At 60.7% G+C, this 57015-nt stretch carries 55 protein-coding genes and 2 tRNA genes (2 of these 57 running past the window's edge); 28 read left to right on the plus strand and 29 right to left on the minus strand.

The annotated features are described in order from the left end of the window. The 3 genes in view from folD to YH63_RS07055 are tightly spaced (at most 40 nt apart) and all read right to left on the minus strand, a layout consistent with a single transcriptional unit that may run on beyond the window. Positions 1 to 865 carry the 5' portion of a bifunctional methylenetetrahydrofolate dehydrogenase/methenyltetrahydrofolate cyclohydrolase FolD gene (folD, locus tag YH63_RS07045; protein WP_046828212.1) on the minus strand. 20 nt of this gene lie to the left of the window's left edge, so the window shows 865 of its 885 coding nt (coding positions 1-865); the start codon lies at positions 863 to 865; the stop codon falls past the left edge of the window. A 13-nt stretch (positions 866 to 878) separates the two neighbouring features. Next, entirely contained in the window at positions 879 to 1202 is a 324-nt protein-coding gene (locus YH63_RS07050) for a DUF167 domain-containing protein (RefSeq protein WP_046828211.1), read from the minus strand. 40 nt (positions 1203 to 1242) lie between these two features. After that, a complete protein-coding gene (locus YH63_RS07055) occupies positions 1243 to 1533 on the minus strand; it encodes a YggT family protein (protein ID WP_046828210.1) in 291 nt (96 codons plus the stop codon). A gap of 179 nt (positions 1534 to 1712) precedes the next feature. On the opposite strand from YH63_RS07055, the gene YH63_RS07060 reads away from it, so the two are divergent. Together YH63_RS07060 and YH63_RS07065 are read left to right on the plus strand one after the other, a co-directional pair. Then, positions 1713 to 1788: transfer RNA gene (locus YH63_RS07060), tRNA-Ala, on the plus strand. Positions 1789 to 1986: 198 nt separating this feature from the next. Next, positions 1987 to 3210 (plus strand): bifunctional alpha/beta hydrolase/OsmC family protein, encoded by a 1224-nt coding sequence (locus tag YH63_RS07065; protein ID WP_046828209.1) that lies wholly within the window; start codon positions 1987 to 1989, stop codon positions 3208 to 3210. Between the two features lie 180 nt (positions 3211 to 3390). Here the strand turns inward: YH63_RS07065 and YH63_RS07070 are convergent, their stop codons facing one another. From YH63_RS07070 to YH63_RS07110, 9 genes are all read right to left on the minus strand, one after another. Next, entirely contained in the window at positions 3391 to 4188 is a 798-nt protein-coding gene (locus YH63_RS07070) for a glutamine amidotransferase (protein WP_137325140.1), read from the minus strand. Positions 4189 to 4377: 189 nt separating this feature from the next. Then, the gene (locus YH63_RS07075; RefSeq protein WP_046828208.1) at positions 4378 to 5154 is read right to left on the minus strand and encodes an SDR family NAD(P)-dependent oxidoreductase; all 777 of its coding nucleotides are present in this window, start codon (positions 5152 to 5154) and stop codon (positions 4378 to 4380) included. 67 nt (positions 5155 to 5221) lie between these two features. Continuing rightward, positions 5222 to 5701, minus strand: a complete 480-nt coding sequence (locus YH63_RS07080) for a TerB family tellurite resistance protein (protein WP_046829698.1) — start codon at positions 5699 to 5701, stop codon at positions 5222 to 5224. Between the two features lie 219 nt (positions 5702 to 5920). Then, a complete protein-coding gene (locus tag YH63_RS07085) occupies positions 5921 to 7330 on the minus strand; it encodes an adenylate/guanylate cyclase domain-containing protein (RefSeq protein ID WP_046828207.1) in 1410 nt (469 codons plus the stop codon). Between the two features lie 90 nt (positions 7331 to 7420). Continuing rightward, the gene (locus YH63_RS07090) at positions 7421 to 9286 is read right to left on the minus strand and encodes a TRAP transporter large permease (protein ID WP_046828206.1); all 1866 of its coding nucleotides are present in this window, start codon (positions 9284 to 9286) and stop codon (positions 7421 to 7423) included. Beyond that, entirely contained in the window at positions 9283 to 9951 is a 669-nt protein-coding gene (locus tag YH63_RS07095; protein ID WP_046828205.1) for a TRAP transporter small permease subunit, read from the minus strand. The genes YH63_RS07090 and YH63_RS07095 overlap by 4 nt, the downstream gene beginning before the upstream one ends. 114 nt (positions 9952 to 10065) lie before the next feature. After that, complete coding sequence (locus tag YH63_RS07100) at positions 10066 to 11211, minus strand: TRAP transporter substrate-binding protein (protein ID WP_046828204.1); 1146 nt, start codon at positions 11209 to 11211, stop codon at positions 10066 to 10068. Between the two features lie 221 nt (positions 11212 to 11432). Beyond that, positions 11433 to 12830, minus strand: a complete 1398-nt coding sequence (locus YH63_RS07105) for a cytochrome P450 (RefSeq protein ID WP_046828203.1) — start codon at positions 12828 to 12830, stop codon at positions 11433 to 11435. 154 nt (positions 12831 to 12984) lie between these two features. Next, positions 12985 to 13956, minus strand: coding sequence for a Bug family tripartite tricarboxylate transporter substrate binding protein (locus tag YH63_RS07110; RefSeq protein ID WP_046828202.1), 972 nt, complete (start codon positions 13954 to 13956; stop codon positions 12985 to 12987). Here YH63_RS07110 and YH63_RS07115 point away from each other — a divergent pair. Beyond that, positions 13955 to 14827: a class I SAM-dependent methyltransferase gene (locus YH63_RS07115; RefSeq protein WP_349642967.1), complete on the plus strand. Its 873-nt coding sequence runs from the start codon at positions 13955 to 13957 to the stop codon at positions 14825 to 14827. The genes YH63_RS07110 and YH63_RS07115 overlap by 2 nt on opposite strands. Before the next feature lie 131 nt (positions 14828 to 14958). After that, positions 14959 to 15183: a hypothetical protein gene (locus YH63_RS07120; protein WP_046828201.1), complete on the plus strand. Its 225-nt coding sequence runs from the start codon at positions 14959 to 14961 to the stop codon at positions 15181 to 15183. A 13-nt stretch (positions 15184 to 15196) separates the two neighbouring features. Here YH63_RS07120 and YH63_RS07125 read toward each other — a convergent pair whose 3' ends face one another. Together YH63_RS07125 and YH63_RS21590 are read right to left on the minus strand one after the other, a co-directional pair. Next, positions 15197 to 15451 carry a hypothetical protein gene (locus YH63_RS07125; protein WP_046828200.1) on the minus strand — a complete coding sequence of 85 codons (255 nt, stop codon included), beginning with the start codon at positions 15449 to 15451 and terminating at the stop codon, positions 15197 to 15199. A gap of 52 nt (positions 15452 to 15503) precedes the next feature. Then, a complete protein-coding gene (locus YH63_RS21590; RefSeq protein WP_006023395.1) occupies positions 15504 to 15680 on the minus strand; it encodes a hypothetical protein in 177 nt (58 codons plus the stop codon). Between the two features lie 574 nt (positions 15681 to 16254). On the opposite strand from YH63_RS21590, the gene YH63_RS07130 reads away from it, so the two are divergent. After that, entirely contained in the window at positions 16255 to 17184 is a 930-nt protein-coding gene (locus tag YH63_RS07130; protein WP_052753843.1) for a DUF2971 domain-containing protein, read from the plus strand. Positions 17185 to 17728: 544 nt separating this feature from the next. After that, positions 17729 to 18385 carry a hypothetical protein gene (locus YH63_RS07135; RefSeq protein ID WP_052753842.1) on the plus strand — a complete coding sequence of 219 codons (657 nt, stop codon included), beginning with the start codon at positions 17729 to 17731 and terminating at the stop codon, positions 18383 to 18385. 267 nt (positions 18386 to 18652) lie between these two features. Here YH63_RS07135 and YH63_RS07140 read toward each other — a convergent pair whose 3' ends face one another. Continuing rightward, the gene (locus YH63_RS07140; protein WP_083992616.1) at positions 18653 to 18880 is read right to left on the minus strand and encodes a helix-turn-helix domain-containing protein; all 228 of its coding nucleotides are present in this window, start codon (positions 18878 to 18880) and stop codon (positions 18653 to 18655) included. Positions 18881 to 18984: 104 nt separating this feature from the next. Between YH63_RS07140 and YH63_RS07145 the strand changes: the two genes are divergently transcribed. From YH63_RS07145 to YH63_RS07165, 5 genes are all read left to right on the plus strand, one after another. Further along, positions 18985 to 19248: a hypothetical protein gene (locus YH63_RS07145; RefSeq protein WP_046828198.1), complete on the plus strand. Its 264-nt coding sequence runs from the start codon at positions 18985 to 18987 to the stop codon at positions 19246 to 19248. Positions 19249 to 19442: 194 nt separating this feature from the next. After that, on the plus strand, positions 19443 to 20207 hold the full coding sequence (locus YH63_RS07150; protein ID WP_137325141.1) for a hypothetical protein: 765 nt from the start codon (positions 19443 to 19445) through the stop codon (positions 20205 to 20207). Between the two features lie 88 nt (positions 20208 to 20295). Next, the gene (locus tag YH63_RS07155; RefSeq protein ID WP_046828197.1) at positions 20296 to 20568 is read left to right on the plus strand and encodes a helix-turn-helix transcriptional regulator; all 273 of its coding nucleotides are present in this window, start codon (positions 20296 to 20298) and stop codon (positions 20566 to 20568) included. Beyond that, the gene (locus tag YH63_RS07160; protein WP_083992615.1) at positions 20565 to 22613 is read left to right on the plus strand and encodes a phage/plasmid primase, P4 family; all 2049 of its coding nucleotides are present in this window, start codon (positions 20565 to 20567) and stop codon (positions 22611 to 22613) included. Before YH63_RS07155 ends, YH63_RS07160 begins: the two co-directional genes overlap by 4 nt. 315 nt (positions 22614 to 22928) lie before the next feature. Further along, positions 22929 to 24158: a tyrosine-type recombinase/integrase gene (locus tag YH63_RS07165; protein WP_083992614.1), complete on the plus strand. Its 1230-nt coding sequence runs from the start codon at positions 22929 to 22931 to the stop codon at positions 24156 to 24158. A 104-nt stretch (positions 24159 to 24262) separates the two neighbouring features. Here the strand turns inward: YH63_RS07165 and YH63_RS07170 are convergent, their stop codons facing one another. From YH63_RS07170 to YH63_RS22000, 5 genes are all read right to left on the minus strand, one after another. Continuing rightward, positions 24263 to 25306, minus strand: a complete 1044-nt coding sequence (locus tag YH63_RS07170) for a PIN domain-containing protein (RefSeq protein ID WP_046828194.1) — start codon at positions 25304 to 25306, stop codon at positions 24263 to 24265. A 231-nt stretch (positions 25307 to 25537) separates the two neighbouring features. Continuing rightward, positions 25538 to 26470, minus strand: coding sequence for a hypothetical protein (locus tag YH63_RS07175; protein ID WP_046828193.1), 933 nt, complete (start codon positions 26468 to 26470; stop codon positions 25538 to 25540). Then, on the minus strand, positions 26463 to 28268 hold the full coding sequence (locus tag YH63_RS07180; RefSeq protein ID WP_137325142.1) for an ORC-CDC6 family AAA ATPase: 1806 nt from the start codon (positions 28266 to 28268) through the stop codon (positions 26463 to 26465). Before YH63_RS07180 ends, YH63_RS07175 begins: the two co-directional genes overlap by 8 nt. Then, positions 28265 to 29446: a metallophosphoesterase family protein gene (locus YH63_RS07185; RefSeq protein ID WP_170978669.1), complete on the minus strand. Its 1182-nt coding sequence runs from the start codon at positions 29444 to 29446 to the stop codon at positions 28265 to 28267. The genes YH63_RS07180 and YH63_RS07185 overlap by 4 nt, the downstream gene beginning before the upstream one ends. Positions 29447 to 29466: 20 nt before the next feature. Then, entirely contained in the window at positions 29467 to 30294 is an 828-nt protein-coding gene (locus tag YH63_RS22000; RefSeq protein ID WP_083992612.1) for a DNA adenine methylase, read from the minus strand. Between the two features lie 156 nt (positions 30295 to 30450). Between YH63_RS22000 and YH63_RS21595 the strand changes: the two genes are divergently transcribed. Further along, positions 30451 to 30627, plus strand: a complete 177-nt coding sequence (locus YH63_RS21595) for a hypothetical protein (protein WP_170978638.1) — start codon at positions 30451 to 30453, stop codon at positions 30625 to 30627. 155 nt (positions 30628 to 30782) lie between these two features. Here YH63_RS21595 and YH63_RS07195 read toward each other — a convergent pair. From YH63_RS07195 to YH63_RS07210, 4 genes are all read right to left on the minus strand, one after another. After that, positions 30783 to 30858: transfer RNA gene (locus YH63_RS07195), tRNA-Thr, on the minus strand. Between the two features lie 128 nt (positions 30859 to 30986). Beyond that, the gene (locus YH63_RS07200) at positions 30987 to 32693 is read right to left on the minus strand and encodes a heme biosynthesis protein HemY (RefSeq protein WP_046828190.1); all 1707 of its coding nucleotides are present in this window, start codon (positions 32691 to 32693) and stop codon (positions 30987 to 30989) included. Positions 32694 to 32701: 8 nt separating this feature from the next. After that, a complete protein-coding gene (locus tag YH63_RS07205; RefSeq protein ID WP_046828189.1) occupies positions 32702 to 33916 on the minus strand; it encodes a COG4223 family protein in 1215 nt (404 codons plus the stop codon). An 89-nt stretch (positions 33917 to 34005) separates the two neighbouring features. Beyond that, on the minus strand, positions 34006 to 34752 hold the full coding sequence (locus tag YH63_RS07210; RefSeq protein WP_046828188.1) for a uroporphyrinogen-III synthase: 747 nt from the start codon (positions 34750 to 34752) through the stop codon (positions 34006 to 34008). A gap of 140 nt (positions 34753 to 34892) precedes the next feature. Here YH63_RS07210 and tsaD point away from each other — a divergent pair, with 140 nt between their 5' ends. The 8 genes from tsaD (at position 34893) to YH63_RS07250 (ending at position 42675) form a co-directional block, all read left to right on the plus strand. Beyond that, a complete protein-coding gene (gene tsaD / locus YH63_RS07215) occupies positions 34893 to 35975 on the plus strand; it encodes a tRNA (adenosine(37)-N6)-threonylcarbamoyltransferase complex transferase subunit TsaD (protein ID WP_046828187.1) in 1083 nt (360 codons plus the stop codon). Positions 35976 to 36036: 61 nt separating this feature from the next. Then, a complete protein-coding gene (locus tag YH63_RS07220) occupies positions 36037 to 37017 on the plus strand; it encodes an NAD(P)H-dependent glycerol-3-phosphate dehydrogenase (RefSeq protein ID WP_046828186.1) in 981 nt (326 codons plus the stop codon). A gap of 124 nt (positions 37018 to 37141) precedes the next feature. Then, on the plus strand, positions 37142 to 37555 hold the full coding sequence (locus tag YH63_RS07225) for an EVE domain-containing protein (protein WP_046828185.1): 414 nt from the start codon (positions 37142 to 37144) through the stop codon (positions 37553 to 37555). Next, positions 37552 to 38223, plus strand: coding sequence for a class I SAM-dependent methyltransferase (locus YH63_RS07230; protein WP_046828184.1), 672 nt, complete (start codon positions 37552 to 37554; stop codon positions 38221 to 38223). The genes YH63_RS07225 and YH63_RS07230 overlap by 4 nt, the downstream gene beginning before the upstream one ends. Before the next feature lie 168 nt (positions 38224 to 38391). After that, positions 38392 to 40347, plus strand: coding sequence for an acetate--CoA ligase (gene acs / locus YH63_RS07235; protein ID WP_046828183.1), 1956 nt, complete (start codon positions 38392 to 38394; stop codon positions 40345 to 40347). A gap of 36 nt (positions 40348 to 40383) precedes the next feature. After that, positions 40384 to 40782: a Kazal-type serine protease inhibitor family protein gene (locus YH63_RS07240; RefSeq protein ID WP_046828182.1), complete on the plus strand. Its 399-nt coding sequence runs from the start codon at positions 40384 to 40386 to the stop codon at positions 40780 to 40782. 20 nt (positions 40783 to 40802) lie between these two features. Beyond that, positions 40803 to 41930 (plus strand): Kelch repeat-containing protein, encoded by a 1128-nt coding sequence (locus YH63_RS07245; RefSeq protein ID WP_046828181.1) that lies wholly within the window; start codon positions 40803 to 40805, stop codon positions 41928 to 41930. Positions 41931 to 42162: 232 nt separating this feature from the next. Continuing rightward, positions 42163 to 42675: a L,D-transpeptidase gene (locus tag YH63_RS07250; protein WP_046829693.1), complete on the plus strand. Its 513-nt coding sequence runs from the start codon at positions 42163 to 42165 to the stop codon at positions 42673 to 42675. Between the two features lie 62 nt (positions 42676 to 42737). Here the strand turns inward: YH63_RS07250 and YH63_RS07255 are convergent, their stop codons facing one another. Beyond that, positions 42738 to 43271, minus strand: a complete 534-nt coding sequence (locus YH63_RS07255; protein ID WP_046828180.1) for a thermonuclease family protein — start codon at positions 43269 to 43271, stop codon at positions 42738 to 42740. A gap of 136 nt (positions 43272 to 43407) precedes the next feature. Continuing rightward, positions 43408 to 43623 carry a DUF1674 domain-containing protein gene (locus YH63_RS07260; protein WP_046828179.1) on the minus strand — a complete coding sequence of 72 codons (216 nt, stop codon included), beginning with the start codon at positions 43621 to 43623 and terminating at the stop codon, positions 43408 to 43410. A 250-nt stretch (positions 43624 to 43873) separates the two neighbouring features. Between YH63_RS07260 and YH63_RS07265 the strand changes: the two genes are divergently transcribed. The 3 genes from YH63_RS07265 (at position 43874) to purH (ending at position 48976) form a co-directional block, all read left to right on the plus strand. Further along, positions 43874 to 45220: an RsmB/NOP family class I SAM-dependent RNA methyltransferase gene (locus YH63_RS07265; protein ID WP_046828178.1), complete on the plus strand. Its 1347-nt coding sequence runs from the start codon at positions 43874 to 43876 to the stop codon at positions 45218 to 45220. 286 nt (positions 45221 to 45506) lie between these two features. Beyond that, entirely contained in the window at positions 45507 to 47261 is a 1755-nt protein-coding gene (locus YH63_RS07270) for a heparinase II/III family protein (protein ID WP_046829692.1), read from the plus strand. Positions 47262 to 47383: 122 nt separating this feature from the next. Then, positions 47384 to 48976 (plus strand): bifunctional phosphoribosylaminoimidazolecarboxamide formyltransferase/IMP cyclohydrolase, encoded by a 1593-nt coding sequence (gene purH, locus YH63_RS07275; RefSeq protein ID WP_046828177.1) that lies wholly within the window; start codon positions 47384 to 47386, stop codon positions 48974 to 48976. A 17-nt stretch (positions 48977 to 48993) separates the two neighbouring features. Here purH and YH63_RS07280 read toward each other — a convergent pair whose 3' ends face one another. Beyond that, positions 48994 to 50385, minus strand: coding sequence for an MFS transporter (locus YH63_RS07280; RefSeq protein ID WP_046828176.1), 1392 nt, complete (start codon positions 50383 to 50385; stop codon positions 48994 to 48996). A gap of 117 nt (positions 50386 to 50502) precedes the next feature. Between YH63_RS07280 and ggt the strand changes: the two genes are divergently transcribed. Beyond that, the gene (gene ggt / locus YH63_RS07285) at positions 50503 to 52248 is read left to right on the plus strand and encodes a gamma-glutamyltransferase (RefSeq protein ID WP_046828175.1); all 1746 of its coding nucleotides are present in this window, start codon (positions 50503 to 50505) and stop codon (positions 52246 to 52248) included. Between the two features lie 100 nt (positions 52249 to 52348). Further along, positions 52349 to 53239 (plus strand): SDR family oxidoreductase, encoded by an 891-nt coding sequence (locus YH63_RS07290; protein WP_046828174.1) that lies wholly within the window; start codon positions 52349 to 52351, stop codon positions 53237 to 53239. A gap of 15 nt (positions 53240 to 53254) precedes the next feature. Here YH63_RS07290 and YH63_RS07295 read toward each other — a convergent pair whose 3' ends face one another. Further along, positions 53255 to 53920 carry a glutathione S-transferase family protein gene (locus YH63_RS07295; protein ID WP_046828173.1) on the minus strand — a complete coding sequence of 222 codons (666 nt, stop codon included), beginning with the start codon at positions 53918 to 53920 and terminating at the stop codon, positions 53255 to 53257. A gap of 108 nt (positions 53921 to 54028) precedes the next feature. Continuing rightward, positions 54029 to 54526, minus strand: coding sequence for a winged helix-turn-helix transcriptional regulator (locus YH63_RS07300; protein WP_046828172.1), 498 nt, complete (start codon positions 54524 to 54526; stop codon positions 54029 to 54031). Positions 54527 to 54772: 246 nt separating this feature from the next. On the opposite strand from YH63_RS07300, the gene YH63_RS07305 reads away from it, so the two are divergent. From YH63_RS07305 to panE, 3 genes are all read left to right on the plus strand, one after another. Next, a complete protein-coding gene (locus YH63_RS07305; RefSeq protein WP_046828171.1) occupies positions 54773 to 55984 on the plus strand; it encodes an ABC transporter substrate-binding protein in 1212 nt (403 codons plus the stop codon). A gap of 82 nt (positions 55985 to 56066) precedes the next feature. Next, positions 56067 to 56804: an SDR family oxidoreductase gene (locus tag YH63_RS07310; RefSeq protein WP_046828170.1), complete on the plus strand. Its 738-nt coding sequence runs from the start codon at positions 56067 to 56069 to the stop codon at positions 56802 to 56804. A gap of 170 nt (positions 56805 to 56974) precedes the next feature. After that, positions 56975 to 57015, plus strand: partial view of a 2-dehydropantoate 2-reductase gene (panE, locus tag YH63_RS07315; protein WP_046829691.1) — the 5' portion only. 889 nt of this gene lie beyond the right edge of the window; 41 of the gene's 930 nt are visible here — the first part of the coding sequence; its start codon is at positions 56975 to 56977; the stop codon falls past the right edge of the window.

The following is a 57015-nucleotide window of genomic DNA, read 5'->3' on the forward strand; positions in this document are numbered from 1 at the left end:
GCCCCTTGATCGCGCAGGCCGCGCGCAGCGTGTTTACCAGCAGGCACGCCACCGTCATCTGACCGACGCCGCCGGGCACCGGCGTGATAGCGCCGGCCACGCCGAGCGCCTCCTCATAGGCGACATCGCCGACCAGCTTGTTTTTGCCGTCCGCGCCCGGACTACGATTGATGCCGACATCGATCACGGTTGCCCCTCGCTTGATCCAGTCGGCCTTGACCATTTCCGGCTTGCCGACAGCAGCAAGCAGCAGATCGGCATTCTTGCAGATGGCTGCAAGATCGCGCGTGCGCGAATGCGCAATGGTCACCGTGGCGTTTTCGTTGAGCAGCAGTTGCACCAGCGGACGGCCCACCAGATTCGAGCGACCGATGATGACGGCGTTCATGCCTTCCAGCGAGGCGTGAACCGTCTTGGCGAGGATGATGCAGCCGAGCGGCGTGCACGGCGTCAGCGCGGGCAGACCGTTGGCGAGCCGGCCGGCATTGATCGGGTGCAGGCCGTCCACGTCCTTCGCCGGATTGATGGCGTTGATCACGGTTTGCGTGTCGAGCCCCTTCGGCAGCGGCAACTGTACAAGAATGCCGTGCACGCTGGCGTCGGCATTCAGTTTTGCAATCAGCGCCAGCAGATCAGCCTGCGGTGTATCCGCAGCGAGCTTGTGCTCGAACGACGCCATGCCGGCGGCTTCGGTCTGCTTCGCTTTGTTGCGGACGTAGACCTCGGAGGCCGGATCGTTGCCCACCAAAACCACCGCCAGACCCGGCGTCAGTCCGTGATCGCGCTTCACACGCGTCACTTCATCCGCGACGCGCGCGCGCAGATCGGCGGCAATGATTTTTCCATCGATGATCTTGGCTGACATCCGGTTTCTTTCGTCAGGAGCCTGTTGTCTTGGTCAGGGCGTGCAAGGCATCGCCCAATGTCTTGGGATCGCCGTCCACCGCGACCTGCTTCAGCCGCGAGGTCACGCCGGACAGCACCCGCACATGGCTTTTCGGCACGCGAAGCGCCTTTGCGAGCAATTCGGTCACCGCGCGATTGGCTTCGCCGCCCTCGGCGATGGCGCGGACCCGGACTTTCACGACGCTGCGGCCGTTGGCCAGGGTTTCAATGCCGTCGATCGCGTCAAGCCCGCCGCGCGGGGTGACGCGCAATGCGACGCTGATGCCTTGAACGGAAAAGCGCCAAGGAAGACTCAAGGACAGCTCATGCGAGTCAAGGAACCGGGCGGCCTCGCGGTCAGATCACGTTCGGATAGATGTAGTAGGCAATCACGCGCTGGACGAACATGATGATGAGGATGACGATGATCGGCGAAATATCGAGGCCGCCGAAATTCGGCATGATGTTCCTGATCGGCCGTAGCACCGGCTCAGTAATCTTGTAGAGGAACTCGGCCACCGACGCGACGAACCCGTTGCGGGTGTTCACGACGTTGAAGGCGATCAGCCAGGACAGGATCGCCGAGGCGATCAGCAGCCAGACATACAGATCCAGGACGATGTTGATGATGTCGAGAATGGCGCGCATGGGGTGCTGGCTCGCTTCCGGGGACTGCCGCCTCAATACCGGTTCGCGGCGACGCAAACAAGGGAGGTTCCGGGTCCAAAAGCGCCGAAAACATTGATTTTTGGCGTTCTTGACTTGGCCATGATCGGGATTGTAAATGGCCCCACTTGTCCGCCGTCGCCGTTTGGCCGGCCGATTAAGGGGCCATAGCTCAGCTGGGAGAGCGCGTCGTTCGCAATGACGAGGTCGGCGGTTCGATCCCGCCTGGCTCCACCAACACTTCAAAAATAGTACGACATGCTGTCAGCCAGTGCACAAAGCGCTGCTTTTCGTCATGCCCGGGCTTGTCCCGGGCATCCACGTCTTCACCCGGCTGCGTTTGACAAGACGTGGATGGCCGGGACGACGCCCGGCCATGACGATGCTAAACTTCGGACATGCAGGCGCACGCACGCGCAATCTCAGGGGCCGAGCATGCCGACCGAAAAGTTTCAGTTTCCCGGGTCAGACGGACAACTACTGGCGGCCTCGCTGGACCTGCCGGACGGCGCGCCGGTCGCATACGCCCTGTTTGCGCATTGCTTCACCTGCGGCCAGAATGTGCTGGCCGCCAAGCGGATCGCCGAGGGGCTGGCGAAGCATGGCATCGCCACGCTCCGGTTCGATTTCACCGGCATCGGCGCCAGCGAAGGCGAATTCGCCAACACGACGTTTTCATCGAATATCGCCGATCTGGTGCTGGCCGCGGACCATCTGCGAAAAACCCAGCGCGCACCGTCCATCCTGATCGGGCATAGCCTCGGCGGCGCGGCCATTCTCGCCGCGGCATCACTGATCCCGGAAGCGAAATGCATCGCCACCGTCGCGGCACCCTCGGACCCGTCGCATGTCACACACCTGTTTAAGGATTCCATTCCAGAGATCCGCGAGAAAGGCGAACTGGAGGTGTCGCTGGCGGGCCGGCCGTTCCGCATCAAGCGCGAATTCCTCGACGACATCGCCGAGCACAGGCTGACCGACACCGTCGCGAAACTCCACAAGCCGTTGCTGATCTTTCATTCGCCCACCGATGACTATGTCGGCATCGACAACGCGACCCGCCTTTTCGTCGCGGCGAAACATCCCAAGAGTTTCATCTCGCTGACCGGCGCGGACCATCTGCTGACGCAAAAGCGCGATGCGGTCTATGTCGCCGACATGATCGCGGCCTGGGCGATGCGTTTTCTCGATGCTGCGCCTGCAACGGACGTGGTGATACCGAATCCTGCCGCAGGCGTCGTCATGGTCAGCGAAACCGGCGCAAGCAAGCTTCAGAACATGATCGCCGCGGGCAAGCACCGAGTTCTTGCCGACGAACCGCTCGAAGTCGGCGGTCTCGATACTGGACCCGGCCCTTACGACTTCCTGCTCGGCGCGCTTGGCGCCTGCACCTCGATGACGATGCGGCTTTATGCCGAGCGAAAATCCATTCCACTGGTGCGCACCACCGTGTCGCTGCAGCACAGCCGCGTCCATGCCAAGGATTGCGAGGACTGCGAAACCAAGGAAGGCATGATCAGCCGGATCGAGCGCACCATTGCGATGGAAGGCGATCTCGACTCCGAGCAGCGCGCGAAGCTGATGGAAATCGCCGACAAGTGCCCGGTTCACCGCACGCTGACGTCGGAAATCGCCATCGTGACGCGAACGGCGGAGTAAGAGTCCAGATAAAGCCGCTGTTGACCCCCACCCCGGCGCTACGCGCCGACCCTCCCCACAAGGGGGAGGGATGACAAAAGAACCGCGCGTGCCGCACCTCCTTTCCCTCCCCTCGATGGGGAGGGTGGCTGACCGAAGGTCAGCCGGGTGGGGTGAAATCAGCAAGCTGATGGAGGCGAACTACTCCGCCGCGAGCGATGCAATCGGCGAGGGCGGCGGCCGATGCAGCCAGCCATCGAGGAACGCCGTCAGCCAGGCGCGTTCCGCAAGATCGTGGACCATGCGCCCGGTGAAATGCTCGGCACGGGTGCGCGCGCCCGGAAGCGACATGCGCTCGTGCCCGCGCGTGGTCCAGCGGTGCAGCATCGCGTGGGTCACATCGGGATGAAACTGGATGCCGAAGCAGCGCCCGGTGCGGAATGCCTGCACCGGAAAGTCGTCGCCCTCGGCCAGTTGCTCGGTGCCGGCGGGAAGCTCGAAGCCCTCGCGGTGCCATTGATAGACATGATCCGGCCAGTGCGAGCAGATCTTCCGGCCGGCCTCGGTGGGGCGGATCGGATAGTAACCGACCTCGGCGCGGCCTTCGGGATGCGGCGCGACCTTTGCCCCGAGATGCTTGGCCAGCATTTGCGCGCCAAGGCAGATTCCGAGATAGGGCCGCTGCTCCTTCAGCGGCACGGCAAGCCAGTCGATCTCGCGGCGGATGAAATCCTCATTGTCGTTGGCGCTCATCGGCCCGCCGAAGGTGATCGCCCCGGCATAATGGTCGAGGGTTTCAGGCAGCGGATCGCCGAACACCGGGCGGCGGACGTCGAGGGGATGGCCCATGGCGCGCAGCGCGTTGCCGACCCGGCCGGGCGTGGACATCGGACCATGCAGGATGATGAGCACCGGAAGCGCGGTGAAACGGCCGCATGTGGTCAGGCCAAACGTCGTTGGTCCGAAACCGATTGGTCGATCACCATCAGGCCGCAGCATCGACGCGCCTTCTTCAATCCTCGCGGAGAACAAGCTTCTCCATTGAACGCCTAAATCGAAAATATTGTGTTGCCGGGGCGGCGTCGAGCCGGGATTTTCGCGGACGTGCTCTGCGCAAGACCTGATTTGGCCTGTCCGAAACCCGTGTCCACTTTGCGCTGCGCGGCCCTTCGGGTCGGGATCGTGTCTTCAGCGCTTCTGCTGCACCCGCGCGACCGACGCCAGCACGAGGCTGCGCGGGGCAAACCGCAGCATGAACGGGATCATCCGCACGCCCACGCCGGGCAGCACCAGCCGCTTGTTCGACATCAGCCCTCGATAGCCGGCCCGCGCCACGGCGGCAGCCGACAGGTTCAGCACTGCTGAATCGAGACCCGGCTTAAAGCCCGCCACGCCCTGAAACTCGGTCGGGACGGTGCCCGGACACAAGGCCGTGACCCGCACGCCCTTCGGCCCCAGTTCGCCCCGCATCGCTTCGGTGAACGACAGCACGTAGGCCTTGGTGGCGTAGTAGACCGCCATCCGGGGGCCGGGCAGGAACGACGCAATCGAGGCGACGTTGAGGATGCCGCCGCGATGGCGGACCAGGCTGTCGGCAAAGCGCAGCGTCAGATCGGTGAGCACGCAAACATTCAGATCGACCATCGCCAGTTGCTGCGCGCGATCGAGCTCGACGGCTTCCCCGAACAGGCCATAGCCCGCGTTGTTGACGACGGTATCGACCTCGGCGTCCATCACCTTCAGCGACGCTTCGATCTTGTCGCAGGCGCCGGGCGCGCTGAGATCGCAAGCCAGAATCGCCGGACGCGGATGTCCCGCGGCGGCGATCTCGTCGGCAAGCTGTTTAAGGCGATCCTCGCGGCGGGCAACCAGCACCGTGCTGGCGCCGTGCAGCGCGAAAATGCGCGCCAGCTCGGCGCCGATGCCCGACGAGGCGCCCGTAATCAGCGTGACACGTTTGGTCATGGATGCATTCGGTTGTCTTGGGTCTGGCGAAAACGAAGCGAACAAAAATAAGAAGAAAAATGACGTGCTATGTCGCGGTGTCCGGGGTCAGCCTGCCATCGGCGACACGGTGCTTGATATTGAGACGATCGCGGGAGGAAATGCCGAGCAGGTCCGCGGCGCGCCAGACAACATTGTCCTCGAACTCAGAGACGTGGCCGTCGGCAAACACCAGCTCCCACATCATCTCGATGATGCGAAGCCGGCCTTCCTCGTTGACCGAGCGCATGATCACGCTGGTGAAGCGATAGAGGTCCACCGCCTCGCCCTCGACCAGCGTCGCGTCCGCAATCAGTTTTGCGGCCGTCCCAGGGTCGAGATCGAAACGATATTCGAGCAGCGCGTGCAGTTTGCGCTTTTCGGCCTCGGTCGGCTCGCCGTCGAGTGAAATCACATGGATGAGAAGTGCGGCAGCCGCCAGCCGGTAGTCACCATCGGCGAAGGTGCGCGTTTCTGATCCTGCGGGGGAAACAACGTCAGCGATGAAGTGGCGTAATCTGTCGAGCATCAATCTCTGCAATCGAAAACGGGACTCGGTCGAAGACGTGATTTCCGAGAGGTCGATACGGTTCTCGGTCATGCCCAACAAAAGTCTAAGGCACAAGATCGTCAGGTTCTATGGCCTGAAAATGAAACTCTGGCAATCTCGCGCCCGGTTCCGGCCCCCTTCAACCCTGCCGTGCGCCCGGAAGCCGTCGCGGGTGCAACGGACTCCGACACAATCTCGTCATGGAATCTCGTAAATCACCACCCGGTTGGAAATTCCGCGCAGTTCGACGCTCTTTTCCGCAGGCTTCAGCCCCGCCTTGGCCAGCAGCTCCATGACCGCGGGCGATTTGACCACCGGCCCGGTGGCGTTGATTGCCCGCTCCGTGACCTGCCCCTGCACCCGCGCCGCGATATTCACGGTCTGGCCGAAGTAGTCCTGCCGGTCGTTCAGCATCACCGCGAGACAGGCGCCTTCATGAATTCCGATCTTGACCAGCAGGTCCTTTGTCCCGCGCTGATCGTTGAGAGCGTCCATCGCCTCGCGCATCCGCAGACCCGCAGCGACCGCCTGCTCTGGGCGAACGAATGTCGCCATCACCGCATCACCGATGGTCTTCACAACAGCGCCTGCTTCCGACGCAATGATTTCCAGCAACGCCCGGAAGTGCGCGCGGACCAGATCGAACGCCGCGAGATCGCCGACGCGCTCATAGAGCGCCGTCGAGCCCTTGAGGTCGGTGAACAGAAACGTCAGTGATGTGATCTTGAGGCGCTGATCGAGATTGAGATTGTCCGCCTTGTAAACATCGCGGAAAGTCTGGTTCGCCAGAATCCGCTTCGCGGTGACGATCGGCTTGCGCTTGCCGAGCAGATCGTGGAGCGCATCGCCCGCGATCCAGACCGACGGCAGCACGCGATTTTTGGATTGATTCTCCAGCGTCAGCCGCAGCGGCCCGGGGCGCATCTCGATCGTATCGGTTGGGGAATGCACACCGTCGAAAACCAGCGACGCGTTCTGCTTGTCTTTCGTCGGTTCTCCCTTGACGTCGAGAAACAGCGCGGAGTGCGTGACCGGCTCGAACACGATCACGAACTGCGCTGGCAGTTGCAGCGAGACCACGACTTTCTCGCCGGCTGCGAGCTCAACCGCTTCCAGCGTCGCTTCGTTCACCAGCCGCGAGAATGAATCCTCGTTGATGTCGATGCCCGAACTCCAGAAAATCTGCCGCCAGTAGTCCCAACTCGGCAATGTATGGGGATCGTGCGCCGCGATCCGGCGCACCCGCGGGCTGACGGTGAAGGCGACTTCGACCTGATCATCGATGGAGGCCTGATATCCGGCGGCACAGAGGCCGCAGTGATAGTCCTCGGGCTGAAGCTGTTTCAGGGTGTCATGCGCGCCGAGGACGCCGCTGCATCCAGGGCACAGCACGTTCCAGGTGAGATCGAAGATGCCGAGCCGCGAGGCGTGAAGAAATCCCGAGATCACCTTCTCTTCGCCAAGCCCTGTTCTGGCGGCGAACTCGATCAGGTTGATCCGGTTGAGTTCATGATCGGCGCCGGTTTCGACCAGTGTCTGGATCGCGTCCGCCACCTTGGGATCGGCCGTCTGCTTCAGGACCGAATACAGGGAATTGAAATCGCTCATGCCGACAGCTTACGGCAGAACCCGCGGGTATCCAAGTAACGCATACGATGGACCGGCCGGCGCAAAGCTCCGGCCGATCACGTTTTCGCGTCAGTTCCCGTACAGGTAGTTCGGCAGCCACAGCGTCATGCCGGGCCACATGTACATCAGGACCATGCAGACGATCACGATCAGCATGTAAGGCATCATGCCTGCGAAAATCTGATTCAGCGTGACGTGCTTCGGCGCCACGCCCTTCAGGTAATACGCGGACATCGCCACCGGCGGCGACAGGAAGGCGGCCTGAAGGTTCACGAACACCAGCACGCCCCACAGGATCGGATCGATGCCGAAGTGCTTCAGCATCGGCAGGAAGATCGGCACGAAGATCACGATGATCTCGGTCCATTCCAGCGGCCAGCCGAGGATGAAAATGATCACCTGCGACAGGATCATGAACTGAACCGGCGTCAGGTTGAGCGACAGCACCCAGCTTTCCAGCAGCGCCTGTCCGCCGAGAATCGCGAACACCGCCGAGAACAGCGCCGAACCGACGAACAGCCAGCACACCATCGATGTGGTTTTCGCCGTGAGAAACACCGCTTCCTTGGTGCGCTTCCAGTCGAGCGTCCGCGCCTGGAACGCGAGCAGGAATGCACCCGCCGCACCGACCGCCGCGGATTCCGTCGCCGTCGTGATGCCGAGCAAAATCACGGCCAGCACCACCACCGTCAGGATGCCAAGCGGCATCACCGACGAAATCAGCAGCCGCAACACCTCGAACTGCTCCGCGCCCATGGTCCAGTAGTAGTAGAGCAGGATCAGCCCGAAGATCGCGCAGGTGAACGCGAAGTACGTGTAGAACTGCGGCGGCGGTCCCGCTTCCGCCGGTGCTGCCGTGCCTTTGCCGCGCAACTCGGCGCTGCCCATTTCCTGCAGGGTTTCCGGCTCGCTTTTCTGCTCATCCGACGACGCGCCGCCAAGTTCCTGCAGTTTTTCTTCCGCCGGCTCCGCCGTGGAGGACGCCGACGGCGCGCCAAGCTGCTGACTGATGGCGGCCGAAGGCGCCGGCGCATCCGGCTGCTGGTGAATCACGACGTACCACCAGACGCCCCACAGCGTGGCCAGCGCCAGCGCCGCCGGCACCAGCGCAATACCAAGACTCTTGATCAGCGTACCGTAGCCAACGCGGACGCCGTCGGCCGTGATCGCCAGCGCCCTTGCCGGAGACACGGCGGCGGTCAGCAGCGCCGGCAGCATCTTGTCCGAATAGGATTTCTGCAGCGCGCCGACCCACGGCCGCACCGGCACGCGCGTCTCGCTTTCCGGCAGCTTCGGCGCGATCTTCGGATTCAGCAGCGCCCAGCCGACGATGTAGATCAGATACAGCAGCGCCAGGAAGAAGCCGGGAAACATTGTCGCGGCGTAGAGCTTCACCACCGACTGGCCGGCGACAGCTGCGTAGACGATGATCATCACCGAGGGCGGGATCAGAATGCCGAGTGTGCCGCCTGCGGTGATGACGCCGGATGCGAGCTTCACGTCATAGCCGGCCTTCAGCATCGGGTTGAAGGCGATGACGCCCATCAGCACAACGACCGCGCCGACCAGACCCGAGGCGATGCCCCAGAACGTGCACACGATCAGCGTCGCCACCGCAAGCGAGGCGGGCACCCGCCGGAACGCGAGCTGGATCGAGTAGAACATCTTGTCCACCAGCGCGCCGCGTTCCATGACGTAACCCATGAGCACGAACAGCGGGATGGATATCAGGACGTCGTTGGTCATCGCGCCGTAGGTGCGCTGAACCATCAGGTCGAAGATGTGATTATCGGCCCACGATTCCCCCGCCCGGTGATAGGCGAACAGACCGAAGAACATGCCAAGGCCCATCAGCGTGAACGCCGTCGGGAAGCCCATGATGATGACGACCACGATCAGGCCGAGCATCAACAGACCGAGTGCGGGATCGCTCATTTCAACACGTCTCCGCCCAGGCCGCGCTGACGCGCGCTTTCCTCAATACTTTGTGCATGTTCGATCGCAAGCTTGCGCGCGTCCTCGTCGACATACTCGCTGTGCGCCAGCTGCTCCTCGACGACGTCGATTTCGGACACGTCCTTCAGGCGCTCCGGCCACGCGCCGGTTTTCAGGCAAATGACGCAGCGCGCGATTTCGGCGGCGCCTTGCAACAACAGCAGCGCGCCGGCCAGCGGAATCATGAACTTGAATTGCCAGACCGGCGGACCGTCGGCGGTGACGTTGGAATGCTCGTCGATGCGCCAGGAAACGACGGCGTAGTCCCAGCCCGCGTAAACCAGCGCGGCAATGCCGGGCAGGAAGAACACGATGTACAAGATGATATCGAGCGAAGCCTGTCGGCGCGGGGGCATGGAACTGTAGAGGAAGTCACCGCGCACATGGCCGTTCTGCGCCAGCGTGTAGGCGCCGCCCAACATGAACAGCGTCCCGTACATCATGTTGGATGCATCGAAGATCCAGGCCGTCGGCATGTTCAGGATGTAGCGCTTGAAGACCTCGGCGCAGACCAGTGCCATCAGCCCGATGATCAGCCAGGCCGCAGCCTTTCCGAAGAACGTGCTGATGCCATCGATGGCGTAAAGAAAACGCTGAGCGTTCATGAGCGTAAGAGCCAATGATGATTGGGATCGGACCGTCAGACCGACGATCAAACAATACAAGCATCATCCGGGATTGCTATCCCGGATGATGCGCTGTTCGTGCTGAAAATTACGTCAGGTCTTCTTCTTGGCGTTCGGCCCGAAGTAATGGTTGTAAGCCATACGCCGGCTCACCACCGTGTCCTGCTCCCACTGGGTCGCCCGCTTGGCGAAGGCCATCTGGGATGCGACGATTTCCTTGAACAGCGGATTTTCGGCCGACTTCTTCTCGGCGACCTGATCGTAGATCTCGAGCTGCTTCTGCAACACCGAATCCGGGGTCTTGTAGAACTTCACCTTGTCCTTGGACTGCATCTCCTCGTAGTCCTTGGAATAGCGGTCGATCGCCTTCCAGGCCATGTCCTGTCCGGCCGCTTCGGCGGCGTTGTCGAGGATCGCCCTGATCTTCGCCGGCAGCGCGTTGTACTTGTCCTTGTTGAACATGATCTCGAACTGCTCGGCGTTCTGGTGATAGCTCTGCAGCATGCAGACCTTGGACACGTCGGGGAAGCCGAGCACGCGATCGGACGAAGCGTTGTTGAACTCTGCCGCGTCGAGCAGGCCGCGATCGAGCGCCGCGACGATTTCACCGCCGGGCAGCGCGTTGACCGCCGCGCCCATGCCGCTGAACACGTCGATCGAGATGCCGACGGTGCGGAACTTGACGCCCTTGAGGTCGTCGGCCTTGGTCACCGGCTTCTTGAACCAGCCGAGCGGCTGGGTCGGCATCGGACCGTACGGGAACGACACCACGTTGGCGCCGATCGAATTGTAGAGCTTCTCGAGCAGCTGCTTGCCGCCGCCATACTTGTGCCAGGCCAGCAGCATGTTCGCGTCCATCGCATAGCCCGGACCCGAACCCCACAACGCCAGGGCGTTCTGCTTGCCGTAGTGATAGGCGAGCACGCCATGGCCGCCGTCGAGCGTTCCCTTGGACACCGCCTCAAGCAGCTGGAAGGCGGGGACCACCGCGCCTGCGGGCAGCACTTCGATCTTGAGATCGCCGCCGGTCATGTCGTTGACCTTCTTGGCGTAGTCGAGCGCGTATTCGTGGAAGATGTCCTTGGCCGGCCATGTGCTCTGGAAGCGCATGCTGGTCGGACCGGTTTGGGCGAGAGCCGGCGACGCGACGGTCGCCGCAGCACCTGCGGCGGCGACTTTCAGGAAGTTGCGGCGGCTGGTCTTCTCGCTGGAAGTCTTGTCTTTGTGTCGTTTCGTCATGGCGTTCTCCCCTGATGAGCCGGGTCCTTGGTGGCCTGGCTTTATTGGTTGGGCGCAAGACAAAGGCCTGCGCAGAGATTTGGCAAGAATGATCCGATCATTGCGACTCTTCGACGCGGCACAAGACGCTTCGGGATAAGACTTTGGAATAAGACAGCGCACGAGGTGTTTATGTCGCGCCTGTTCATCGCGCTGCAACACGCGCTCGATCGCGCCGGCGATCAGCCGCGTGGCACGATCCGAAACATCGGCGAGCGGTCCGGCTGCGTCGTCACCACGCCGACCGGCGTCACCGGCGCGCGGTCGAGCAACTCGATCCTGAAGGCCGCGACGAGCTTGGCCAGCGCCAGCGTGGCCTCGGTCAGCGCGAACTGCGCGCCGATGCAAACCCGGGGCCCGACGCCGAACGGCAGATAGGCGAAACGGTCCGGCGGCGGATTGCCGGGCAGGAAGCGGGACGGCCGGAAGGCGTTGGGCTGGTCCCAAAGCTTTTCATGCCGGTGCAGCAGCCACGGCGAAATCAGCACCACATCCCTGCTGGCGATGTCCGCCCCCGCCACCGTATCGGGGCCGGCAGCGGCGCGCACGATCAGGAAGGCAGGCGGATAAAGCCGCATGGTTTCGTCAAGAACCGCGCGGGTGAAGGTCAGCCGGGTGACATCGAGCGCGCCGGACGCAAGCGCGCCCTTCGCCTCCGTGGCCAGTTCATCCTGTGTCGCCGGATCGAGCGCCAGCAGATAAAGCGACCAGAACAGCGCGGTCGCCGTGGTCTCATGGCCGGCGAGGATCATGGTCGATACCTGATCGCCGAGCTGTTCGTCGGAAAAGGCCTCATTGGTTTCGGGATCGCGCGCCGCCACCATGAGGTCGAACAGGTCACGCGGCGCACCGCCCGCACCCGTTTCGCCCATCATGGCGCGGCGTTCGGCGATCAGCCCGCGCATGAAGCGCGTCCATCGCCGCCGGAACAACGCGCGCGAAATATCGCTTGGGCTCGGCCAGCCCAGCGGCAGCAACAGATCGAGGAAACGCGGTTGCGCCAGACGCTCGCCGTAGTCGTTGACGAACCCACGCAGCGCGGCGCCGTGCTTCTCCAGCTCGAACGAAAACATCGTGCGCCCGGCGATATCGAGCGCGAGTCGCTGCATGGCTTCGCGCAGGTCGACCGGCTTGCCGCATTCATGGCGCAGCGCACCGATCGCATCATCCGTCGCTGCCAGCATGTGCGGAATAAGCAGCGGAATGGCGCGCGGCGCGAAAGCGGGCGCCAGGGTGCGGCGCTGATTTTTCCATGCCTTGCCTTCCGCCAGCAAAAGCCCTTCGCCGAGGATCGGCCGCAGCACCCGGATGCCCGCCGGGGTGCGGGTGTAGTTCTCGTAGTTGTCAACGAGCACATGCCGGATCGCGTCCGGCGTGTTGAGAATGAAGCTGCTGCGTCCGAAGAACCGGCCCCGGACGATGTCGTCCTCGTAGGCGCGCTGGCCCCAGCTCGCGATGGCGTTGCGCCGGATCAGGGACAGCCGGCCGAGCGCAGACAGATCGTCCGGCGCCAGCGGCGGCCGCGGCGGGACCAGCGGCGCGCGCGCCATCGGTGCGTCAAGGATCTCGGCAATGCTCATAACGCTTTGGCTCCGACACCAAGCTGGAGTTTATCACGCGCTCCCGGAACAACCGTACACGTCATTGCGAGCGCAAGCGAAGCAATCCAGCGCGGCCCAATCACGGCGATAGCTGGATTGCTTCGTCGCTGTCGCTCCTCGCAATGACAACAACCTAGTTCGCCGTCGCGCCCGACGCCTTGACCACCTCGGCCCACTTCGCGCGTTCGCCTGCGATAAAGGCCGTGAACTGATCCGGCGTCATCGGTGACGGCACCGCACCGATATCGGTGAGCTTGGTCACAGTTTCCGGCATTTCGAGAATGCGCTTCATCTCCGCCGCCATTTTTTCGACAATCGGACGCGGCGTTCCGGCCGGCGCGAACAGCCCGTGCCACGAGGTGGCGTCAAAACCCTTCAGCGTGTCGGCGATCGGCGGCACTTCGGGCGCGGTCGGGGAGCGCTGCGGGCTCGTGACCCCGAGCGCGCGCACCGTGCCGGCTTTCGCCTGCGGCCACGCCAGCGTGATGTTGTCGAAGGCGAGATCGATGTGACCGCCGGTCAGGTTCTGCATGATCTCGTTGGACGAGCGATACGGCACATGGGTCATCCTGGTGCCGGTCGCGATCTTGAACAGCTCCGCCGCCAGATGGATCGAGGTGCCGACGCCGGACGATCCGTAATTCAGCTTGTCGGGATTGGCCTTCACGTAGGCGACGAACTCCGCGACATTCTTCACCGGCATCGAATTCTTCACGACCAGCATGTTCGGCAACCGCGCGATCAGCGAGACCGGCTGGAAATCCTTCGCCGCGTCGAAGGCGAGGTTCGAATACAGCGTCGGATTGATCGCATGGGTGCTGACGGTGCCGAGCAGCAGCGTGTAGCCGTCGTTGGGGGCCTTGGCGACCGCGGCCGCGCCGATGTTGCCGCCCGCACCGCCGCGATTTTCAACGACGAAGGACTGGCCGAACGTCACCTGCATGTGGCTGGCCAGCAGCCGCGCGAACAGATCGGCGGTGCCGCCGGCTGTGAACGGCACGATGATGGTAACATTGCGCGACGGCCAGTTGTCCTGGGCGTGGCCGGGCGAGACAGTCTGAAAGACAAGGCAAAGCGCCGCGAGGGCGGCAGCAACGAAACGCATGATCGTCCTCCCTGAATGCGCGCTCATGACGCCGGATGGTTGCGACTGCCTGACCGCGCTTGTTTTAATGCCGCCATTTCGGCACAGGCTGACCACAAGCGCAATGGTACTGGTGCCGCAAGACCCGGTCCGCATCCTGCCGAACGACCGGCCGCTGCAAGCCACATTCCAAACAGCCGGGCTTCTTCTGCCTGTTGTCCCGGGCGGGAACGAGTGCCATCTGTACAGCCTTGCTGAGGACGATAACGCGATGACCGATACCAGCCGTCACACCCATTGGGAGCAGGTCTACACCACCAAGGGCGAGCGCGAGGTAAGCTGGTTTCAGGAGAGCGCGGAGCCGTCGATGGAGCTGCTTCGCGCGACGGGCGCGAGCGCCGACACCCGCATCATTGACATCGGAGCCGGTGCGTCCCGCCTCGTCGATACCCTGGTGCACGGCGGCTTTCAGAATGTGACCGTTCTGGACCTGTCGGAGGCGGCCCTGTCAACCGCGCGCGCAAGACTGGGAGCCCGTGCCGAGACCGTGCAATGGATCGCCGCCGATGTAACACGGTGGGAGCCCGCGCAAACGTTCGACGTCTGGCACGACCGCGCCGCCTTTCACTTTCTCACGGAAGACACCGACCGCGCAGCTTACGTCGAAAGAATGCGCCGCGCGGTGAGGCCGGGCGGGCATGTCATCCTCGGAACCTTCGCGCTTGACGGTCCGGAACGCTGCAGCGGGCTGGCCGTGGTTCGCTACAGCGGAGAAACTCTGGCCGACACGCTCGGCGCAGACTTCCAGCTCCTCGCGACGATCTCTCATCTCCACACAACTCCGTGGGGCAGCCAGCAGAGTTTTCAGTTCAGCACGTTCCGCGTCGCCTAAAGCTGATCCGAAAGCTACGACCTCAAGGTTCCCTGAATTTAATCAGTTCAGGTGCCATTCCATCATCGAATTTTACCAGCACGCAGGTTCTGCCGTGCTAGGCTATCCCAAACAACGAAGCACAGGCGGACATGAAGAAACCACTCACACTCCCCGACGAAGAGCCACGCAAGATCCAGCGCGCGGACGTTCCACCCGCTGAGGGCTTTACGCTCGTGGTCGATGGTCACTTCAAAACGCAATACAATGACGAGGCGTCCGCCAAGGCCGCGGCAGCCGAACTGCTGACCCGATATAAAATGCTGCAGATCGAAATTTATGATGCAGCAAAGCGAGAACGAACGAGATTCTCGTAAGCGGCTAGCGCCTTCAGCAGCCCCGGCAGATGTTCTTCAGCCGGAGCGACAGCGCTTCGTCGTCCTGCTTCATTCGCTCGATCGGATCTGTCGTCGTTGGCTTCGCGGCAGCTTCTGCTTTCTTTGCCGCGAGCGCCTTGGCCTGACGATCGTAGCAGGCCTCCCGGTCCGGCTTTGAACCAATGAAGCGACATTGCTCGACCTTCGCAAAACTCTGCGTTGCTCCGAGCAATGCGACCACCATGACTGAGGCTTGAAGAAGTTTCATCAAAGGACCTGCTGGGTGATGTTTCGGAAAAGCTGCTTCCCGCGATGGGCGGTCAGCCGATGAGCCAAACGCCCTTGTGAATATCGAAGCGCACCAGGCCCTCGTCGCGCATCTTCAGGAGGAGTGACTGGCAGTCCTCCTGATTTTTGATGTTCACGCGCTTCATCACGTCGAAAATTTTCAGGGGCTTTTCGCGAAGGGCGGCCAGAATCTTTTCTCTATCGGTCATTGTTGTTCCCTTGCGCGTGGTTGCTCGTCACCGGCATGCTGCGAGCAACGCCGCTGAAATGCCAACCTGCCCGTCTGCATACTGCTTTGATGACCCAGATCCCGTCATGTCCTGCTCAGGCCATTCTCGAGATGCTGAGAGGAGTGGTGCCGCCTATAGGATTCGAACCTACGACCCCCTCATTACGAAGCAAGAAATCTTGCTATTACAGTAGTTTATAACCACACGCAGGAGGGCGCCGCAAGGCGCTTCGGTACGATGTTAAAGGGCCGGCTGACGTCCTTCCCGCTCGGCCGAGAGTGTTTCTCCGTGAACCGCAGCGAACTCCGGTAAAGCTGGAAACAGTAACCGCGACGTAACCGGCGCGTGGGTCCTCTCGATATTCGGGATTAAAAATTCTTCAGCTTTATCTCGGGTCCCCTCCCTTCGGGTCCCCTACCCCGCTCGCGCGATGGAGCAACCTGGCCCGCCGACTCGTCACCGTCGATCTGAAGCGCTTAGCTAGGTTAGAGTGCCCATTTTAAGGCAGTGCAATTCGAGGCGACCTCTGGGTCCGAAGACGAAGCTGAAAGACATGCAAGCAGATCAAGAATCTACTGAGAACACAGCAATCGTGCCAGCTATCCTATTTAAGTACCGTGCCGATACCGAACTCACTGAAAAGGTTATTACAGGCGCAAAGATCTGGCTTCCTACCGCGGAAACTCTCAACGACCCATTGGAGTGCAAGACGGGAATAATTCCGAAGGATTGGCAGCAACAACAAATTCGCGAGATGGAGCAGGGCCAACTGATGGGGTTGTTCGGCTTCCCTGGAGCTGAATCCCGCGAAACGCTGTTCTCTCTTGATCGAAAACAAACAAGAAAATGGTTCAAACGGCTTAAAAAGCTGCCGTTTGATCGAAAGATAAAGGCGATGAGATCGCTATACGGCGATCACGGAATCGAATTGTCCGATCCACGACTCATATTCAAGACCTTGGAGAAGCAGCTTTCAAGTATGGGAATCTTCAGTCTCAGTGATTGTCCGGACAATCAGCCAATGTGGGCTCACTATGCAGGGGATCACACCGGAATCGCGCTGGGCTTCTCTACGGCCGAAGGAAGCAAGTTGAGCGATCCCCGCCATACCTTCCCAGTGGTGTATGACACTAGGAAGCCAGTATTCGAAAAGGGGTTTCTACACGAAATACAGTTCTACCGCACTGAGGCCGGCGGAATGAGGTCGCTATCCAAATTCTCTTTTGATGACCCTGTGCTCCGTGCCGCTGTCACTACCAAACCGCCTGCTTGGAGTTATGAGCGGGAGTGGCGATATGTCGAGGAGTCCTCGGGCTTACATGACTTTCCGGGAGAGCTTGTTTCCGTAATTTTCGGGTACCGGATGTCAGAGCAACGAAGGAATTACTATCGAAAATTGCTGAGATCGGCAGGCAGGAACGTCGAACTGTTTGAGGTTTACATCTCGTCATCCGGCTCTTTCGACATAAAGTCTTGCCGGTGACTTCGGGTCGCCTCGCGGCAAGGCCGTCGTTAGTTTTTATCAAGCGACCTCGGAGAAATCGGGATGGCCCGGTCCAAGCGCTGCGCTGTACCAGCCTTCTCATCTTCAGGTGCTTCCCTGCTACTACCCGACCAAGAGGACACTTGGCCGCGCCTAATAGACGATTTGCTCGAAACGTTAGCTTGCTGCGTGACCTACTAGCGCCGCGGCTACGGCGACCAGAGTCCAGCATGTGCCGTGCTGCACCAATGCTGACCCGCGTCCCTACGAAGATCGAGGCGTTCTCGAGCTCTCCCGCGAGGAATTGCTGCGCCCCATTCATTGCCGTCGTTAAGGGTTTAGATTGGCGGTTTAGTATGCAGTTGCAGCTTCCACCTCTGGGCGAAACTATTCTAATCTCCATGAAGCAACCGATGGCGGCGATGTAGGGGAGCTTCGCGCGGGCCCTTCCATGCAGAAGAAACTTCGACATCCCTCGAATCAACACTTCCTTCCGCTCTAGTTACCGACACCCGTTTGTTCAGTCGCATTTCAAGGTAAACAGATGACAGAACTCGTTGACCTGGTTCGCGCGAAGATTTCCAAAACTGCCAATCTCTACATTCACAACGATCTTGCTCAAGCAGTTAACCACTTCAAGGATAGCATCGATCGGATGGAGGCAGCCGACGATCGCGCAGGTATTTCTTACGAGTATATGGCTTGCGGAATGATGATTGCTTTCGCTTTTGAAGCGAAGATCAATTTTCTAGGATGGAAATTGATTGAGGGTTGGCGGGAATTTCAATCATGGGATGAAAAAGTTAAGTTGGTCTGCGAGCAGCTCGGAATAGAGCCGGACTGGGGCGTGCGGCCATGGAGCTCAATCAGAGCTATGAAGCGCTTCCGCGACATGGTCGCTCATGGCAAGCCGTTGGTGGTAAAGCATGAAGAAGTCGTTGTGATGAAGGCAGAGGACCTGAATCGACGGGTCGATCTAACCGCAAACTGGGAGAAAGGATGCAAGCCTCACGACGTCAACTTAGGATATGATGACTTGCAGGTAGTTTGGCATCGAATGCTTAAAGCATCTGAGATAGAGATTTTCGATACGATGACGCGGGGCGAAGGCGCGATTATCTTGTTAGAAAAGATACCGGCGACAACTTCGCAACCAGAAGCACTTCCGACAGCGGCTCCAAATTCGCCGTCTACACAATAACCTATGACGTCTTGATAGGACGTCCTTTGCTAAACGCTTAGAGTTAATCGAGAGCCCAAAGAACCATCGAGCGCTGTTACCCCAGCTTAAACTGGCTCGTGCGATGATAATCGAGATAGAAGCGGTGTTTGTCCGTCAAAGAACTTAACGCTGCATCTTCATCGAGCCCCGCCCCCGTTGGCTCAACGAGCGCTGCTGGGAAACTACGATCTTGCCTTTATAAACGTTATGAGGCCCGCATCAATCTCCGGCTCGCAGCAGCCGCCGTTAATCAACTAAGAGCTTGTGTAGCGGGATTGAAAGTGCACCAGCAATGCGGGCCATCACCAGAAGGCTTGGATTTCGCTTCCCGCGCTCGATGCCTCCGACATAGGTCAGATCAATCTTGGCTTCGAAAGCGAGTTGCTCCTGCGTCAGCTTTCGCTGCTGACGCACTTTACGAACGTTACTTCCAAATACGACCCGCCAATCCCTCATTGTGAGATTGGCGCGCATCTGGCATATAGTCTCTAGGGAATATAGTCGATATTTGGATAACCTTTCAAATAATTGCGACGCCCAGCGTCGCATGGTTTCCTGCCCGTTGGAGGCCCGAGGACATGCGCGCAATCCAGATCCTGCTAGCACTCATTCTTCTTGTATTAGCAGCGGCGTACTTCCCAGAATTCACCAAAATGGTGTTTATAGCTGCGGCCGTTGTAGCTGTTGCTGCCGTGGCAATTGGCATTGGCCTAGTTGCCGTACAGATCGCCGCCGCCGCGATATTGATTCCGATCGCTTTCATCGCCAACGCGATAGGTGATGCCCCGGCGGCAATCGGCCGACTATGGCGGCGACGCAGAAAAGCTGAACCGTCCGAGTAGAGGGCGCCAGTTCGACAATGTGGCTCTCGAACGCGCCGCGTTCCTAGTAAGTGAGCGCCCCCGGGCAATTAGTGCCGCACGCCCGCCTATTCAAGCATCGAGGTAGAAAATAATTCTCAATTATTTTCCGGAAAGCCCCCTTTCCGAACTTGAGAACTTGATGTTCGCATGCCGCATGAAAAGGAAACTTCGGCATGTGGATCGAAATCGCGCACGATTACCGGGAAATTAAAGCAGTGCTGAATCCATTTTGGGTGCCATCTGCAGCCCAATGGGACTTACACGTCCTATGCGTACTGACGCACCGACAAATGGAAAGTCCTTTGACTGCTAGATCAGTTGTCTACGAGCCGATTTATTCGGTGGATGCATCCCGGCGATCCGCACTGCGCGCGGTAAGCTACGAGCTCGCCTTTTCGCACGATCTACCGGAGAATTGGCCGACGTTTGCTGAACGTCCGCCGCCAATCAACTATGACTTAATCGCTCAAGGCATTTGCGACAGGCAATCCACTCCAGCCTTTATTCACGAATGGGGACGATTGAAGGAGCTGTACGGACGATACATCGAACTCGTCCACCACTCCGAACGTGTATTGGCCGAGGGAGGCCAATCAATCTCAGGCGCTGCCGAAGGCCATAGAATCCAGCGTTACTGGTACGCGCATTGGATCAGACAGCGTTTATCAACCCTCAAGGCCCGTGATCGCAGCCCTGCCGAAAGAGAGCTGGCACGCGTATGTTTCCGTATCGCGAACGGAAGCCTGCGCCCCGCACGCCCTTACAATAGGCAATGGTACGGCAGGCTTCTTGATGAGCGCGCTGGAATAGCCGCTGAACAAATCAAGGGCAGTTATCGGAACTTATCGGTCAAGAAACTCCGAGAATTGCTATCCGATGCGCGTATCTCTGAAAGACACCTTCCACCGCTTAGAGTTGAAGCCTTCCGGCTACGGTAAAACCCAGACCCCCGGGGGATCGTGATTATTCGCTGACCGTTACGGTTATCTCTCTCCACGCACCAAGTCTGGTGCATTGGAGATTCAAATGATCGAAAAATTCATCACCCTGGCAGAAGCGGCCGAACAGCTCGGTGTATCCTATGTGAAAGTCCAACGAGCTGCGAAGCTCGGAGCTTTCCCGACGTACAGTTTTCAGAACCGCCGCATTCTTGTCCGCCTTTCCGAGGTTGTCGCCTACATCGAATCGACCGGTTTGGTCAGATTTGCCGACGGCCGGCGGAAAGTAAACGCAGACGATCCCGTTGAGTATTTGAGCCCGCCCGACGCGGTGGTTGACGCGGCAGGCGGCGGCCAATGAGTGGTCTTTTCCAAACCGCCGCGCCATCGTATTGGCAACTCGGCTACAGCGTTGTGCCCGTCGAGCCTCGCTCGAAGCGCCCGGCCAAGGAAATTAGTGGTTGGCAGGGCCACTGCAATAGCCCGCCCAGCCCATCAACCCGCAGCGAGTGGGTGGCGCGGTATGCCGACAATGGCATAGGACTGCTCCTCTCGACGGAAATCGTTAGCGGCTGGCGCATCGCGGCGGTCGACGTTGATGACGACGCCCTCGTCGGAGTCGTTCGCGTGGTGCTCGGCGAATGCATTTCCGGCAAGGTCGGCAAGAAGGGTGCGACTTTCTTCGTAAGGGTGCCAAACGCCGTGGCGCTGCGGTCAACCGTCCTGACGGATCATGCAAAAGCAGGCAAGATCGACGTTCTGATCAACGGAAAAATGACCGTTCTGCCGCCCACACTGCACCCTGACACGGGAAAACCGTATGAATGGCTCGAATCGCCGCTACTTAAGTGTGATCCTCTCGATCTGCCGCAGTTGTCGCAGCGCAAGCTTGACCTGTTGAGGCTCATCGTTCGGGCCGAAGAATCGGCGATCCTGATCGCCGGCGAATCAACGCACGACGCTGGCATGAAGCTCGTTTGGCGTCTTATCGAGTTCGGGTGCGGCGACCACGAGATAGTCGGGATCGTGACCGCTCTGTTGCCGACCGATTACAACGGCAATTCGCGTGACGAGTTGCCTGGCTGGGTCGTCAGCGCCCGGGAGAAACTCGGTGCACCATCTGACAAACGGCCGCTCGATGAAGAAATCGCTATCTCAGTCGCGAGCGCTCTCGATCCGGTAGCATTCATTCCTGGAGAAGGTTTCCGACGCTACCTGGATGGTTACTGGCCGCTGATAACGGACCGCGAGATCGATCGGCAATCGAAAGCGCTTTTGTCACCGCGACTCAAAGCGCACCAACAGCTCAGTTCCTATCTCTCGAACGTTCGTCGCTGCCTGGAATTGAACACAGAGCGGGCCGATTTCGGCAAATCCTCAGGCGGATTTCTTATCGGGCTTAAGAACGGCGTGTACGACGTCAGGCGCGGAGTGTTGGTTGGTCACGCGCCGGAGCATGAACTGCGATATCAACTGGATTTTGATTTCGACGAGAATGCGACCTGCCCAACTTACGGAGACCAGCTCGCTCAGACGTTCAAGGGCAGCAAGCTCGCGATGGAGCTGTTCGATGAGTTCATCGGTCTAACGCTTGTCCCTGACATGCGCTTTCAGAAGGCGCTCTATCTGATTGGTGCGGCGGGCAGCGGCAAAAGCACTCTCCTGCGAGTGCTCGAATCACTGCACGACCCTGCGGCTGTATCCGTGACGCCGCTCGACCGTATCGATAGCGAGCGCTATCTGACCGACCTCGCGTTGAAGCTCGTCTGTATCTCGTTCGATATCCAGACCGTGAAGTCGATATTCGGCGAGGGCTTCATGCGAATCACTGGTGGCGACCCAGTGTCAATCAGGAAGCTCTACCAGGAGGTCGAGGGGCGTGTCCTACCAACCGTCCGGTTCGCTGGTTCAATGAACTTCGACATCCCTAGGGCCATCGGCGCGGGCGATGGTTTACGGAGGCGATTGATTTTCCTTCCATGCGGCGAGAGAATCGACAAGCCGGACCCGGACCGCGACGCAAAACTGCGCGCCGAACGTCCCGGAATATTCGTCCGCTGCATGCTCGCGCTCGACCGCCTATATCGTCGTGGATACTTCGACATTCCGCCCGAGAGTTCGGACGAGGTGGCCGAATACACCACCGGCCAAGATCCCGTCGCCCTCTTCTTCAAAGACTGCATGGTGATCGATCTAAACGCGAGGACGCCGATCTCTGAGGTAGTCCAGGCTTTCAATTCCTGGGCCGACAACCATGAGGAGCGCCGGCTACCCGCAAATTCTCTTGGCCGCAAGCTCAGAGCCCTCGGCATCAAGGGCGGATACATCAACGTGGTCGATGGAGACATACGTAAATCTGTCCGCGTTGTGTATACCGCTTTCAAGACGCGGCTTCCCGATTTCTGATCGATATCTCCCCGCCCCAATATAGCCGAAGCGTTCTGAGCTCTCCGACGAGGCCCGGAAGGCCGTCGAGACCCATTTCGCTGAACACGGTGATGACGGTGTCACGGCTTTCTCAAAAGATTTGAGGGCAGGGAAGATAAAGGAGGAGGGGAAGGCCTCCCCCTCCTCCGAATTGCGAGAGCTGACGATATCATACGGCCACCGTGACGCCGTCATCATCGTGGTCGAGGCGTCGCCAATGCTCCGCGGTAAATTGTGCACCGTGTAACCACATGTTTTATTCTTTAAAGCGAACTAAGCAATCAGAAACGAACAATGAGTAATTCAGTCAGCATCACCCGCAGAAACCGCAAACGCGTCTTGAGATCAGGTCAAGTAGTCAGCCAGACGCGATATGTGGTCAATTATCGCGAGCCGCGCACCGGCAAGCGCAAGCAACTGTTCTTCGCCCGACAGAAAGACGCACAGGAAGAATGCAGTAAATTGACCACTCAGTTGCGCGGGGGCGACTATGTCGGACGCCGCCAGTCGAATACAGTTGCGGAAGTAATGGATCGATGGCTTGCCGATCGCGAGCAGCACATCAAGCCACAGACCCTCCGTGGTTATCGTGAAACCATCAAGAACATTGTCGGACCCCTGATTGTCGGCACCTCGAAAGATCGCGCAGAATTCACGCGCTCAAAAATGCCTGCAACACGTGCCCGTACTCAGGAATTACTCGGAAGCGTCAAGGCTCAGGAACTCACGACGGCCGACATCAGGTCGTGGCACAAGATAATCTCAGCTGAAGTCGGTCCTTATACAGCCAACCGCGCCAAGATGTTTTTAAATGCAGCGCTCGCGCTGAATGCGGAAGACACTAATACGCGACCGCCGGCAATGCCGAGCAATCTCGGCCGTAGCAAGTCAAAAGTGAAAAAAGCAATTCTCACCACTGAGCAAATCGCAACGCTCATATCGATGGCTAGGCAAGATCGTGAACGCGGTATTTATGTTGCGTTCCCGTTTCTCGCAGGCACGCGCCCGAGCGAGCAGCTCGGCCTCCTTTGGGAGGATGTGGATTTCGACGCCAATGTGATCCGCATTTGCCGCATGCAAGAGCGTGACGGCACACTTACCGACATGACGAAAACAGAAGCCGGAACGCGAGAAATTCCGATTTGCGAACTCCTCCGTACCATGCTGATCGAGTGGCGCGTGGCCTGCCCACGAAAGGATGGCAAACTACATCGCGTCTTTCCGGGACTTGGGTCTCGCCAAGCATGGCCACTACCACGCAAAGATGGCGGCGGGCCTCTGGTTTATCACAATTTCAACCACCGCTTCTGGACGCCGTCTTTAAAGCGATACGGCCTTCCGCACGTCACGCCGCATAGCGCCCGACATTCTTTCATTTCTACACTTCAAGCCCAGGGTGTCGAGGTTGGATTGGTCGCTAAGATCGCGGGACATGCCAGCGCCGCAGTGACCCTTGGACATTACACGCAAGCCGTCCGCGGCGGTGAAACCGCGATCAGCGCACTGGAAAAAGCATACACGTAGATCTCTAAGATCGATCCACGAAAGCATTCGCTGATCTGCGCATCAACTAATTATACATTGGATCAAGTATCATCAGTCGGATGCATGCGTGATCGCTCAACGCGTCATCGAAAATAACGCGACTGTCGGCTCAGATCAGATGCGCTTATTTCCAACCTAGGGTTACCCAGGTAAACGGATAACACTCGTAGCGAATCTGTCTTTGAAGGTTCAAACTCGATCTCAATCTCGCATAAGACGATTTGATGAAAATTCACATCCTCTCGGAACGTCTCATAGGTGTCGTAGATTTCCGGGTCGTGAGTGTATTCACGCTCGATGCCGACGGCAGCTTCTAGTTCAAATTCAAATTCAACCTCGCATTGAAATTGGTTACCGTCTCGATTGATTACGTTGAGCGTCACCAAATCGGCATCATAGACATCCGTTATTTGTCCATCGATAGTTACGCGATCGAACCGACTTCCGCCTTTGACCGGCTCGTGTATTAGCTTTGCTCGAATGCATTTGAAAAGCTCGTCATTCTGAGCGACCGCCTCAAACAAAGCATCGTGCAGTTTCTTGACAACTAAAGCCTTCGAGAGTACCTCCGCAACACTTTCGACCTGGATTAGAAATGCATCATTATTGCAGGATGTTTTGATATCAGGATCACGAGAAACCACGTACAGCTTCTGGCCCTTGCTTACGCACCATTCCCGCAACGACTGCAATACTACGGCATCCGGAAATTCGGATTTCTTTTTCTCACTGAACGGCGACATTCTCGAGAAGTAGGCATCGAAGAGCTTTTCCGCATCTCGCGAGAGGGGGACCTCAACCACGCCGAGATTGCGCGAGAATTCAGCATACTTTTCCAGAAGCGCCGATCGAGCCGCCTCAAAAGGTGGGCTCTGTATGTTTAAAAGCCGCAGTGTAACATCGTATTTTGCCATCGCCTTCAAGGCGTGTTCACAAACTTCGCTAATATTTGACTCTATCTCTCTACGCGTGATGCTCGTCGAAATAACCGTAAGATGTCCGGCGCGCACTAACTCTGAGAATCCTACTAACGTCTTTGATTGCCAGTCTAGTTTTTCTCGGACAAAAGCTTCTGTATCGATAAAAACATACTTTGTTATCAGCTCGCCTTGGTCGTCGTCGGCCATAACGCTCACATTTTTCCATTGCTATTTTTTACACCAGTCCTATCAAGAACATCATATGCGCACTGTTTTGCAGGCCAAATCCGAGGCGGTGGACTCACACACAGCGCACGCAAATCACTGGCTAATTGCGCCACGTCTGCTTTGTGATTTTGTCGAACCACATCTCGGCGACGTACGCGGCATTCGGAACATAGAATGGACTAACTATCATCAGTGCCTGAACCCAACATTTTAAAGCACGGAGCAATCGATCGTCGTTTGATGCCAAACGACATCACCCTCAGAATCGCGATCAACAGGCGTCGCTTGATCCTTCGAGCTAAAAGCCCAAACCCCGATTGTTGGCCGCGCACCCAGAGCTACAGTGAAGATCGTTGACCAAGCGAAGATTTTGGGACCGAAGGGAACCACTACCAGACGGAAATCGGATTCAACCGCGTTTAACAATGCTTCGAAGCGCCCTCGAAGCATTGTAGGCCTGGTTATGTCGTATGCGAAGGACGTGACGTCGAAAATATCGCCAATTCCGGAATTCGCCGCACGCATTGCTTCGTCGTAGTTCGGATCCGTGCCAACGGGCTCGAACAACCAAGCTTTTCTAGGCTCTAAAAGCTGTAGTGCGCCCAGCGCCAAATTGGGCTCGCACCCGAGCCCAAAAATCACCCCTAACGGATAGTCTGGTCGAGATGACCATCCCGCGAGCTTCGACACTATCGGTCCATCTCTGCGTATCGGAGCCGATTGATAGGCACCGGAAAACTTGGATGGCGCGTATGCCGCGCTAACGACTAAAGACTTCTGACCCAAGGCAGTCTGAAGTCCTAGAAGGACATGCGAGATCATCTCGCGTGACATAGAGGAAATATCTACGAAAACCGTAGTGGGTCTATCTGTTGGTCCGTAGCTGATGATAGCGTCTGAAATTCGCTTTGAAGTTTCAGCTCCCATGCCGACGATGAGTTGGAATCCTTCGTCCAAGAAGAACTGTCTATTATCCGGATAAGAGTGACTTGTTAGAAAGCCGAACTCCAAGCCGAGCGATACTCTTCCTTTGATTCCGTACTTCTTGATTGAGTACCTGCAGCGCCGCTCATAACCGACAGCCGCGATTGCTAGATCGAACTCAAATTGCTCAGGTGGAGTATCCGATTCTGTTCTAATCATTCTTATCCTCGAAAAGCTGGTGCTGCACATCATGAAGCTGCACACCGCGCATCTCGAACAGAAGTTTTGAGAGATTAACGCGATCTCCTAACGTAAGAAGCAACCTATATCGAGAAGCCAGTGCGTATGATATTCGGAAGCGCTGCCCTCGGAGTCCGCGTAAGAGGATGTCCGGACCGCTATCGGGATGTGGAATGTGAATAAGAGCACCGGCGTTTAGCGCTTTGCCTACAGCTGCCTCTACGGCATCACTCACGCCCGCATCCAACATAAATGTACCAACATAGTCGGTAGCAAATCTGTGCTTAATGAGCCGATCTTCAAATGCTCGGCCAATTTGATCGATGAAGTCCAACAAGCCTTTGCCATGCTCAAAGCCCGATAAATTGTCGATCGGGATAACGCGCAACAACGAAGTGAGAAGAAGCTCTACACGCCGGACAGATTCCGTTTGCGCTTGTACCGAGATTGTCGCCGTCGGATTCGAGCCAGAGCTCTCTATGTGTGATCGCGCAAGCGGTACGACACACGTTAATACTGCTCTCGGGTTTCCTTCGGTTATCTCAACGAGAGAAGGGAAGCCGGTATATAATACTGGAGATTTGCGAGATCGCTCCGCTATCAGCCGGCCGTTCTCAAACTTCCTAATATAAAAGTTTCGCGCGGTAACAATGGGTAGAACTTTCCGTATGTCCTGCGCAACATTTGCTTCTTTGAACACATACTTCGGTGAACGCAGACCTCGCTCGTCCACGTACTGAGCAAATGAATCATCCTTCTCATAAAGCTCTGAAAACTCGACCGGGAGCTTAGGTCGAGGCTCAAGGTGCGCTCTAGTCTGGATTCGCGTTCTTGGGCTACCTAAGAGCCGAGGCAAGTGCGTCCCGTCGATACTCATCCGTCCAAGAGTTTGTTCAAACAACTCATTGGTAAAATGCTTGGCGTCATCCTTGTTTGCGTATGAGAGTTGGATCGTTTGATAATCGTGATACTGCTGCGGCGAAGTTGGCGTTCTTTCGAATCCGGCGTCATCCATATATGGCGCTATCGCCAGCTTCACGATTATTCGCTCATCAAAGCTGCGCATCCCCGATAGTAAGAATGATTTAATCCAAGTCGGTGCGATTTCCATCTCATCAAATAGCAACGCCCAGCGACGATCTTGGCCCGCTACGCCATTGAATGCAGCAATTACCGAGCTCAACTTCGTCGGAAAAGACTCAACCTTGTAGGCCGAGGCATCTTCTCCTACGTTTATGCTATCAAGCTTTGTCTCAAGCGCAATTTCCAATCCAAGCAAGCTATTAATTTTAGGTACTACAGCTAATGCATCCGAGACTAGTTTCACGAAATCGCTCTCTTGGGCGACTGAGAGATCAGTACCTAGGTGACGCAGATGATTTTTAAGCGACTGCCTCGCAAGCTCAGTAGCGTCCCGCATCGCTCCAATTAATGCTCTAATGGTATGAAGAACGAATGCCGCCTCTTTACGATGTTGGTCGAAGCTCAAAGAGCCGAGCGAATCCAGCTGCCGACCCCAGGTGATGTCAGCAGAGACAAACGCAGCATTAAATTCAATCTGGGAAGAGAGTGATTCTGCCGACGGATGGTCCCAATTGTTGAGCGCGCGCAACGTCAACATTTTGAGCAATGATGTTTTACCGCTACCTCTTGGCCCGAGAATGAGAGTGTGATTTCGGGCCAACAGCCTCGAGAAATGGGGTTCCGGCGGAATGAATGACCGCGCAATATCTGAGGGCGGAATTGATCGTGCATTGTATTCCAGCTCTGCTCTCATGACGATCTTCCAATCTGCGCGTAGCTGCCATCTCGGTCGACCAAGATGGCGATCCGGAACTTCGCCAGTGCGGCTTCGAGTGCCCTAAAATCTGACGGGATCAGCCAAGAAAGCGGTGGATGAGCCAACGAGGCTTCGTTCCACGAGACGTGTTCTTTTCCCTGCCCCTTCAGATATTGATCGATTTGGTTCGCAAGAAACATCACACTAGAACGGAAGCCAAATCCCGTGACGTGGTTTAGGCCGTGTGGCCCGCGAGCCTTCTTCCAACCTATGCCGGGCTGCCAAGTCCAGCTCCTGATTTCGCCGGTGCTAACCCACCCTGAACGAATTGCTGCCGTTGGATCAGAAGTGAGAAGGTGTACCTGATTTGGATTCTTATTCTGTGCGTCAAAGTTTATTTGCGCGCTGAAACTCGCAGAACCCACGATTGTCGGAGAGTTTGAGCCACCGTGCCCGTAAATTAATTCCGGTATGTGCCGGTGCCCATGCACGACGATCCATGCTTCTGGCCTATCGTTCAACAGATCCACGAGTACGTCGCCACCACGAGTTACACCTGCGGCTGAAACATCGCTGATGTCTGATTTCAGAAGGTGATGATGGCAAAGCAGAATATTGGTCCCGCGAAGGGGCGCATCACGGAGCGCTTTCTTTATTGCAATGAGTGTTGGCGGGCTTATGCGCCCGTATTCCATTTCGGCTTCCGCGTCCTTGCCGCCTCCATGGTAGGCGGCAGTGTTCAATGCCAGAATATTGCAGTCGGCTGAAGTGACTAAGCAAAAATTTTCTGACCAGAATGCGCGGAATGACCCAACATCATTGGTTGGTAGTTTTGGCGTCAACGACTTAATGAACTCGCTTGGATCGTATGTGTTGTTTGTATAGCGAGAGTCAACATCATGATTACCCACGGTCGATATCAGTCCCGCATTTATCTTGTTTGCCAATGCGTTGAGCTTCTCCCACGCATAAGAAAAAGGAGCCTTCGACGCCTTGTTCGTGATGTCCCCAGGGCATAGGATAAAATCGATTGAAAGCTTCTCCTCCTCAATCAATCGCTCAAGCTCTGAGAACGGGTCAATGTCATTTCCCACTCTTGGGAATGTGCTCACGTAGGAAGGCGCTCCTGAAGACGTCGGATCAACATCACAGGCATGAATGTCGCTGATAAGCAAAAATCTCTTCAAAGAATCACCTAGTCGACGTTGGTAATAAGTATTTCGGTTTGCTTCTTTCTCGACCCAGCAAATCCTCCTACGTTGCGAGTCACCTTAAATTTAAGAAGTTTCCAACGCCGCGGTAGCAAATCAAGCGGAATGGAATCATTGTAGGTTAGTGCAATATGAGCGCCTCGTTTGTCAGCTAGCTTTAGCCCATTGAGAAGATCCACAAGATCGTCTCGGCCAAAGGACTTCTTCCCATACTCAACAAAGGTCCTTTCTGTGGAAGTGAAGTAAGGAGGGTCTGCATAGATAAATGATCGCTCCGCTACATCGCCGATCGTTTTCCTAAAATCCTGATGCCGTAATCTCGCTCGATTAAGCGCGGCTGAGCACGATTGCAGAAGTTCGAGCGGAGGATTTGCGCCCATCTCAGTGCCACCAAAGGGCACATTAAACTCGCCGCTCAAATTTGTGCGCCAGAGGCCGTTGAAACAATTTCGATTCAGATAAATGAAGAGGACAGCGGACTCCAATCCGTACGGTAGGAGTTTATTGAATCGCTTCCGCGAGTAATAATATTGTTCGGCATCTCGTCGCATACGAGATAGCCTTCGATGAACAAGCGTGGGCTCGTCCCGTACCCAGCGGAGCGCATTAATCAAGTGACCGTTAAGATCTGCGAGAAGGGCCGATTTTGGTTCTAGAAAGAAAAAGAGCGCCGCTGAGCCAGCGAACGGTTCAATGTATTCACGCTCACAATCCCGATAAGCCTTTGTAAGCGAGGAAAGCGATTGACGCTTACTCCCCGCCCAACGAAGGAAGCTGGGGCCGTGCGAGCTCTTTTCGTTTGGTGTAGTCACTGATGAACCTGGCGGGCCTAAGCTGGCTCGATGTTGTCATTTTTTGAGCCCAGAGGGTAGACGCTACCGCCAGTTCACAACAGCCAGTTACAAGCGCCCGCGCGGGGTTAGAACGGGCCGGGTTTGATCCAACAACGGAGAAACCCAATCCCTGTATTGAAGTCCCTATCCTTCACCGCCATGCTCGAGACCGCCAACGATCCGGTCCATATGCGGCGGCCAAAATTCATCGAGAAGCTGGACGAGCAGAAGCTCGTCTTGGCCGACGCCGGCGACATCCGGACTGTCCAAAGGAGTGCCGAAGTCGACGGCATCAAGCAAGCAGTGGTTTGAAAGCTAACAGGCAGATGATGGGAAGGTGTAACCAGCATGTAACCGCGTTGCGCCGCGGGGCTCGGACCACCTTCGGTATGGCTGAGCGGAAAACTCCCGATTGCACGGGACTGCATCCCCGTACCATCCAGGCCAATTCCCGATTGTAGGGAAAGTGGTGCCGCCTATAGGATTCGAACCTACGACCCCCTCATTACGAATGAGGTGCTCTACCAGCTGAGCTAAGGCGGCGAAACGCGAGATCGGTATCCGCACCTGATACTGGCCGGAGCCCCGCTTTGCAACATCGGCTGCGTCCGCGAGGCGCTTTTCTGGCCCGTCGATCAGATTCGGCGCCGAGAATGCCAGCCAGTTCCTAATCAACTGACAAGACGGGACAAAAAGCCCTTCCAGCCGCCGGGTTGTGCCGGTTCCGGCCGGACCGGATCGTCGAATTCCTCATGGACCACCTCATCGGCGACGCCCGGATCATCCGGCGCCCGGACGATGGGAATCACAGCCGGAATTCGCGACCCGTCGGCCTTTTCGATGTCGCGCCGCGGGCGAAACACCGGCGGCGGGACATTGACGGCCACTGACGGAGCAACGGGAGCCGGCGTGACCGGAGCCGGCGGCACGGCCGACTCAACGACAGGAGGCGGCGCGACGACAGGAGCCGGGTCATTGTCCTGCAATGCCGCGGGCGGTGGCGCCGGCAACGGTGTCACCGGGCTCGCCTCCAAGGGCGGCGGCAAGGCAGGTTCGTCTTCGATTTCGGCGTCGAGCACCGGCGCTTTCTCGGGAGGGAGAGCCGCGACCGGCGTGAGCCACTGAAACGCATCGAGGCGTCCGGTCACCGGCGACACCGGCCGCCAGCGCTCCGAGACATAGCCGTCGGCGGTCCATGCCGGATCCAGCGCGGCGCGAACCGCACGCAGCATCCAGCTTCGCGCGTTGCCGCCGTCGCCATGCTCGGCGCGTTCGAGTTCTGCCATCAGAATGGCAACCCGCTGCGTCGGTGCGTCGGTGAAAGGCACCAGCACCTCGCGGGCGCGGGCAAACTCCCCGGCGTCGATCGCGGCGCGCGCCACCGCAAGCGCGCCTTCAATATGTCCCGGCACCTTGGCCGCGAGCTTCTCGACACGCCCCAGCCGGTTCAGCGCGGAATCGCCGAGGCGCACATGCGCGTAGGCATCGGCAAGGTCAGGGTGCGGCTGCGCGGCCCATGCCGCTTCGACAACCTGCATGGCGCGGCGGGTCTGGTTGGACTCGCTGAGAAACTTGGCGGCGAGCGTGGCGGCAGGCACCAGCGTCGGCGCGAGCTTCACCGCCTCCATCACGCTGGTCCGCGCGCGGTCGCGATCCGACGTTTCGAGATCAAGCGCGCGCGCGGTGAGCAATACGCCGCGCTGGCGCTTGTAGGGCGCGGGATCGATCAATCCCGCTGCCAGATTGTTTTCGAGAATCGCCAGCGCGCCGTCCCAGTCGCCCTTGCTGCACCGAAACCCAAGCACCGCATGCGACGCCCAAGCCGACGCCGGCGCGGTCTTCAACGCTTCCTCGGCCAGCGCCACCGCTGTGTAAGGATCGTCGCGGCGCTGCGCTTCGACGAACAATCCGCGCAGACCGAGCAGCCGCGTATCCTTGCGTTCCGCCATGGCATGAAACGCGCGCTGCGCGCCGTCGCGGTCGCCGTCGAGCTGCGCGGACTGCGCGTGCAGCAGCATCGCCAGCGGATCCTGATGCGCCAGCCGCTTTGCGACATCGGCATGGCGGCGCGCCGCGAAATGGTCGCCGGTGCCGATCGCAAGCAGGCCTTGGGTGATGGCATCCCGTCCGCGCGCCTGACGGCGCTCGCGCCGCAGACGGCGCAGCCGCTCGGGTGCGCGCAGGAAACTGCGGATGATGGCCCAGATCAGCATCGCCGCAACCACGATGAGCGCCAGCGCCAGCACAAGCACCGGCAACGAGGTGTCGATGCGCCACACACTCCACGACAGCGTGACGTCGCCGGTCTGATCGGCAATCACGGCAGCGCCGAGGGCGACGACGCCGACCAGAAACAGAAACAGAACCATCCGGATCATGAAATTTCCTATCGCGCCGGTTTGGAAAGCGCGGCCATCGTATCCGCCGCGAACTGCCGTGACGCCGCCAGCGCAGCCTCGCGCGCATCCACCTTCGCGATCCACGCCTGCACCAGTGCGCGATCGGGCGCCGGCAATTGCATCAGTTCACGCTTCGCCTCGGCGACATCGTCGCGCTGCGCGGCGGACGTGATGCGCGCAAGGATGGCGGCGTTGCCGCTGGCGGCGGCATCGGTGCGCTGAACCCGCACCAGCTTGGCCGCGCTTTGCTGCAGCCGCTCGACCATGCCGGACGGCGCGGGTTGCGCTTCAGGCTTCGGCGTAAGCTTCGGCAGCAGTGTCAGCAGTTCGCGGCTCAGCGCACCCGCTGTGGGAACGCCGGTTGCAGCGAAGGCGTCGAGCGGCTTGAGCACATCGGTATCACCACCGGCGGATCGCGCGGCCGCAAGCGCCGCCGCATACGGCTCGCCCTGACGCACGGCGGAATCGAGCGCCGTCGCCGACGCCATGCGGCGCACATTCGGATCTTCCAACGGAACTGGCGGCACGGGCGGCGGCGCGGCAGCCGCAGCGCTCAGCGCTGCAGTCGTACGTTCGATCTTGCCGAGGCGTTCCTCGAGCGCCGATGTATCGCCCGCGGGTGCGGGCTGCGAAATCACCGCTTGCGGCGATGCGGATTTGATCTCGTTGAGCGCGGCCACGACTTTCTCGCCCTGTCCGCGCGCAGCGGCGACATCGTTGCGCAGCGAGGTGAGTGATTTTTCAACCGCATCGAGCCGCGTCACGATGGCGGGATCGGCAACCGGGCGCGGCGCGGGAATAGGCTTCGCGGCGTCGGTTTCGATTTTCGCGATTCGCGCGCCGAGCGCATCGACATCATTCTTGCTGACAACGTCCGCCACCGGCTGCGCTGGCGTTCCGGGCCAATCCGCGAGCTTCGCTGCGCCGAGCACCAGCGCCGCAGCGGCCGCCCCGGTCAGGGCTGAGATCAATATCGACGAGGTTCGCGATGACGCTTTTGCTACGGGAGATGGCTCCGGATGATCCGAAGTGGAGGCCTCTGACGGAGGCGCATCGGATGCAGTCGCGCCGGGTGCAGCAGCATCGGACGCGGGCGCGCTGTCGGAAACATTCGAGGCAGTCAGTTCGATGGTCGGCGGTGGCCGCTTGGCGGCATCGCCGCCTGGCGGGATGCCGGCCTTGTCTTGCTTGTCGTCGTCCATCGGGAACTCACTCCTGTCGCATCGAGACGAACTCTAGCAGATTCTGCGAGCGCCGCTCACGCCCTGACGCTCAGATAATGACTCGCGCGTTAACCGGGCGACGCTTTGACCGTCCTGTCCACCACATCGAATATGGCGTTCTCGTCCGGCGTACGCGCCGCAGCCACCTGCATCGCTCCGGCCTCGCGCAAAACGCCCGCCACTGTCTCGGAGATGCAGCATTGCGGCAAAGCCAAGGCAGAAATCTCCACGCCATCCGCTCGTGCCGCATCGAGATAGGCCCGCGCGCTGCGGCGGGAGTAATGCAGCACCGCCTCGATGCTGCCTGCGCGAAACGCATCGCTGACGGCATGTGAAAAGCCCGCCACCGGAATCATCCGGTAGGCCGTGCGCGTCACCACCGTGAAGCCGCGCGCGCCCAGTTCTCCGCCGAGGTCCCGCGTCAGATCGGCGCCCGCGAGATAGCACAGCTTAGCCTTCTTCTTCAGTTTGCCCGCTGTCGCGCTTTCGATCACCCGGTCGCGCAGCGATACCGCGTCGCCATCCGCGATCGTGATGTTGGTAAAACCCGCGTCACGCGCGACCTGCGCGGTATATCCGCCCACCGCGAACACCGGCAGCAGGATCAGCCGCGGGCGCACGGGATGATGTTCGATGGCGCGAACCGCGTTGGCGCTGCTCAGCACGACCGCATCAAAAGCGGTTTCGTCATCGTCATCAAACGCGACCGCCTCAAACCGCAGCATCGGCGACAGCAGCACGCCGTACCCCCGCGCCCGCAGGGCCGCAGCGGTTTTCTCGTTGTCGGGCGCCGGGCGCGTCACAAGAATGGCCATTTATGAAGCTCCACGCATCTCAAGCAAGGATAGCCCGCCTGACGATTTCACGTTATGAACCCCTTCAATGACGCCCGATTGGCGGATGACGCGCCGGCTCAAGGGAAACGCCGGATCGGCGGCGAACGCAAGGACTGAAATTGGCAAGCAAGCTGGTGCTGGGAATCGAGACCACCTGCGACGAAACCGCGGCCGCCGTGGTCGAGCGGCAGCGCGACGGGTCGGGGCGGATTCTGTCCAACATCGTGCGCTCGCAGATTGACGAGCACGCGCCGTTCGGCGGCGTGGTGCCCGAGATCGCCGCGCGCGCCCATGTCGACATGCTCGACGGGATCGTCCGCGCCGCGATGAAGGACGCCGGGCTCAAGTTCGGCGACCTCAGCGGCGTTGCAGCAGCGGCCGGTCCCGGACTGATCGGCGGCGTCATCGTCGGCCTCACCACGGCGAAGGCCATCGCCATGGTGCACGACACGCCGCTGATCGCGGTCAATCATCTTGAAGCGCACGCGCTGACTCCGCGCCTTACGGTCGCGCTGGCATTTCCCTACTGCCTGTTCCTCGCGTCGGGCGGCCACACCCAGATCGTCGCCGTGCTTGGCGTCGGAAAATATGTCCGGCTCGGCACCACGCTCGACGATGCCATGGGCGAAGCGTTCGACAAGGTCGCGAAGATGCTGGACCTGCCCTATCCCGGCGGGCCGCAGGTCGAGCGCGCCGCGGCACATGGCAATCCCGAGCGTTTCGTGTTTCCGCGTCCGATGATGGGACGGCCCGATGCGAATTTCTCGCTGTCCGGATTGAAGACGGCGGTGCGCAACGAGGCCACGCGCCTGATGCCGTTCGAGCCGCAGGACGTCGCCGATCTCTGCGCCGGATTCCAGGCCGCGGTGCTGGATCTCACGGCGGACCGGATCAGCGTCGGGCTGCGGCTGTTTCAGGAAAAATTTGGTCCGCCGCGCGCACTTGTTGCCGCTGGCGGCGTCGCCTCCAATCTCGCAATACGCAGCGCATTGCATGACATCGCGGGACGCGCGCAGACCATGCTGATCATTCCGCCGCCGGCGCTCTGCACCGACAATGGCGCGATGATCGCGTGGGCCGGTGCGGAACGCCTCGCGCTGAAGATGGTCGACAACATGGAGACCGCGCCGCGCGCGCGCTGGCGGCTCGATGAAACCGCATCGACGCCTGTGAAGTTCGCCAACACCCGTGCGAGGCACTAGGCATGATCCCGAAAAGTGGACACCGGTTTTCGGACAAGATCATGCCTTTCAGAAATCAAGCATGATTGTACACCAGAGCATTTCCGTTGTCGGCGCAGGCGCATGGGGTACGGCGCTTGCCAACGCCACAGCACGCGCCGGACGCGATGTCGTTCTCTATGCGCGCGACAGAGTAGCTGCGGAGCAGATTGCGCAGACGCGCGAGAATCCGAAACTGCCCGGCATTCAACTCACGAAGGGGATCGCCGTCACCAGCGATCTCGCGCAGGCCGGCAAGGCCGATGCGGTGCTGCTGGTCACGCCCGCGCAGAGCCTGCGGCAGGCGGCGATCGCACTCGCGCCGCATCTGGCTCCGGGCACCCCCGTCATCGTCTGCGCCAAGGGCATCGAGCGCGGCACGCATCAGTTCATGACGCAGATCGTCGCGGAGGTTGCTCCGAATGCCGTCCCCGCGATTCTGTCGGGGCCGAGTTTCGATGTCGACGTGGCGCGCGGCCTGCCAACCGCCGTCACGCTCGCGACAGCCGATGAGACGGTTGCGAAAGCGCTGGTGCATGCGCTCGGCTCGGCGACATTCCGCCCCTATCACTCGACCGACGTGCGCGGCGTCGAAATCGGCGGCGCGGCCAAGAACGTGCTGGCGATTGCCGCCGGCATCGTCTCGGGCCGAAAGCTCGGCGCGTCGGCGCTGGCGGCACTGACCACGCGCGGCTTCGCGGAACTGATGCGGCTTGGGCTGGCCTGCGGCGCAAAGGCCGAAACCATCGCCGGATTGTCAGGCCTCGGCGATCTGTTGCTGTCCTGTTCGAGTCCTCAATCGCGCAACTTTTCTCACGGCATTGCGCTCGGGCGCGGCGAGACGCCGGCGCGCGGCAAACTTGTCGAAGGCGAATTTACCGCGCCGGTGCTGATTGAACTCGCTACTGAGAAGAATATTGAAATGCCGGTGGCCAATGCGGTGGCGGCGATTCTCGGCGACGCACTGACCATCGACGAGGCGATCGAAACGCTGCTGACGCGGCCGTTCCGGGCCGAAGGATAACATATCAACTGGCATGGCCGGGCTTGTCCCGGCCATCCCGATTGGATTGGCACTGCGCTCTCCTGATCGGGATCACCGGGACAAGCCCGGTGATGACAAAATCAAGACCACAGGATGTGAGACGATGGCGTACTGGCTTGTAAAATCAGAACCCTCCACCTGGTCGTGGGACCAGCAGGTCGCGAAAGGCGCCAAGGGCGAAGCCTGGACCGGCGTGCGCAACCACACCGCCAAGCTCAACATGATGAAGATGAAAAAGGGCGACCGCGCCTTCTATTATCATTCCAACGAGGGCAAGGAGATCGTCGGCATCGTCGAGATCATCCGCGAGCAATATCCCGATCCGACCGACAAGGCCGGCAAGTTCGTCTGCGTCGACATCGCTGCCGACAAGCCATTGAAGAAGCCGGTCACGCTGGAAACCATCAAGGCCGAAGCCAAGCTCGCCGAGATGGATCTGGTGAAATATTCGCGATTGTCGGTGCAGAGCGTGAAACCGGATGAGTGGAAACTGATCTGCAAGCTGGGCGGAGTGTGAACGCGCCCGTCATCACCGACAAGGACGCGTTCATCCGCGCCAACACCCGACTGCGCGCGGTGCCGCTGACGCCGGAGATTTCGCTGTTTGTGGCGGATGAGGCCGTGCCGTTGTGGCACAAGACCGAAGAGGAAATCGGCGAGGCCGGATTGCCGCCTCCGTTCTGGGCCTTTGCCTGGGCCGGCGGTCAGGCGCTGGCACGTCATATTCTCGACAATGCATATTTGGTGCGCGGCAAGACGGTGCTTGATCTCGCCAGCGGATCAGGCCTTGTCGGCATAGCCGCCATGAAGGCCGGGGCAGCCTGCGTCACCGTCGCTGACATCGATGCGTTTGCCTGTGCTGCCGCGGCGCTGAACGCCGCGCAGAACGACGTTGCGCTGACGACATGCGAGAGCGATCTGCTCGCGGGACGGCATCCGAACCGCTGGGATGTCATCCTGGCCGGCGATATTTTCTATGAGCGCAACACGGCGCAGCGGGCATTCGATTTTCTTCACGGCCACGCGGCGCGCGGCGCCACCGTCCTGATTGGCGATCCGGGGCGCAGTTACCTGCCCCGCGACAAACTGCGCCGGCTCGCCGACTACAGTGTCCCGGTCACCCGCGACCTCGAGGATGCCGAAATCAAGCAAACCGCGGTGTGGGGCTTGCTCCAGCCCACGTAAATGCGGCTTCAAGCCCCTTGAAATGCCTCGGAAAGTCCGGGTCCGACAAAAGTCCTAGTTGCCGTGGCTTGTCGCTGCTGTATGCAAAAGCGCATAATATGAAAAACAAGAAAAAACCCGCGCGCATGTTGCGCCGCGGACGATCTGCGTGGAGGGAGAGAGGAAGTCATGTCCGATAAAATTTACGACGTATCCGCGGAATGGGCGAAGCGCGCCTTTATCGACGATGCCAAATACCGCGAGATGTACGCGCGTTCGGTCAAAGACCCCAACGGCTTCTGGGCCGATGAAGCCTCCCGCCGCCTCGGCTGGATCAAGCCCTTCACCAAGGTCGAGAACGCCTCGTTCGCGCCGGGCAATATCTCGATCAAGTGGTTCGAGGACGGCGTGCTGAACGCCGCATGGAATTGCATCGACCGCCATCTCGAAACACGCGGCGACCAGACCGCGATCATCTGGGAAGGCGACGATCCGTCCGAGTCGAAAAAGATCACCTATCGCGAGCTGCATGACGAAGTCTGCAGGATGGCGAACATCCTGCGGCTGCGAAATGTCGCCAAGGGCGACCGCGTCACCATCTATCTGCCGATGATTCCGGAAGCGGCCTACGCGATGCTGGCTTGCGCGCGGATCGGCGCCATCCATTCCGTCGTGTTCGGCGGCTTCTCGCCGGATTCACTTGCGCAGCGCATCACCGACTGCAAATCAAAAGTGATCATCACCGCCGACGAGGGCCTGCGCGGCGGCAAGAAGGTGCCGCTGAAAGCCAACGTCGATGCGGCGATTGCCAAGATCGGCACCGCCAGCGTCGATCATGTCATTGTCGTACGCCGCACTGGCGGCGCGATCGACATGAACCCGGTGCGCGATGTCTGGCACCACGAAGCCGCAGCCATGGTCACGAGCGAGTGTCCCGTCGAGCCGATGAACGCGGAAGATCCGCTGTTCATTCTCTACACGTCGGGTTCGACCGGCCAGCCCAAGGGCGTGCTGCACACCACCGGCGGCTACCTCGCCTTCGCGTCGATGACGCATCAGTACGTGTTCGACTATCACGACGGCGACATCTACTGGTGCACCGCCGACGTCGGCTGGGTCACCGGCCACAGCTACATTCTCTACGGGCCGCTCGCCAACGGTGCGACCACGCTGATGTTCGAAGGCGTGCCGAATTATCCGGACAACTCGCGGTTCTGGAACGTCGTCGACAAGCACAAGGTCAACATCTTCTACACCGCACCCACCGCGATCCGCGCGCTGATGCAGTCCGGTGACGATCCGGTGAAGAAGACGTCGCGTGCGTCGTTGCGCCTGCTCGGCTCGGTCGGCGAACCGATCAATCCGGAAGCGTGGGAATGGTACCACCGCGTGGTCGGCGACGGCCGCTGCCCGATCGTCGATACCTGGTGGCAGACCGAGACCGGCGGCATTCTGATTACGCCGCTGCCGGGCGCGATCGCACAGAAGCCCGGCTCGGCCACCAAGCCGTTCTTCGGCGTGGTGCCGGAAATCGTCGATGCCGACGGCAAGGTTCTCGACGGCGAGGCGCAGGGCAATCTCTGCATCGGCAAATCGTGGCCAGGCCAGATGCGCACGGTTTACGGCGACCATGCGCGGTTCGAGCAGACCTACTTCTCGACTTACAAGAACAAGTACTTCACCGGCGACGGCTGCCGCCGCGACGCCGACGGCTACTACTGGATCACCGGCCGCGTCGACGACGTCATCAACGTGTCCGGTCACCGGATGGGCACGGCGGAAGTCGAAAGCTCGCTGGTGGCGCATGACGCGGTGTCGGAAGCCGCCGTGGTCGGTTACCCGCACGACATCAAGGGTCAAGGCATCTATGCCTACGTGACGCTGATGAAGGGTGTCGAGCCGACCGAGACGCTGCGCAATGAGCTGGTGGCGTGGGTGCGCAAGGACATCGGCCCGATCGCCTCGCCGGATCTCATTCAGTTCGCGCCCGGCCTGCCGAAAACCCGCTCGGGCAAGATCATGCGCCGCATCCTGCGCAAGATCGCGGAAGACGAATCCGGCTCGCTCGGCGACACTTCGACGCTGGCCGATCCAATGGTCGTTGACGATCTGGTGCACAACCGGCAGAACAAGAAGACCGCCTGAAGTATTCGGACTGCGGGTTTCTGCCTGGGGGTATCCATGCGAGCGCGCTTCAATGGTCTGATTGTTGCGATACTGATCGCCATGCTTGGCGTGGCGATCAGTTTGAACAAATCCGAGGCGGCAAATCTCGGCGAAGCCTGCGGCGGCGCAGCCAACATCACCTGCAATTCGGCCCTTTGGTGCCAGAAGACGACAGGTGGTCAATGCAAGACCGCCGACGCGGCGGGCCAATGCGACAAAGCGCCGGCCTTCTGCATGCAGATCCACCGACCGGTTTGCGGCTGCAACGGCAAAACCTACGCAAATGATTGCGAGCGGCAGAAGGCCCGGGTTCAGCTGGACTACGTCGGCGCGTGCCCGAAAGAGCCGAAGGCAAAAGAGCCTAAAGCGGTGACGCCGAAGTCAAAGACGCCGAAGAGCGGAAAACAACAATAATCACGCCCGGAGATACCGGCATGGACCGCAGGACTTTTCTCACCAGCGCGGCGTCGCTCGCGCTTGGCGCCACAGCGGCCCACGCGCAGCACGCCCAGCATCAGCATGCGCCGCTGCCGCAGGCTCCACCGTCCGCCGAACCCTTCACCGGCCTTCGCACCAACGCGCCGCATCACATTTCGCCGGATGAGAAAGCGCAGCGCGTCACAGAAAGTCCTGCGCCGCAGGGTACGCCGGGCCGCTGGGTGACCCGCGCAGCATTGCCGTTGCCCCGCAGCGAAATGGCATGGGCGACCGAATGGGCGGGGCGTGCGCATATCGTCGGCGGCTACGGGGAGGGCCGGGTCGATCGCACCTATCATCACATTTACGATCCGGCCAAGGACGTCTGGTTCGACGGCGCGCCGTTGCCGCGCGGGGCCAACCATGTTGCCGTCGCTGCCGATGCGGGACGTGTCTACGCGCTGGGCGGCTTCATCGAACAGAACCGCAATCCCGATCAGAATGCCTATGCCTATGACGTCGCGGCTAATCGCTGGGACAAGATCGCGCCGCTGCCGCGACCGCGCGGCGCAGGCGCTGCCGTGGTGCTGAACGGCCGCGTTCACCTGATCGGCGGCGCATCGGAGCCGACCATGGAACGCGCGAGCGTCGGCTGGCACGAGGTCTACGATCCGAAGACCGACAAATGGGCGACGCTGAAAGCGCTGCCCGGCGCGCGCGACCATGTCGGCTGCGTCGCGCACAACGGAATCATTCACATCATCGGCGGACGCTTCAACACCTTCGAATACAACACCGAATTGCATCATGTGTATGTGTCCGAGCGCGACACCTGGGAGACGCGCGCGGCGCTGCCGACCACCCGCTCCGGCCACGGACTCGTGGTGTACCGCGACCGGCTGTTCGCGATGGGCGGCGAGTCCGGCGTGATCCGCAACGGACAGATCACGCAAGGCAAGGTGTTCGGCCAGATGGAGAGCTACGATCCCGCGTCGGACCGCTGGCAAAGCCACGCGCCGATGCCGACGCCCCGTCACGCCGTGGGCGCGGTAACCATCGGCGACTGGATCTATGTCGCCGGCGGCGGCGCCGTGACCGGCGGCGCGGTGCAATCGGCCGTGCATGAGGCGTTCACGCTCGGCTAATCGCAAGCCGCGCTCACAAAAATGTCACCCGTCCCGGGCCGTTTGAGCCCGGGTGTTGTTTTCCGGGCATTTACTTTGACGCCGGAATTTTCTTTCTAAGGGCACACGCAATCGGCCTTTTGCATCCGAAGATAAGGGGCTGTTGAAGCCTCTGTTATAGGCTGGCGGGTGCACGAACATAAGCCGACCGGTTCCGCGGCCGTGTGCCTCGCGATGGAGACTGGAGACAATGATGCTGCGTAAATTGACGATGGCGCTGGCGGCCGCAATGGCGATTGGATTTTCCGGTTCGGCAGCACTGGCTGCGCCGTCCGAAGTTGCTTCTCCCAACGGCTATCCGCCGGGCACCATCGTGGTGAAGACCAACGAGCGCAAACTGTATCTCGTGCTCGGCGAAGGCCGCGCGTTGCGTTATCCGGTCGGCGTCGGCAAGGCCGGCAAGCAATGGTCCGGCGCGACCCGCATCGACGGAAAATACCGCCAGCCGGCATGGTCGCCGCCTGCGGACGTGAAGCGCGACAATCCGAACATTCCTGACGTCATTCCCGGCGGTGCGCCATCCAATCCAATGGGTGTCGCCGCGATGACCCTCGAAGGCGGCGAATACGCCATTCACGGCACCAACCGCCCCAACTCCGTCGGCGGCTATGTCTCTTACGGCTGCGTACGGATGTACAACCAGGATATCAGCGACCTGTTCGAGCGCGTCGAGGTCGGCACGCCGGTGATCGTCACCTCGCGCTGATTGTCTCGACATCTTCTGGCAAGCAAAAAGCCGCGTCATGACGCGGCTTTTTTATTCCATCTTCATCGCATTGCCGCCGTGCACCAGCCGCTGCGCCTGCCGCCCTGATACGACCGCACGTGGCCCGAGGCGAGTAATGCTGCTGAAACGCTCGGCGTGCGCCGCGTGGCGGCATCCGCAACCACCCGCCCGTTATATTTGTCGGGACCGATGTTGAAGATCGCGACATCGCCGCCCGCGAGCAAGGCACGCAGCGCCTCGTGTGACGCTTCGGCCATCCGGAATTCTTCCGCGCACGCGCCCTTCATCTCCGGCGCATCGATGCCGCGCAGCCGCACCCGCGTCATCATCTCAAGACCCGGCCACAAATGAACCCGCGCCTCGAACGTGTCGCCATCGATCACACGTACGACCTCGACGGAATGGCGCACGTCAGCATGGCCGTCACGGCTCCATGGCGCAGGACCGGCAGGCGACGCCGGATTTGCCGCAGACAGGATCGAGGGCGCGGCGGACGGTCCGCTCCATGGCAAGCGGTCCCGTCCCGGGATCACGGTTCCAGCCGCTATGCCGGCGACGAAAATCAGGCCAAGCATCCAAGGCGGTGAGCCGTGAACCGGAAACCGTGACGTTTGACGATAAAGAAGCCGATCTAGGAACATATGCCTAGAATAGGACCAAAACTAGCTCGGCGGCAAGAACGATCAGGATCATCCGTAGTCGTACGTAAGACTAGAAGTCGGAACACAATCCCTTGTGTTCCCAGTCCCCGTAACGGGTCGGCTCCAGCCCCTTGGGGCCCTGAACCTCTTTCGCGCCCTTGGCATTGTCCTGAGCGGCGTTGCGCCGCGCTTCGGCTTCGGCCAGTGCCCGCTGCGCCTGCGGCGACAGCGGCTTGCGCCCGGCAACGGCATCGACAGGGTTGGAATGAGACGGGTCATGGTTCATGGCTGACACTCCCGGGTGGTCAGAGCCGAAATTCAAATCTAGATAGACCGGGCCCGCGATCAAGGCCCGTGGTGCACGCCGTATCACGCAGCCGGATGGTTGTATGTGAAGCGGCTTACATTTCCCGAGATGTTTTAGACAAGACGATTCACACACGACACAATTCTTACATTTGGCATATTCCCGTGCCACGTAGTCACCTCATCGCGACGTCCGTCGCGTTTGTCCCGCCAGCGAATGTTTTTTCCGCATGAAGCCTTCGAGATTTGTCCCGCCCACCGAGGTGCCCGGCCTCGCAGCGCGCAGGATCGCGGCCGATATTCTCGATGGCGTGCTGCACAAGCACCGCATGCTGGACGATCAGCTCGATGGCGTCGGCGCTCATCCCGGATTGAAGACACTCGCCGATCGCGATCGCGCGCTGATGCGCCGGCTGGTCGCGACCATCCTGCGGCGATTGGGCACGCTCGGCCATGTGCTGTCGCGGCTGCTCGACCGCGGGATCCCAAGCGACGCACCGCGCGCACAAAGCGCGCTGCTGATCGGCGCCGCGCAGATTCTGTGGATGGAGGTTCCCGATCACGCCGCGGTCGATCTGTCGGTGCGCCTTGTGCAAGCGGATCGCCGGGCCGCGAAATACGCCGGCCTCGTCAATGCGGTGCTGCGGCGCTGCGCGCGCGAAGGCCAGCCGTTGATCGACGAGGTCAAGTCGCAGATGCTCGATCTGCCGCCGTGGCTGACGGCGCGCTGGATCGCGACTTACGGCGAAGACACAGCGCGCGCGATGGCCGCCGCCATCAGCGTCGAACCGGCGCTGGACCTGACCGTCAAATCCGATCCGGGCGGCTGGGCGACGCGCCTGCATGGCGAGGCGCTAGCGACCGGCACGGTGCGAACGCTGCTGCATGGATCGGTGACCATGCTTCCCGGTTTCAACGAAGGCGAGTGGTGGGTGCAGGATGCAGCCGCCGCGATGCCGGCCCGGCTGTTCGGGGACATCAAAGACAAGACCATCGCCGATCTGTGCGCCGCGCCGGGCGGCAAGACGGCGCAACTCGTCCATGCCGGCGCGCGGGTGACTGCTGTCGACCGCTCGCCGAACCGGATTGCGCGGCTGCGCGAGAATCTGGCGCGGCTGTCGCTAGAGGCCGATACCGCCGTCGCGGACGCCACCGAATGGCAGCCGCCTGGCGAATTGTTCGATGGCATACTGATCGATGCGCCATGCGCCGCGACCGGCACGATCCGTCGGCATCCCGACGTTGCCTGGCTGAAACAGGAATCGGACATCGGCGCGCTCGCCGCGGTACAAAAGCGCCTGCTGCAGAAGGCGGTCACGCTGCTGAAGCCCGGCGGCACCCTGGTCTATTGCACCTGTTCGCTGGAACCGGAGGAAGGCGAGCAAGCTGTTGCGAGCGTCCTTGCCGCCGAATCAGGCCTGCGGCGCGCACCTGTCGGCCGGGATGAGGTTTCTGGGCTGGACGAGATTCTCACGTCCGAGGGCGACATCCGCACCTTGCCTTCGCATCTCGCCCATGGTGATTCGCGCTTGGGCGGCCTCGACGGCTTTTACGCGACGCGCCTCATCAAATCCTGACTTCAAGTGCCGTTCTGGCACGCAAGTGATTCGCGGCGAGCGGTCAACCGTCGCGTCCGTCATGCGCGTGCCAATGAATGCCCTTTAGGTGTGCCTGATCGGTGTCCTTGGGGGTGCCTGCGGGCATTTTTCGGATTACAACAGTGCGCGGAGATTCCCTCACAGTGCGGCGCGTTGGCGTCCCGCGTGGGTTTCGGGGGAGGAATGCTCCGGTTTAATGGGGAACGATCACGTTCGGCGGCGGGGAATAACCGATTCCGCCAGCGTGATCCAGGACAGGGCGCACGTGGCGGTCGCTTACCGACGACGCATCTCGTCTCTTCTGCTGGGCCGCGCGGCGCGGAACGTACTCGCACGCGCCAGCGGGCAGTCGGTTGCGCTGTCGCGCTTCTGGCCGGGCCGCACCGACCGGCTGCTGATTGCCCCGAACGATCTCCGCACCGTCGACGCGACGCGCGCGTCGGAGATCTATGCCGGGCGTTTCGTTTTCGCCGGCAAGATCGTCACCTCACATGGTCGCTCGATTTTTGAACTCGATCCGCCGTCGGAAGACTGGGAAGCCAACCTGCTCGGCTTCGGCTGGCTGCGCCATCTGCGCGCGGCGGATTCCGCCATCACCCGCGCCAACGCACGCTCGCTGATCGACGACTGGATTTCAAAACCGATCCGCAAGCGCGGCACCGGCTGGCGTGCCGACGTGCTGGCGCGGCGCGTGGTCTCGCTGCTGTCGCAGGCGCCGCTGGTGCTGAACGACGCCGACGGAAAATTCTACCGGCGCTTCCTGCGCAGCCTGACCCGCGAGATTCGCTATCTGCGCTATACGATGGTCGATATTCCCGATGGTGTGCCGCGCCTGCAGGTGCTGATCGCGCTGTGCTATGCATCGCTCTGTCTGGCCAATCAGGCCAAGCATATCCGCACGGCGTCGCGCAAACTCTCCGACGAATTGCAACGGCAGCTGCTTCCCGACGGCGGGCATATTTCGCGCAATCCGGGCGCGCTGATCGAACTGCTGCCCGATCTTTTGCCGCTGCGTCAGACCTTCACGGCCCGCAACATCGCGCCGCCGCCGGCGCTGTTGAACGCGATCGACCGCATGATGCCGATGCTGCGGTTCTTCCGCCATGGCGACGGCAGTTTCGCGCTGTTCAACGGCATGAGCAGCGCGCCGTCGGGCCTGCTCGCAACATTGCTCGCCTATGACGACACCCACGGCATCCCGATGTCGAACATGCCGCATTCGGGTTTTCAGCGCCTCGACGCCGGCACCACCGCCGTCATCATGGATACCGGCGCGCCACCGCCGCCGGCGGTGAGCCGCGACGCCCATGCCGGCTGCCTGTCGTTCGAACTGTCGTCCGGCACCAGCCGCATCGTGGTCAATTGCGGGATACCTTCCACCGGCCGCGACAACTGGCGCGCCTTTGCGCGCTCGACCGCAGCGCATTCGACCCTGATCTGTCACGAAACCTCATCGTGCCAGTTCATCGAGTTGCCTGCCATGAAGCGAATGCTGCAGGGCGCGCCCATCGTCAGCGGACCGTCCAATGTCGGCGTGTTTCGCGAGGTCGCCAACGACAGCATTCAGTTGACCGCGAGCCACGACGCCTATGCGCGGCAGTTCGGCGTCGTGCATCAGCGCAGCCTGACGCTCTCGTCCGACGGCGCCCGGCTCGACGGCGAAGACACGTTGCTGAATGCATCCGGCGCCTCGTCGCGCAGCAGGCCCGACGACTACGTGCTGCGGTTTCATCTGCATCCGTCGGTGAAAGCCAGCCGCCTCACCGACGCGCGCGGCGTGATGCTGGTGCTGCCCAACCGCGACGTCTGGACGTTCGAAGCCCTCAACGACAAGGTTGATCTGGAAGATAGCGTGTTTCTGGCAGGCTCCGACGGGCCGCGCCGGACCGCCCAGATCGTGATCCGACAAAACCGGAAGGACTCGCCGAGCGTGCGCTGGAGCTTCACCCGCTCGTCTGCGTCAGCGACCGTGACCAATGCCCGCCGCGACGCCCGCCGCGAGCCGGAATTGCCGCTTTAAACCACTGAATATTGTCCTGTTTCAATTGCCCTCAAAAAAGGGGGCTTTTGGTGAACTGGGCCGTTTTGCCGGGCGGAAAACCATGCTACCCGGCGGCATCTATCGAACCAGGACCCTTTCTCATGGCTGACCACCCGCGCCGCGTCACGCGCGCACTCCTCTCCGTTTCCGATAAATCCGGCCTGATCGAATTCGCCCGCGCGCTTTCGAACAGCGGCATCGAACTGGTCTCCACCGGCGGCACCGCCAAGGCCATTGCCGAGGCGGGCCTCAAGGTCCGCGACGTGTCGGACCTCACCGGATTTCCCGAGATGATGGACGGGCGGGTCAAGACCCTGCATCCGAACGTGCACGGCGGACTGCTGGCGATCCGGGACAATGCCGATCACGCGCGCAGCATGAAGGATCACGGCATTGCGCCGATCGACCTTCTGGTGGTCAATCTTTATCCGTTCGAAGCCACCGTGGACAAAGGCGCGTCCGAGGACGACTGCATCGAGAACATCGATATCGGCGGTCCGGCGATGATCCGCGCCGCGGCGAAAAACCATCACGATGTCGCCGTCGTGGTCGAGGCGTCCGACTATCAGGCGGTGCTGGACGAGCTTGCTGCCAACAAGGGCGCGACCACGCTCACCCTGCGCAAAAAACTTGCGCAAAAAGCCTACGCTCGCACCGCGGCTTATGACGCGGCAATCTCGAACTGGTTCGCCGATCAGCTGAAGATCGACGCGCCCGACTTCCGCGCCTTCGGCGGCAAGCTGATTCAGGCGCTGCGCTACGGCGAGAACCCGCATCAGGGAGCGTCGTTTTACAAAACCCCCGATCGCCGTCCCGGCGTCGCCACCGCGCGCCAGCTGCAGGGCAAGGAACTGTCCTACAACAACATCAACGACACCGATGCAGCTTATGAATGCATCGCGGAGTTCGATGCGAAACGCACCGCCGCCTGTGTCATCGTCAAGCACGCCAATCCGTGCGGCGTCGCCGAGGGCGTTGACCTCGCCAGCGCCTATCGCAAGGCACTGGCTTGCGATTCGACATCAGCCTACGGCGGGATCATCGCGTTCAACCGCACACTCGATGCCGATGCGGCGAACGCCGTCGCCGGAATCTTCACCGAAGTCATCATCGCGCCGGACGCCACCGAAGAAGCCATCGCCATCATCGGCAAGCGCAAGAACCTGCGCCTGCTGCTGGCCGGCGGCCTGCCCGATCCGCGCGCGGCAGGTCTCATGACAAAGACAGTGGCCGGCGGCCTTCTGGTGCAGACGCGCGACAACGCCGTGGTCGATGACATGACCTTCAAGACCGTCACCAAGCGTGCGCCGACCGACGCCGAGCTGAACGATCTGCGCTTTGCCTTCCGCGTCGCCAAGCACGTGAAGTCGAACACCATCATCTATGCCAAGGATCTCGCCACCGTCGGCATCGGCGCCGGCCAGATGAGCCGGGTCGATTCGGCGCGCATCGCCGCGCGCAAGGCCGAGGACGCCGCGAAGGAATTGGGACTTGCCGCACCAATGACCAGGGGTTCGGTGGTAGCGTCCGATGCGTTCTTCCCGTTCGCGGACGGTCTGCTGGTGGCGATCGAGGCCGGCGCGACGGCAGTGGTTCAGCCCGGCGGCTCGATGCGCGACAATGAGGTGATCGAGGCGGCCGATGCTCACGGCATCGCCATGGTGTTCACCGGCACGCGGCACTTCAAGCACTGACGAGAGAGCGCGTGCGGTTACGCCCGCACGCGCGACAGCAGCAGAAGCCCCGCCGAGAAGAACACCACCAGCACGGCCATGCCGGCCTTCTGGCTCATGGTCACGGCGGTCACGATGCTGACCACCAGCGGCGCCATGAATGACGTCACCTTGCCGGATAGCGCGAACAGCCCGAAGAACTGCGTGATGCGGTCCTTCGGTGCGAGGCGAATGAGCAGCGTGCGCGACGCCGCCTGCATCGGTCCCGCGGCCATCCCGATCAGGACACCGAGCGCCAGATAGACCTGCTCGGCCGGCGATCCGAACAATTTGCCCGGCATCGGCGGCGCCACCTTGAACACGAAGAACAACGTGTCGCGGTCGATCGACAGGATCACCGCGCAGGCGAGCAGCAGGATGGACATGCTGCCCGCGATCACGGTCTTCGGGCCGAGCCGATCATCGAGCTTGCCGCCGAGCCATGCCCCGATGGCTCCGGAGAACGCCAGCAGGATACCGAACGTGCCGATCTGAAGGGTCTGCCAGCCGAAGGTGCCCGCGGCGTAGATGCCGCCAAACGCGAACAGCGCCACCAGCGCGTCCATGTAGACCATGTTGGCGATCAGGAATGTCAGCATCACCGGCTTGCCCGGCAGGGTCGACAGCGTTTCGCGCAATTCGCGCAGGCCTTCGCGCACCGCGCCAAGCGCAGGCGTCTTCGCCGCGCGATCGGGCGTGAACAGAAACATCGGCAGCACAAAGATGATGAACCAGAGTCCGCTCAGCGGCCCGGTGATGCGGTCGCCCTCGTGCGTTGCCGGATCGAGGCCGAACAGCGGTGTGAGACCGAACAGCGTGCGGCCGGTGTCGCCGCTCGCCGCGAGAAAGCCGAGCACAAGAACGAGACTGAGAATGCCGCCGACATATCCGGTGGCCCAACCCGTTCCCGACAGCCGTCCGATCCGCTCCGGCGGCACCAGCGTCGGCATCATCGCATTGTTGAACACGGTGGCGAATTCGATGCCGATGGTCGCAAGGCCGAACGCGATCAACAGCGGCAGAATGACGGAGGAATCGCCCGGCTTGCCGATCCACATGATCGACGCTCCGATCACGAACAGCGCGCCGAACGCAGCGATCCACGGCTTGCGGCGGCCGCCTGCATCGGCGATCGCACCCAGCACCGGCGACATGATGGCGATCACAAGTCCCGCCGCCGCGGTGGCGAATCCCCACATTGCCTGTCCGCTGGCAGGATTCGCCGCCACATGGGTCGCGAAATAAGGCGCGAACACAAATGTCGTGATCAGACTGAAGTATGGCTGCGCCGCCCAGTCGAACAGAATCCAGCCGAAAACGGCCGAGCGCGGCGGATAGGTCGGCGCCGACACGTTTGCGTGACTGTCATGCGCCGGAACAACTTGAGACATGATCGAAATTCCTGCCGAATCAACGCGGACATTGTCCCTCGTTGCCGCAAAACCATATAGTGCGGCGGTTCAATTGCTATCGCGTTTTTACCCAGACATGGGTTGCCGGAGGAAGTCATGGCCCCGATTACCAAGCGCCGCGCGCTCGCTTTCGTTCTCGGCGTCTTCGGCCTGCTGTTCGCTCCGGCCTTCGCGCAGGATTCGCGGCATGGATATTATGCGCCGCCTGCGCTCGATACGGTTCGTCCGGTCGCTGCGAAAAACGGCATGGTCGTCGCGCAGGAGCGGGTCGCTGCAGAGATCGGCCGCGACATTCTGGCGCGCGGCGGCAATGCGATTGATGCGGCGGTCGCCACCGGATTCGCGATGGCCGTGACCTATCCGCGCGCCGGCAATCTCGGCGGCGGCGGATTCATGGTGATCCATCTGGCGGCGAGCAACGAAGCCGTCGCCATCGACTATCGCGAAAGCGCACCGGCCGCCGCCACGCGCGACATGTTTCTCGGCGACGACGGCAAACCCGATACAAAGAAATCCCGCGATCAGGCGCTCGGCATCGGCGTGCCCGGCACAGTCGCGGGATTGGCGCTGGCGCTGGAAAAATACGGCTCGGGGAAATTCAAACTCGCGGATCTGATCACGCCTGCGATTGCGCTCGCGCGCGACGGCTTCGTAATCGCCGACGATACAGCGGACACGCTGCCGGACTGGCATCGGCGGCTGGCGAAATGGCCATCGAGCCGGAAGATCTTTTCACGCGCCGACGGCACATCGCTGCAGCCCGGCGATAGCTTGATTCAAAGTGATCTGGCCACCACGCTGGAAACGATTTCCGCGCAAGGCGTGAGGGGCTTCTACGACGGTGCTGTCGCCGAAAAGCTCGCCGCCGGAATCCAGGCTGCGGGCGGCATCATCACCCGCGACGATCTCAGGGCCTATCAAGCGGTCATCCGTGCGCCGGTGCGCGGCACCTATCGCGGTTTCGAGATCGTATCGATGCCGCTGCCGTCCTCGGGCGGCACCGTGCTGATCGAGACGCTGAACATTCTCGAGGGCTACAAGCTGCGCGAGATGGGCGCTGGATCGGTAGATGCGCTCCACGTGTCGATTGAAGCGATGAAGCGCGCCTATGGCGATCGTGCGCGCTACCTCGGCGATCCGGCCTTCGTCAACGCGCCGATGCAGCAACTCCTCGCGAAGGACTACGCCGCGAAGCAGCGCGCCACCATCGACATGACCAAGGCGACACCGTGGAGCGAGACGACGCTGGTTTCGCCGCGCGAAGGCAGCAACACCACTCATTATTCGGTGGTGGATTCATCCGGCAACGCGGTCAGCAACACCTACACGCTGAACTTCAGCTACGGCCTCGGCCTCGTCGCGGACGGCACCGGCGTGCTGCTCAACAACGAGATGGACGATTTCACGGCGGCCCCCGGCGCATCGAACGCCTACGGCCTCGTCGGTTTCGAGGCCAATCTGCCCGGTCCCGGCAAGCGCCCGCTGTCCTCGATGTCGCCGACCATCGTGCTGAAAGATGGCAAGCCTGTTCTGGTGACGGGCTCGCCCGGCGGCAGCCGCATTATTTCGGCGGTGCTTCAGGTTGTCATCAATGCCATCGACTTCGACATGAATGTTGCTGCGGCGGTGTCGGCGCCGCGGCTGCATCATCAATGGCGGCCCGACGAGGTTCGCGTCGAGCATGGATTTTCCGAAGCAACACTGACCGCGCTGCGCGAACGCGGCCATCGCATTATCGCGCCGCTGGGGCAGACCTCAGTCAATTCCATCGCGGTCACGCCCGACGGCTTGCTCGGCGCCGCCGATCCCCGCACACGCGGCGCAGAGGCCTCCGGATACTAGCGGTCGCTGCGGCGCCCGCATTTGCCTGATGACGCGCCGGTGATTGGCGTAGACAATGGTCCGAAGCCGGCCGGCAGCAATCCAGCGAGGAGAAGGCACCATGACAACGCTTAAGGGCAAGACGCTGTTCATTACCGGCGGCAGCCGCGGCATCGGACTTGCGATCGCACTGCGGGCTGCGCGCGACGGAGCCAACATCGCCATCGCCGCGAAAACCACCACGCCACAGCCGAAACTCGAAGGCACGATCTATACTGCCGCGGAGGCGATCAAGGCGGCTGGCGGCAAGGCGCTGCCGCTGATCTGCGACATCCGTGACGAAGCACAAGTGCTCTCAGCCGTCGAAATGACCGTCGCGGAATTCGGCGGCATCGATATCTGCATCAACAATGCCAGCGCCATCAGCCTGACGGACTCCCAGCGAACCGAAATGAAACGCTTCGACCTGATGATGGGCATCAATACGCGCGGCACTTTCATGGTGTCGAAATACTGCATCCCGCACCTGACGAAGGCGGCGAATCCGCACATCTTGATGCTGTCTCCGCCGCTCGACATGAAGGCGAAATGGTTCGAGCATTCGACGGCCTACACGATGGCGAAGTTCGGCATGAGCATGTGCGTGCTCGGCCTCTCGGGTGAACTGCGCCGCGCAGGCGTGGCGGTGAACGCGCTGTGGCCGCGCACGCCGATCGCTACCGCTGCCGTCGGTAACTTGCTGGGCGGCGAGGCCGTGGTCCGTGCCAGCCGAAAGCCGGAGATTCTGGCCGACGCCGCGCATGTGATTTTCAACAAACCCTCGCGCGAGTTCACCGGACAGTTCTGCATCGACGACAAGGTCCTGTTCGATGCCGGCGTCCACGATTTCGAGCCTTATCGCGTCGATCCGTCGGTGCCGTTGCTGTCGGATTTTTTCGTTCCGGACGACGACGTGCCGCCGCCGGGCGTCAAGGTGATGGCGATGCCTTCACTGGGCGCCATGCAGCACTAGCAGTCAGAATTCGTCTTAGCGACCGACCTGATACGGCCCGCCCTTTTCCAGCGCACGCTGATACGCCGGGCGCGCGTGGATCCGCTGCAGGAAGGCCCAGGCTTTGGGGTAGCTTTCATCAAGGCCTGCGCGGGCCGACGCGGCTTCCAAAGGAAAACTCATCTGGATGTCGGCGGCGGTGAGATCGTTGCCCGCGAACCATTCGCTCTTGTTGAGCTCGCCTTCCCAGTACGAGATGTGCTGCTTGAGCTGCGGGTTCACCAGTGTCGTCAGCATCTTGCCGAACACCGGCATGAGCAGCGGCCGCAACAGCGCCGGCGCACGCTTCGGCGCCAGCGTGAACAGCAGCTTCTGAACCAGCAACGGCATCGCCGAGCCTTCGGCATAATGCAGCCAGTAGGTGTAGCGCAGCCGCTCCGGCGTTTTCGGCGGCGGGATCAGGCGGCCGTTGCCGTAGGTGTCGATGATGTACTCAACGATGGCGCCGGATTCCGCGATGGTGTTGCCGTTGTCGGTGATGACCGGCGACTTGCCCAGCGGATGGATCGCGCGCAGTTCTTTCGGCGCCAGCATCGACGGCTGCCGCTGATAGCGCACGATTTCATAGGGCACCCCGAGTTCTTCCAGCAGCCAGAGTACGCGCTGCGAGCGGGAATTGTTGAGATGATGAACTGTGAGCATGGCGACCGCTCCTGTGCGACGTCGATGGACATCTCACTGGTGCCAGCCGCGCCGTCAAAAGTCGAGAGGCGGCACGGCCTGAGGCCGCGCCTATTCCGCCTGCTGAAATCAGTCGAGAGCCTGCTGTTCGAGCGACGGCAGCACGAGCTTTGACCGGTCCGCGCCCGGACCCGGGTGCACGTGGACTTGCTTGGCGGCCAATGGCTCGTGGCACACCGAACAGGTCATCACCGGATCGAAATGGTGGCCGCAGGTCTTGTGCTGGTGAAGCACAGGCCGGCCGCGCTCGTCCGCCATGTGCACGTCCCCCCAGTGGACGATCGACATCATGATCGGATGCAAATCGAGACCCTTCTGGGTCAGAATGTATTCGTAACGCTTCGGGCGTTCCTGATAGGCGACCCGGCGCAGCACGCCCTGACGCACAAGTTTCTTGAGACGTTCGGCCAGCAAATGCCGCGTAATGCCGAGGCGCGACTGAAATTCATCGAACCGCCGGATCCGGCGAAAGCAATCGCGCAGGATGAGCAGTGTCCAGCGGTCGCCGATCACCGACACCGTGCGCGCCACCGAACAGGCCTCTTCGTCGAGAGTCTCCCATTTCATATCGCATCTCCGTGCCGTCATCTTCGGGCGATGCGCCCGGGTCAATGACCGTCATCAATTCCGATTTGGTATCCACTATACCTCGGGACGACCTAAGCGTGAAGCCATGTATTGTGCAGCGCGGCAGATGTCGCTTGCCCTGACCATCGTTGACAGTTCTATATTAGAACTATACTGGTCGAGACGAGAACACCGGGCGCCACGCGGGCCGGTGACGCAAAACCAATCAGTAAATGGGAGAGAACGATGCTGAGGAAAACAGCACTCAAGGCCACCGTGGCAGCTTTGTTGCTCGCCGGAGTGTCCGCGCCGGCAGCGGCAGGCGACGCGCCGGGCGTGACGGCGACCGAGATCAAGGTCGGAGCGGTGTTTCCCTTTAGCGGCCCGGCGTCTGCGCTGGGCGCTGTCGGCAAATCGCTGATCGCCTACGTCAATCTCATCAACGACAAGGGCGGCGTAAACGGCCGCAAGATCAACCTGATCGCGCTGGACGACTCCTACAGCCCGCCGAAAGCGGTCGAACATACCCGCAAGCTGGTCGAATCCGATGAAGTCGCCTTCGTGTTCTCGACGCTCGGCACGCCAAGCAATCTCGCCATATCGAAATATCTCGCCGCAAAGAAGGTTCCGCAGGCCTTCATCGTGACCGGCGCCACGCGGTTCACCGACTACAACGAGTACCCGATGATCACCACCGGGCTGCCGAGTTACGACACCGAGTCGCGCGCCTATGCGCGTTATCTCGCCAAGGAAATGCCCAACGCCAAAATCGCGATTCTTTATCAGAACGATGACCTGGGTAAGGACTTCATCGCAGGCTTCAAGTCCGAATTGAAGGAAGCCTTCGACAGCAAGGTGGTGACCAGCAGCTATGAAGTCAGCCAGCCCACCATCGATTCGCAGATCGTGTCCCTGAAGAGCACCGGCGCAACCGTGCTGCTGTTCGCCGGCACGCCGAAATTCGCGGCGCAGGCGATCCGCAAAACCCATGAATCCGGCTGGAAGCCGCTGCTCATCACCAACCTCATTGCAAGTTCGATCGCGTCGGTACTGACGCCGGCAGGACTCGATATTTCGACAGGCGTCGTGACCGCGACCTACCGCAAGGATGTGGACGATCCGAAATGGGCGAACGATGCGGGCGTCAAGCAGTACCGGTCCTTCATGGAGAAGTATATGCCGGGTGCGGATCTCGCCGAGAGCAACTATTTCACCGGCATGCATCAGGGCGTCGTACTCGAGGCGATGCTGAAGCAATGCGGCGACGATCTGTCGCGCGAGAACATCCTCAAGCAGACCCGCAACATCAAGGGGCTCGCGCTGCCGATGTCGCTGCCCGGTATCGTCGTCAATACCGGTCCTACCAACAACAAGATGTACACCCAGCTTCATCTCCAGCGATGGAATGGCAAGGCCTGGGATCTTTTCGGCCAACTACTTAACGACGACGCGAAGTGATAATCTAACCTTACGCGGCGGACCCAAAAGGTCTGCCGCGCTCCCGGTAACCGCAATCACCTCTGTTGACAGGAGACGGACCTTGGCCAAACGAAATGCGACCGTGGCAGTGATCGGCGCCGGCGACTATATCGGCGGCGAGATCGCAAAAAAATTCGCCTCCGAAGGCTTTACGGTGTTCGCGGGCCGCCGTAACGGCGACAAGCTCGCGCCGCTGGTCAAGGAGATCGAGGCGGCGGGCGGCGAAATCCACGGCCGCTCGCTCGATGCCCGCAAGGAAGACGAGATCGTTTCCTTCCTCGGCGACGCCGACAAGCATGCGCCGCTGGAAGTGTGCATTTTCAATATCGGCGCCAACGTCAACTTCCCGATTCTCGACACCACCGAGCGTGTCTTCCGCAAGGTCTGGGAGATGGCCTGCTATTCCGGCTTCCTGGCCGGGCGCGAGGCGGCGCGCCTGATGCTGCCGCGCGGCAAGGGCAACATCTTCTTCACCGGCGCCACCGCCAGCCTGCGCGGCGGGTCCGGTTATGTGGCCTTCGCCAGCGCAAAGTTCGGCCTGCGCGCCGTGGCACAGGCGACCGCGCGTGAACTCGGGCCGAAGAACATCCACGTCGCGCATCTGGTCATCGATTCCGGAGTCGATACCGAATGGGTGCGTCAGCGGCGTATCGAGGCCAATGGCCCCGATGCGCTCGATAATCCTGATCTCTTGATGCCGCCATCGTCGGTCGCGGAGTCCTACTGGCTGCTCTACCAGCAGCCGCGCAGCGCCTGGACGTTCGAGCTTGAGATCCGCCCGTTCGGCGAGAAGTGGTAGTCGCGCCGCGCATAACAGCCGGGCGCAACAACGGTTCAACCTTGCCTTGCGCCCGCACCATGGTTTGAGCAAGGATCGCGCGTCTCACCCTCGCCCGGGCGCGTCTGATCCGAAAACCGCTTCACGTTTTTCGGGATTGCCCCGGAACCCTGAAAGAAGTGGATTTGATGATGCGCATTCTGGTCATCGGCGCTGGCGCGACCGGCGGATA

It is taken from the genome of Afipia massiliensis (assembly GCF_001006325.2).
Taxonomy (GTDB): domain Bacteria; phylum Pseudomonadota; class Alphaproteobacteria; order Rhizobiales; family Xanthobacteraceae; genus Afipia; species Afipia massiliensis_A.

Coding starts and splice junctions, on each gene's coding strand:
- YH63_RS07055 (WP_046828210.1), bottom strand. CDS start 1,533: ATGCGCGCCATTCTCGACATCATCAACATCGTCCTGGATCTGTATGTC.
- YH63_RS07065 (WP_046828209.1), top strand. CDS start 1,987: ATGCCGACCGAAAAGTTTCAGTTTCCCGGGTCAGACGGACAACTACTG.
- YH63_RS07070 (WP_137325140.1), bottom strand. CDS start 4,188: ATGCTGCGGCCTGATGGTGATCGACCAATCGGTTTCGGACCAACGACG.
- YH63_RS07075 (WP_046828208.1), bottom strand. CDS start 5,154: ATGACCAAACGTGTCACGCTGATTACGGGCGCCTCGTCGGGCATCGGC.
- YH63_RS07080 (WP_046829698.1), bottom strand. CDS start 5,701: ATGCTCGACAGATTACGCCACTTCATCGCTGACGTTGTTTCCCCCGCA.
- YH63_RS07085 (WP_046828207.1), bottom strand. CDS start 7,330: ATGAGCGATTTCAATTCCCTGTATTCGGTCCTGAAGCAGACGGCCGAT.
- YH63_RS07090 (WP_046828206.1), bottom strand. CDS start 9,286: ATGAGCGATCCCGCACTCGGTCTGTTGATGCTCGGCCTGATCGTGGTC.
- YH63_RS07095 (WP_046828205.1), bottom strand. CDS start 9,951: ATGAACGCTCAGCGTTTTCTTTACGCCATCGATGGCATCAGCACGTTC.
- YH63_RS07100 (WP_046828204.1), bottom strand. CDS start 11,211: ATGACGAAACGACACAAAGACAAGACTTCCAGCGAGAAGACCAGCCGC.
- YH63_RS07105 (WP_046828203.1), bottom strand. CDS start 12,830: ATGAGCATTGCCGAGATCCTTGACGCACCGATGGCGCGCGCGCCGCTG.
- YH63_RS07115 (WP_349642967.1), top strand. CDS start 13,955: ATGATCGTCCTCCCTGAATGCGCGCTCATGACGCCGGATGGTTGCGAC.
- YH63_RS07110 (WP_046828202.1), bottom strand. CDS start 13,956: ATGCGTTTCGTTGCTGCCGCCCTCGCGGCGCTTTGCCTTGTCTTTCAG.
- YH63_RS07120 (WP_046828201.1), top strand. CDS start 14,959: ATGAAGAAACCACTCACACTCCCCGACGAAGAGCCACGCAAGATCCAG.
- YH63_RS07125 (WP_046828200.1), bottom strand. CDS start 15,451: ATGAAACTTCTTCAAGCCTCAGTCATGGTGGTCGCATTGCTCGGAGCA.
- YH63_RS21590 (WP_006023395.1), bottom strand. CDS start 15,680: ATGACCGATAGAGAAAAGATTCTGGCCGCCCTTCGCGAAAAGCCCCTG.
- YH63_RS07130 (WP_052753843.1), top strand. CDS start 16,255: ATGCAAGCAGATCAAGAATCTACTGAGAACACAGCAATCGTGCCAGCT.
- YH63_RS07135 (WP_052753842.1), top strand. CDS start 17,729: ATGACAGAACTCGTTGACCTGGTTCGCGCGAAGATTTCCAAAACTGCC.
- YH63_RS07140 (WP_083992616.1), bottom strand. CDS start 18,880: ATGCGCGCCAATCTCACAATGAGGGATTGGCGGGTCGTATTTGGAAGT.
- YH63_RS07145 (WP_046828198.1), top strand. CDS start 18,985: ATGCGCGCAATCCAGATCCTGCTAGCACTCATTCTTCTTGTATTAGCA.
- YH63_RS07150 (WP_137325141.1), top strand. CDS start 19,443: ATGTGGATCGAAATCGCGCACGATTACCGGGAAATTAAAGCAGTGCTG.
- YH63_RS07155 (WP_046828197.1), top strand. CDS start 20,296: ATGATCGAAAAATTCATCACCCTGGCAGAAGCGGCCGAACAGCTCGGT.
- YH63_RS07160 (WP_083992615.1), top strand. CDS start 20,565: ATGAGTGGTCTTTTCCAAACCGCCGCGCCATCGTATTGGCAACTCGGC.
- YH63_RS07165 (WP_083992614.1), top strand. CDS start 22,929: ATGAGTAATTCAGTCAGCATCACCCGCAGAAACCGCAAACGCGTCTTG.
- YH63_RS07170 (WP_046828194.1), bottom strand. CDS start 25,306: ATGGCCGACGACGACCAAGGCGAGCTGATAACAAAGTATGTTTTTATC.
- YH63_RS07175 (WP_046828193.1), bottom strand. CDS start 26,470: ATGATTAGAACAGAATCGGATACTCCACCTGAGCAATTTGAGTTCGAT.
- YH63_RS07180 (WP_137325142.1), bottom strand. CDS start 28,268: ATGAGAGCAGAGCTGGAATACAATGCACGATCAATTCCGCCCTCAGAT.
- YH63_RS07200 (WP_046828190.1), bottom strand. CDS start 32,693: ATGATCCGGATGGTTCTGTTTCTGTTTCTGGTCGGCGTCGTCGCCCTC.
- YH63_RS07205 (WP_046828189.1), bottom strand. CDS start 33,916: ATGGACGACGACAAGCAAGACAAGGCCGGCATCCCGCCAGGCGGCGAT.
- YH63_RS07210 (WP_046828188.1), bottom strand. CDS start 34,752: ATGGCCATTCTTGTGACGCGCCCGGCGCCCGACAACGAGAAAACCGCT.
- YH63_RS07220 (WP_046828186.1), top strand. CDS start 36,037: ATGATTGTACACCAGAGCATTTCCGTTGTCGGCGCAGGCGCATGGGGT.
- YH63_RS07225 (WP_046828185.1), top strand. CDS start 37,142: ATGGCGTACTGGCTTGTAAAATCAGAACCCTCCACCTGGTCGTGGGAC.
- acs (WP_046828183.1), top strand. CDS start 38,392: ATGTCCGATAAAATTTACGACGTATCCGCGGAATGGGCGAAGCGCGCC.
- YH63_RS07240 (WP_046828182.1), top strand. CDS start 40,384: ATGCGAGCGCGCTTCAATGGTCTGATTGTTGCGATACTGATCGCCATG.
- YH63_RS07245 (WP_046828181.1), top strand. CDS start 40,803: ATGGACCGCAGGACTTTTCTCACCAGCGCGGCGTCGCTCGCGCTTGGC.
- YH63_RS07250 (WP_046829693.1), top strand. CDS start 42,163: ATGCTGCGTAAATTGACGATGGCGCTGGCGGCCGCAATGGCGATTGGA.
- YH63_RS07255 (WP_046828180.1), bottom strand. CDS start 43,271: ATGCTTGGCCTGATTTTCGTCGCCGGCATAGCGGCTGGAACCGTGATC.
- YH63_RS07260 (WP_046828179.1), bottom strand. CDS start 43,623: ATGAACCATGACCCGTCTCATTCCAACCCTGTCGATGCCGTTGCCGGG.
- YH63_RS07265 (WP_046828178.1), top strand. CDS start 43,874: ATGAAGCCTTCGAGATTTGTCCCGCCCACCGAGGTGCCCGGCCTCGCA.
- purH (WP_046828177.1), top strand. CDS start 47,384: ATGGCTGACCACCCGCGCCGCGTCACGCGCGCACTCCTCTCCGTTTCC.
- YH63_RS07280 (WP_046828176.1), bottom strand. CDS start 50,385: ATGTCTCAAGTTGTTCCGGCGCATGACAGTCACGCAAACGTGTCGGCG.
- ggt (WP_046828175.1), top strand. CDS start 50,503: ATGGCCCCGATTACCAAGCGCCGCGCGCTCGCTTTCGTTCTCGGCGTC.
- YH63_RS07290 (WP_046828174.1), top strand. CDS start 52,349: ATGACAACGCTTAAGGGCAAGACGCTGTTCATTACCGGCGGCAGCCGC.
- YH63_RS07295 (WP_046828173.1), bottom strand. CDS start 53,920: ATGCTCACAGTTCATCATCTCAACAATTCCCGCTCGCAGCGCGTACTC.
- YH63_RS07300 (WP_046828172.1), bottom strand. CDS start 54,526: ATGAAATGGGAGACTCTCGACGAAGAGGCCTGTTCGGTGGCGCGCACG.
- YH63_RS07305 (WP_046828171.1), top strand. CDS start 54,773: ATGCTGAGGAAAACAGCACTCAAGGCCACCGTGGCAGCTTTGTTGCTC.